The following is a 57,671-nucleotide window of genomic DNA, read 5'->3' as shown; positions in this document are numbered from 1 at the left end:
TGCCAGGGGTTGCTGGCCGCCCACTCCTCGCCCATGAACAGCATCGGCGTGAACGGCGAGGTGAACAGCAGCGTGGCGCCGATCTTGAGCCGGCCGCTCGACAGCGTCGCCGAGAGCCGGTCGCCGATCGCGCGGTTGCCGATCTGATCGTGGTTCTGCAGGTACGCCACGAACCGGTGCCCGGGGATACGGGCCCGGTCGACCGGGCGCCCGTGCCGGCGGCGGCGGAAGCTGGACCACGTGTCGGCGTGGAAGAACGCGCCGGTCAGCACCGTCTCCAGGCTCTCCAGCGAGCCGAAGTCGCCGTAGTAGCCCTGCCGCTCGCCGGTCAGCAGCGCGTGCAGGACGTGGTGCACGTCGTCGTCCCACTGCGCCTGCAGCCCGTAGCCGTTGGCCTCCCGCGGCGTGATCAGCTTCGGGTCGTTGAGGTCGGACTCGGCGATCAGTGAGAGCGGCCGGTTCAGGTGGGTGGACAGGCTCTCCACCTCGATCGCCAGCTGCTCCAGCAGATGCACCGCGTTGTGGTCGGCCAGCGCGTGCACGGCGTCCAGGCGCAGCCCGTCGACGTGGTAGTCCCGCAGCCAGGCGAGCACGCTGTCGATGATGTAGCGGCGGACGTCGTCGGAGAGCGGGCCGTCCAGGTTGACCGAGTCGCCCCACGGATTCGTCCCGGCCGCGCTCAGGTACGGCGCGAACATGGGCGCGTACGCCCCGCTCGGGCCGAAGTGGTTGTAGACCACATCGAGCACCACGCCGAGACCCCGGCGGTGCGCGGCGTCCACGAAACGCTTGAGGCCGTCCGGGCCGCCGTACGCCTCGTGCGGGGCATACCAGCAGACGCCGTCGTACCCCCAGTTGTGCTCGCCGTTGAAGGCGTTGACCGGCAGCAGCTCGACCAGGTCCACGCCCAGCTCGACCAGGTGGTCCAGCCGCTCGATGGCCGCGTCGAAGGTGCCCTGCGGGGTGAAGGTGCCCACGTGCAGCTCGTAGAGGACCGCGCCGGGCAGCTGCCGGCCGGTCCAGGCGCCGTCGGTCCAGGCGAACGCGGAGTGGTCGTAGACCCGGCTGGGCCCGTGCACGCCCGCGGGCTGCCACGGCGAGCGCGGGTCGGGCAGTACGCCGTCGTGATCGGGCAGCAGATAGCCGTAGTCGGTGCCCGGCCCGGCCTCGGGCACCTCCAGGCGCCACCAGCCGTCGTCGCCGCGTTGCATGTCGCGGTCCGTGCCGCCGACCCGCAGCCGCACGGCCTTCTCCGGAACCCAGACCTCGAAAAGCGTCATTACTCTTTCACCAGCAGTGCGACGGGATAGGTGTGCAGCAGGTCGGCCACCGCCAGGCGGTTCCCGCCGTAGCTGGTGTTGGTGAAGACTTCCGTCCAGGTGTGGCCGTCGAGTGACAGCGTGGTGTCGTGCCAGCCGCCGTGCCGTGACAATCCGACCGGCAGCCGGGTCGCGACCGCCACCGCGCCACCGCGGTCGAAGGCCAGCACGTGGTCGGAGCTGCGGCCCTCGGCGAACACGCCGCGGTAGCCGGTGAACAGCTCCGGGCGCTGCCGGCGCAACCGCAGCGTACGGCTGGTGACCAGCAGCTTCGCCGCGCCGCCGGCGTCCACCGGCGGCTGCCAGCCGTCGTCGAGGCGGCCCAGCAGCTCGCGCCGCAGGCCGAAGTCGACCGGCCGCCGGTTGTCCGGGTCGACCAGCGAGAAGTCCCACAGCTCGGCGCCCTGGTAGACGTCCGGCACGCCGGGCATGGCCAGCTGGAGCAGCTTCTGGCCCAGCGCGTTGGACCAGCCGGGCGGCGTGATCGCCGTGACGAAGTCGTCGATCTCGGCGTGCAGCGCGGCGTCGTCGTAGATCTTGTCGACCATCTCGCGCAGCGCGGTCTCGAACCGCTCGTGCGGGTGCTGCCAGGTGGTGCCGGCCGCGCCCTCGCGGGCGGCCTTGAGCGCGTACGCCTGCAGCCGCTCCCGCTCCAGCGGCCACGCGCCCACCGCGGCCTGCCAGATCAGGTGCGCGAGGGCCGGATCGGGCAGCGGGGCGACGCGCACCCAGCGGCGCACCACCTCGGTCCAGTCCCCCGGCAGCTCGCTGAGCACGGCGAGCCGGGCCCGGACGTCCTCGCTGCGCTTGGTGTCGTGGGTGGACAGCGTGGTCATCGTCTCGGGCCACCGGCGCTGGCGCTCGTCGGCGCACTCGTGGAACTCGTCCGGGCGCACGCCGAACTTGGCCGGGTCGTTGCCGACCTCGTTGCGCGCGGTGAACCGGGTCCACCGGTAGAACGCGGTGTCCTCGACGCCCTTGGCCATCACCGCGCCGGTGTACTGCTGGAACCGCACGGCGAGCTCGTCGTCCGGGCGCCGCAACCGGGCGGTGAGCTGGTCCAGCGCCGGGATCAGGGCGGGGCGCCGGCGCCCCGCCTCGGAGCGGGCCCGGGCCAGGTGCCGGGAGCCGAACGGCAGGTAGGACCGGTAGACCGGGAAGCAGGCGGCCAGCTCGGCGAGCGCCCGCGGGGCGGCCTCGATCTCCGGCACCAGCCGGCACATCCGGGCCAGCTCCGCGGCGAGCAGCGTGGTCGCGGCGTGCATCTTCGTCTCGTGGACCAGGTCCTGCCAGCTGCGCTCGCCGCCGGTCAGGTGGTGGTCCAGGGTGTCGAAGAACGCCTCCGTGCCGGTGTCGACGAAGACGCCGCAGACCTCGGAGAGCGCGTCGTACCCGGTGGTGCCGGCCACCGGCCAGTCCGGCAGCTGCTCGCCCGGCTCGAGGATCTTCTCGACCGTGAGCCAGGCGCCGGGCGCCCGGTCGTGCAGCCGCTGGAGGTACTCCCCCGGGTCGCGCAGGCCGTCGGGGTGGTCGACCCGGATGCCCTGCACGGCGCCCTCGTCGTACCAGCGCAGGATCTCGCGGTGGGTGGCCTCGAAGACCTCGGGGTCCTCGACCCGCAGGCCGGCCAGGTCGACGATGGCGAAGAACCGGCGGTAGTTCAGCTCCGAGTCGCCGCGGGTCCAGTTGACCAGCTCGTAGTGCTGGCGATCGTGCACCTCGCGGGCGGTGCCGCCGCCGGTGCCGTCGGCGATCGGGTACCGCTTGTCGTAGTAGTGCAGCTCGTCGCCGTCGACCGTCAGCTGGTCCAGCGCGTCCGGGTCGTCGGCCAGGACCGGCAGCAGCAGCCGGCCGCGGGACCAGTCGATGTCGTAGAACTTCGCGTACGCCGACTGCTCGCCGTGCTTGAGCACGTCCCACCACGTCGGGTTGGCCGCCGGGATGCCCACGCCGGCATGGTTGGGCACGATGTCGATGACCAGGCCCAGCGTGGCGGCGTCCAGGGCGGCCCGCAGCGCCCGCCGGCCCTCCTCGCCGCCCAGGGCCGGGCTGACCTGGCTGTGGTCGACGACGTCGTAGCCGTGCTCGGAGCCCGGCGCCGCGGTCAACAGCGGGGCGGTGTAGAGGTGGCTCACGCCCAGGTCGGCCAGGTAGTCGGCGATCTCGGCGGTGGCCTTCAGCGGGAACTCGGGGCGGACCTGGACACGGTACGTACCAGAGGGAGTCAAATCTAAACCGTCCTGTCCAAGACGATGAGCGAGCGATCCGGCACGAGGATGGAGGAGCCGGCCTCGACGACCGACGGGCGGTCCGGCGACGGCTCCGCGGTCTCGATGACCTTCTCCCACTTCTCGCCGTACTCCGCGGGGGGCGTGTGGAACTCGATCGGCGCGTCGTGGGCGTTGAAGAACAGCAGGAAGGAGCTGTCCACGTGGCGCTGGCCGTACTGGCCGCGCTCGCGGATGCCCTCGCCGTTGACGAACAGGGCGACCGCCCGGCCGAAGTCGTTGCCCCAGTCGTCGCCGGCCATCTGCCGGCCGTCCGGGGTGAACCACTCCAGGTCGGGCAGCGGGTCGCCGCCCCCGCGCGCGGTCACCGGCAGGCCGGTGAAGAACCGGCGCCGCTGGAACACCTGGTGGCGGTGGCGGAACGCGGTCAGCTTGCGGGTGAACTCCAGCAGCGTCCCGTCGGCGTTCTCCCAGTCGATCCAGCTGATCTCGTTGTCCTGGCAGTACGCGTTGTTGTTGCCGGACTGGGTGCGGCCCAGCTCGTCGCCGTGCGAGATCATCGGCACGCCCTGGCTGAGCATCAGCGTGGCCAGGAAGTTGCGCCGCTGCTTGGCCCGCAGCGCCAGCACCTGCCGGTCGTCGGTGGGGCCCTCGGTGCCGCAGTTCCAGGAGCGGTTGTGGCTCTCGCCGTCCCGGTTCTCCTCCCCGTTGGCCTCGTTGTGCTTGTCGTTGTACGAGACCAGGTCGTTGAGCGTGAAGCCGTCGTGCGCGGTCACGAAGTTGATCGAGTGGAACGGCTTGCGGCCGTCGTCCTGGTAGAGGTCGGCCGAGCCGGTGATGCGGCTGGCGAACTCGGCCAGGGTGGCCGGCTCGCCGCGCCAGAAGTCGCGCACGGTGTCGCGGTACTTGCCGTTCCATTCGGTCCAGTTGGGCGGGAAGTTGCCGACCTGGTAGCCGCCCGGGCCGACGTCCCACGGCTCGGCGATCAGCTTGACCTGGCCGACCACCGGGTCCTGCTGGACCACCTCGAAGAAGGTGGACAGCCGGTCCACGTCGTAGAACTCCCGGGCCAGGGTGGAGGCGAGGTCGAAGCGGAAGCCATCGACGTGCATCTCGGTGACCCAGTACCGCAGCGAGTCCATGATCAGCTGGAGGCTCTGCGGGCTGCGCACGTTGAGGCTGTTGCCCGTGCCCGTGTAGTCCATGTAGAAGTGCGGCTGGTCGTCCACCAGCCGGTAGTAGGTCCGGTTGTCGATGCCCTTCAGGCTCATCGTCGGGCCGAGGTGGTTGCCCTCCGCCGTGTGGTTGTAGACGACGTCGAGGATCACCTCCATGCCGGCCGCGTGCAGCGACTTGACCATCCCCCGGAACTCCTGGGTCTGCTGGCCGAGCGAGCCCATCGCCGAGTAGCCGTGGTACGGCGCGAAGAAGCCGAGCGTGTTGTAGCCCCAGTAGTTGCGCAGGCCCAGGTCGGCGAGCCGGTTGTCGTGCACGAACTGGTGCACCGGCATCAGCTCGACGGCGGTGACCCCGAGCTGCTTGAGGTGCTCGATGATGGCCGGGTGGCCCAGGCCGGCGTACGTGCCGCGCATGTCCCGGGGCACCTCGGGGTGCCGCTCGGTCAGGCCCTTGACGTGCGTCTCGTAGATCACCGAGTGGTGGTACGGGATGTCCGGGCGCCGGTCGTTGCCCCAGTCGAAGTACGGGTTGACCACCACGCCCTTGGCCATGTGGGGCGCCGAGTCGAGGTCCGACATCTCGTCCGGGTTGTCGAAGTCGTAGGCGTACAGCGAGGGGTGCCACGCGATGTCGGCGTCCACCGCCCGCGCGTACGGGTCGAGCAGCAGCTTGTGCGGGTTGCACCGCAGGCCCCGCGACGGGTCGTACGGCCCGTACACCCGGTAGCCGTAGCGCTGGCCGGGCTCCACGCCGGGCAGGTAGGCGTGCCAGACGAAGGCGTCCTGTTCGTGCAGCTGCACCTTCCGCTCGTTGCCCGACGGGTCGAACAGGCACAGCTCGACCGCCTCGGCGACCTCCGAGAAGATCGCGAAGTTGGTGCCCGTGCCGTCGTACGTCGCGCCCAGTGGATACCGGTGACCCGGCCACACCTGCATGTGCTGCTCCCACCCTCGACCGTTGGTGCCCTGCGGTCGCGAGGGCCTCGCCGCGGGCGGGCCCGTTCTTCCCCGTCCGGGCGACGCTCAATCCTGCGCGTCCGTGTCAGCGGTCATTCTCACCGATGGGGCTGCTACCGTCTCGGCGACTGTCCGGTTACCCACTGACACTTCCCCCTTTCGCTGCGTACATGCCGGGAAAAGGAAGGTTTAGCGGGATCCACAATGAGCATAAGGGCGACCGTGCCGATCACCCTCGGGCCGCAGACCTGCGGTGCCCTCACCGCGGACGGCGGAGCCGAGCACGAGTGGCTGGTCACGGACGGGCTGGGCGGCTTCGCCGCCGGCACCGCCGCCGGCCTGCGCACCCGCCGCTACCACGCGCTGCTGACGGTGGCCGATCCGGCGACCGCCGTGCGCCGCGTCGGCCTGGTCAGCCTCGACCTGACCCTCACGCTGCCGTCCGGCGCGCACGTCCCGCTCTTCACCCATCAGTGGGCCTCCGGCGCGATCGCCCCGCAGGGCCACCGGCACCTGGAGAGCTTCACGCTGGCGGACGGCCTGCCGCGGTGGCGCTGGCGGGTCGGCGACGTCGTGATCGAGCGGGAACTGGCGATGCGTCACGGTTGCCCCTCGCTGGCCGTCGTGCACCGCGTGGTCAGCGCCCCGGAGCCGGTCGGGCTGGCCGTGGCGGCCATGTGCACGTGGCGCGACGCGCACGGCGGGCGGCACGCCGACGGGCCACCCCCGCGGACCACCCAGCTCGGCGACGGGGTGCTGGTCGAGGACGCGTACCGGCTGGCCGGGCCCGGCTGGCAGCCCGGCGGCGGGTGGCACCTGGGCGCGTACCACCGTCAGGAGGCCGACCGCGGCCTGGCCGCGACCGAGGACCTCTGGCTGGCCGGCACCTTCGTCGACCGGGTGGCCCCCGGCGGCACGTCGGAGATCTCGGCCTGGGCCGGCCCGCTCGACCAGCGACCGCCGGCCGCCTCCGCCGTCGTCGCCGCCGCCCGGGAACGGGCGCACACGCTGCGCGCCACCGCCAAGGCCGACGGGTCCGACGCCGACCTCGTGCTCGCCGCGGACCAGTTCGTGGTGCGCGGCCCGGACGGGCCGGACGTGGTGGCGGGCTACCCGTGGTTCGGCAGCTACCTGGGCGACACGATGACCGGCTACGAGGGCCTCTTCCTCGAGACCGGGCGGGCCGACGAGGGCCGCGAGCTGCTGCTCGCCCGCACCCGGGCCGCGGCCCGGGCGGCCCGCGAGCAGAGCGGACCGTGGGGCCCGCACGGCTCGCTGGACGCGCCGCTGTGGCTGGTCCACGCGGTCGACCGGCACGTCGCCCGGACCGGCGACAGCGACCTCGCGCATGAGCTGGCCGGGCCGCTGGGCCGGCTGCTGCGCGGGCACCTCGGCGGCCGCGGCGCGCTCGGCGTCGACCCCGCCGACGAGCTCGTCCGGCTCGACGGCGAGGCCCTCAGCTGGATGAACGCCGCCACCGAGCACGGACCGGTCACGCCCCGGATCGGCAAGCCGGTGGAGATCAACGCGCTCTGGGTGAACGCCCTGGCCGCCCTGGCCGGCCTGCACGAGGAGGCCGGCCGCGACGCCGGCGAGCTGCGCGACCGGCACGCGCGGGCCCGGGCGTCGTTCGCCGCCCGCTACCGGGCGCCCGAGGGCTGGCTGTACGACGTGGTGGACGGCCCCGCCTCGGCGTACCCGCTGGGCGCCGGCGCCTTCGACGACGACCCGTCGCTGCGGCCCAACCAGCTGCTGGCCTGGTCGCTGCCGCACGCGCCGCTGGCCGGCCGGGCCGACCCGGACCGCGACCGGGCCGCCGTCCGCGCCGTCGGGGCCGCCCTGCTGACCCCGCTGGGCCTGCGCACCCTGGCGCCCACCGAGTACGGCTACCAGGGCACCCACCGCGGCGGCCGGGACGAGCGGGACATCGCCTACCACCAGGGCACCGTGTGGCCCTGGCTGATCGGCCCGTACGCCGACGCGTGCGCGGCCACCGGGCTGCCCACCGAGGGACTGCTGACCGGCCTCGAGGCGCACCTGCGCGACTGGGGGCTCGGCTCGCTCAGCGAGACCGCCGACGGCGACCCGCCGCACCGGGCCTCGGGCTGCCCGTTCTCGGCGCGGGCGGTCGCCGAGGCGCTACGGACCAGGGGGTACGCACGATGAGCCGGATCCTGATGCTGAGCTGGGAATACCCGCCGCTGCTGGTGGGCGGGCTGGGCCGGCACGTGCACGCGCTGGCGACCTCGCTGGTGGCGGCCGGGCACGAGGTCACGGTGGTGACCAGGCACGCGCCCGGCGCGCTGCGCGAGGAGTACGCCGAGGGCGTGCACATCGTCCGCGCCCCCGACGACCCGCCGGAGTTCCCGGTGGAGGACGGCAACCTGGTCGGCTGGACCACCGCCCTCAACCACACCCTGACCCGCGCCGCCCTGCGCGCCGCCCGCACCGGCCGCTACGACGTCGTGCACGCCCACGACTGGCTGGTCGCGCACGCCGCGGTCACCCTGCGCGAGCACCTCGACCTGCCGCTGGTCGCCACCATCCACGCCACCGAGTCCGGCCGCCACCAGGGCTACCTGCCGGCCGCGCACAACCGCACCATCGACGGCGTGGAACGGTGGCTGGCCCACGAGGCGAACCGGGTGATCGTCTGCTCGCAGTACATGCGGCGGGAGGTGGTCCGGCTGTTCGGCGTGCCGGCCGAGCGCACCGACGTCGTGCACAACGGGGTGGACGTGCTGCGCTGGTACGCCCGGCCCCGGGCCGTGGCGGCGGCCCGGTTGCGCTTCGCCACCCCGGAGGCGCCACTGATCTCCTTCGCCGGCCGGTTGGTCTACGAGAAGGGGGTGCAGCACCTGATCGCCGCGGTGCCGCTGCTGCGCGGGCGCCACCCCGGGCTGCGGGTCGTGGTGGCCGGCGACGGGCCGTACCGGCCGGAGCTGGAGGCCATGGCCGGCCCGGGGGTGACCTTCGCCGGGTTCCTCACCGGGCACAACCTGACCGCCCTGATGGGCGCGTCCGACTGCTACGTCGTGCCCAGCATCTACGAGCCGTTCGGGATGGTCGCGCTGGAGGCCGCGGCGGCCGGCACCCCGGTGGCGGTGTCCCGGACCGGCGGGCTGGCCGAGATCATCGAGCACGGCGTGACCGGCGTCCGGTTCGCCCCGCAGGACCCGGCGTCGCTGGCGGAGTCGGTCGGCGCCGTCCTGGCCGACCGCGACTACGCCCGCCGCCTGGCCCGCCGCGGCCGGCGCCGGGTCCGCGAGGACTTCGCCTGGCCGGCGATCGCGCAGGCCACCGTGGCGGTCTACGCGGCGGCCGGCGCCGACGGCACCGTCACCCGGGCCGCCGAGGACGTGCTCGCCCTGGCCCGGGCATGAGGGCGCTGGTCCTCGGCGGCGGCGGGATCACCGGCATCGCCTGGGAGCTGGGCCTGCTCGCGGGCCTGCGCCGGGCCGGCGCCGACCTGGCGCAGGCGGACCTGATCGTGGGCACGTCGGCGGGCGCGTACGTGGGCGCGCTGCTGGCCACCGGCGTGGACCTGGAGGAGGCGGCCGCCTCGGCGGCGCGCATCGAACTGGAACTGTCCCCGCGGATCGACCCGGCGCTGCTGGCCCAGGGCTTCGCCCTGCTGGCCGACCGCTCGCTGCTCCCGGAGCAGGTCCGGGCCCGGCTGGGCGGCCTGGCCCGGGCCGCGCCGCTGGGCGACGCGGCGCCGCACGTGGCCCGCTTCGCCGCGGCGCTGCCGGTGCGGGAATGGCCGGTCCACCCCCGCCTGGTGAGCACCGGCGTCGACACGGCCACCGGTGAGCCGGCGGCCTGGGACGCCACCGCGGGCGCCGATCTGCCGGCGGCGGTGGCGGCGAGCTGCGCCCTGCCCGGGGTGTTCCCGCCCGTGCGGATCGGCGCCGGGTACTACATGGACGGCGGGGTCCGCTCGGTCACCAACACCGACCTGGCCGCGGGCGCCGACGCGATCGTCGTGCTGGCCCCGACCAGCAACATGTTCCGCACCCCGCCCCAGGCCGAGCTGACCGCCGTGGGCGCCCGGCGCAGCCTGCTGATCGCCCCCGACGGCCGGGCCCGGAGCGCCATCGGCGGCAACGTCCTGGACCCCGGCCGGCGCGGGCCGGCCCTGGCCGCCGGGACGGCGCAGGCCGCGAAGGTCGCCGGGGCGGTGGCGCGGGTCTGGTCCTAGCCCCGGAAACTGTCACACCGGTGCGGATGGATGCCCCGCATGAGCACACCGGCCATCGAGACAGTGGGTCTGGTCAAGACCTTCGGCGCCAACCGCGCGGTGGACGGCGTCGACCTGACGGTGCCGGCCGGCGCCGTCTACGGCCTGCTCGGCCCGAACGGGGCTGGCAAGACCACGGTGGTGCGCACGCTCGCCACGCTGCTACGCCCCGACGGCGGCAGCGCCCGGGTGTTCGGCCACGACGTCGTGTCGGAGGCCGACGCCGTCCGCGCCCGGGTCAGCCTCACCGGGCAGTACGCCCCGGTCGACGAGGACCTGACCGGCCGGGAAAACCTGGTGCTGCTGGCCCGCCTGCTCGGCCACTCCCGGCGGGGCGCGCGGGAGCGGGCCGCGCGGCTGCTGGCGGCGTTCGGCCTGACCGACGCGGCCGACCGGCAGGTGAAGAAGTATTCCGGCCTCGACCCGCGCAGCGGCAACCAGGTCTGGGACATCATCCGGATGGTGGTCGCCAACGGCACCACCGTCCTGCTGACCACGCAGTATCTCGACGAGGCCGACCGGCTCGCGGGCCGGATCGCGGTGATCGACCACGGCCGGGTCATCGCCGAGGGCACCCCGGGCGAGCTCAAGTCGTCGGTGGTCGCGGGCACGATCCACGTCCGCATCCGCGACGCCGCCCAGCGTCCCGCGGCCGAGCGGATCCTCGCTCGGCGCTGGAGACGGCGGTCGAGCTGGAGGCCGACCCGGTGGCCCTGACCGCCCGCGCGGCGGGCTCCGAGCGGGGCGCCGCCGAGCACGCGTCCCGGGCGCTGGCCGCCCTGGCCGGGGCCGGCATCGTGGTCGACGACTTCGCCCTGGGCCGGCCCAGCCTGGACGAGGTGTTCCTGGCCCTCACCGACCGCCCGGCCGAGCGCCCCAGGAGGTCACCGCATGAGCACCACCACCGCGCCCGAGGCGGCCACCGCCCACACCCCGTCGGCCGAGACGCTCGCCGCGGTGGTGAGCCGCGGCGATCGCCCGGCCCGGCCGAGCGCGCTGTCGGCGTCGCTGACCTTCGACTGGCGCGCGATCCTGAAGATCAAACACGTCCCGGAGCAGCTCTCTTCCTGCCCGGCATCATGGTGACCAGCGTCGTGATGATCACCATGTACACCGGCGTCGGCCTGAACACCGACATCGAGAAGGGTGTCTTCGACCGCTTCCGCACCCTGCCGGTCTGGCGTGTGGACGCTGATCGCCAGCGGGGTGTTCGTGGCCGTCTTCGGCACCTTGACCATGCGCCTCTACAACCGACGGTGAGCGGGTGGGCGGCGCGACCCGCGCCCCGTTACCTGATGATCGTCCCGGCCGGGGACTGCTCACCCGGATCCACGCACCGCTGCAACGGATACCCGGTCCGGGAGCAAGACGGGCCCGCCCCGTCAGCCCGTCTGGGTCAGGACGTCGTTGAAGACCTTCTGGATCGCGGTCCGGGTCGCGGGCGGGCTGAACGCCCCCACCCCGACCTGCCACATCCCCGCGCCGCCGGGGTCGGTGAAGAAGTGGCTCATGTCGAGGGTGTACCGGCCCTTGGCGTCCCGCGGCGTCTCGACGTACCAGGTGCTCTCGTCGAACGCCCGCGCCTTCGCGCCCGGGTCGAACCATTCCGTGCTGAGCCTGTCCCGCTCGGTGGCGCCGCACGGCGCCGGGCAGGGACGCAGCATGATCTGCAGCCGCTGGCCGCTGCCCGGGTTGCCCTCGTCGACGCACACCCAGGCCTTCGCCTCCGGCAGGTCGAGGCGGCCGGCCACACAGCCCCAGCTGCCGGGCGTCCGGAAGGCGAACGGCCACCCGCCGAAGCCCATCGTGTAGGTCTTCTCCCCGGCGGCGTAGGCGGGCCCGACCAGCTTGCGGACCGGGAGGGACCGCAGCGTGGGCTTGCCCGACGGGACGGCGCCGGTGGGCTCCGGAGCCGGATCGGCCGGGTCGGGCAGCACCGGCGCGGGGGCGACCGCGGTGGGCCGCGCCACCGGATCGTCGGCCTCGGTGTAGCCGAACAGCGCCGCCACGCCGAACGTGCCGCACACGCACAGCAGCAGGACCAGCGGCACGACCACGAGCGCGATCGCGGCGGGCAGGCCGCGGTGCTTCTGCGGCGCCGGCCCGATCGCGCCGTCGAGCAGGGCGATCGCCGGTGCGCGGTACTCCACCTCGACCACCTGGCCGGGGTGGACCGGCACGACCGTGTCGGCGGTGCCGATCCGCGACGGCAGCAGGTACGGCACGTGCACGTGCACGTGGTGCTGGCCGGGCGGCACCGGCACCACGGTCCGGCCCCAGCGCGCCGGAACCGGCTGCCCGTTGACCGCCAGGTACGGCTTGAACAGCCCGAGCAGGAAGGTCAGCCAGGAGTAGCGGGTGGTCACCGCGATCGCGGTCGGGCCGGGGTGACCCGGCACGGGCGGCGGCGGTGGCGGCGTGGCGTTCCATGACGGCTGCGGTGGGTCGTACACGGCGGTCCTTTCGATCAGGACTGCGAAGCATACGGTTCGTGATCAGCCGGCGCGGCCCCGGGCGTACACCGACAGGTTCGTGTAGGCCGCGGCGTACAGCGGCGCGTCCACGCCCAGCCGGTCGGCGTGGGCGACCAGGTCACCCACGATCGCGTCCGCCTCCACCGGCAGGCCCGCCTGCATGTCGCGGTACATCGACGAGGTGGTCGGGACGTCGCGCGCCCGGGTGATGCTGCCGCGCAGGAACGCCAGCGCCGACTCCCGCGGCGGGTGACCCGCCGCCGTCACGATGGCGGTCGCCTCGGCCACCACCCGTTCGGTGAACGCCGGCCCGCCGGGCGCCGCCAGGATCTCGCCGACCGGGCTGCGCATCAGCGTCGTCACCACGCCCAGGCTGGCCAGGAACAGCCACTTCTCCCACATCTGCCGGGTGATCGTGGTCGTGCCCTCGGCGTCGAACCCGGCTCCCGACAGCGCGTCGGTCACCGCCGCCAGGCGCGGCTCCGGGCCGCCGTCCAGCGGGCCGAACGCGAGCCGGTGCAGGCCGGTGAGCTGCACGATGTCGCCCTCGCCGGTGAGCGTACCGGCGATCATGCAGACCCCGCCGTAGACGTGCGCGGCCCCGAACGCCCCGGTCAGCGCGTCGATGTGCCGCATGCCGTTCAGCAGCGGCACGATGACGGTCTCCGGCCCCACCGCCGGGCGCAGATCGGCCATCGCGCCGGGCAGCCCGTAGCTCTTCACCGCCAGCACGATGAGGTCGTAGGGGCCGTCGAGCGTCGCGGCGGTCACCGTGCGGACCGGGATGACGCTCTCCCCGGCCGGGGAGTGGATCCGCAGGCCGCGCCCGGCCAGCGCCGCCGCGCGGGCCGGGCGGACCAGGAACGTGACGTCCCGGCCCGCCTCGGCCAGCCGGCCGCCGAAGTATCCGCCGGTGGCGCCCGCGCCGACGATCAGGATCCGCACGGCTCAGGCGCCGAGCAGGTCGTCGACGAAGCACCACTTCCAGTTCTCACCCGGCTCGTACGAGCGCATCACCGGGTGGCCGTCGGTCGCGTAGTGGGCGGACATGTGCCGGCGCGGCGACGAGTCGCAGCAGGCCACGTAACCGCAGTCCAGGCAGAGGCGCAGGTGCACCCAGTCGTGGTGGCCGTCGGCCACGCACTCGGGGCAGCCGCCCTCGTACGGCGCCTGCGGTGTCGGTTCCCCGGCTTCCTTGAGGTGCTGGCAGGTCAATCGTCACTCCGGTTCAGCTGGGACTCTTCGAGGTCGAGGTCGCGCTGGGCGCGGTTGAGCACCTCTTCGGAGATGCGCCCCTCGTTGCGGGCGATCTTGAAGACTTGGCGCTCCGCCCTAATCATCTCCCGACGCAGCCGACCGTACGCCGCCGACGGGGTCTCCTGCTGCTGACTGCCCAGGCGTTCCCAGGCGTTGTTGGCCCGGCTGTCGGTCAGCGCCCGCAGCCGGTCCACCACCGAGGCGGGCGCGCCGTCCGCCGCCGCCTCCAGCCGTTCCAGCGCCGCACGGCTGGCGGCGTGCTGCACGCCCGCCTCGGCCAGGGCGTCCTCGGCGGTGGTGTCCTCGCGGACGCCGAGGCGCCGGGACAGCATCGGCAGCGTGGTGCCCTGGATCAGCAGGGTCAGGACGATCGTGGCGAAGGCGACGAAGACGAACAGCTCGCGCGGGTAGTCGGCGTTCTTGACCTCATCGCTGAACGGCAGGGTCAGGGCGGCGGCCAGGGTGACCACGCCGCGCATGCCGGCCCAGGCGATCACCGTGGGCACGCTCGGCGGCGGCCGCTCCTCGCGGGCCCGGATCCGCGGGATCAGCCGGGCCAGGTACGTGGCCGGGTACATCCACGCGAACCGGACCAGCACCAGGGTCGCGAACACCGCCGCGGTCACCGTGACGGTGGTCGCCAGGTCGCGTTCGATCCGGCCGATCAGGTCGCGGATCTGGAGGCCCACCAGCAGGAACACCACGCCCTCGAGCAGGAACGTGATGAGCCGCCAGACGGCGTCCATCTGCAGCCGCGAGGTCGCCGACAGCAGGTACGGGATGCGGTGGCCCAGGTAGAGCCCGGCCACCACCACCGCCACGATGCTGGAGGTGTGCAGCCGCTCGGCCACGATCACCACGACGAACGGGGTGAGCAGCGAGACCGCGTCGTCCAGCAGCGGGTCGATGATCCGCTTGTGCAGCCAGGCCGCGCCGACCGCGAAGGCCACGCCGATCAGCAGCCCGCCGCCGGCCTTCAGCGTCACCTGCCCGGCGATCTCCCAGAAGCCGGCGGCCGTGCCGATCAGCGCCCCGATCGAGATCCGCAGCAGCACCAGCGCGCTGGCGTCGTTGAGCAGGCTCTCGCCCTCGAGGATGACGACCACCCGGCGGGGCAGCCCGATCCGGCGCGCGATCGCGGTGGCCGACACCGCGTCGGGCGGGGCGACGACGGCGCCCAGCGCGATGCACGCGGCGAGCGGCACCCCGGGCAGCAGCGCGTGCACGACGAAGCCGACGGCGAACGCGGTCACCACGATCAGCCCGATCGCCAGCAGCAGGATCGGGCGCAGCGCGCGGCGGAAGGCGACGACGTTGGTCTGCAGCGCGGCCACGTACAGCAGCGGGGGCAGGATGCCGATCAGCACCAGGTCGGGCTTGATCTCGACCTCCGGCAGGCCCGGCACGAAGGACAGGCCGAGCCCCGCCACCAGCAGGACGAGGGGGGCGACGAAGCCGAGCCGCCGGGCGAGCGCCGCGCCGAGCACGGCGATCGACACCAGCACGACCGTGTCGACGATGGGTTCCATGCCGGGAAGCTTAGAGAAGTCCCGGCGCGACGGCCTGTGGCGCCACCCACGCCGTCCGGGGCTGTGCCCGGCCTCCGGACCCAGAAAGAATGAGCCGTTCTACTCACGCCGCGGACCCCGGCATTGCAGAAGGCTGGCGCCCATGACTACGACCGTTCCCCGCGTGGGTATCACCGCCGTGGCCGGCTGCCTGCCGCAACGCCGGGTGAGCACGGCCGAGCTGCAGCGCAGCGTCGCCGTGGCCAGCGGCCTGCCGCTCCCGGACGGCATGTTCGCGCAGGCCACCGGCATCCTCACCCGCCGGGTCGCGGCCGACGGCGAGTACGCCTCCGACCTGGCCGTCGCCGCCGCCCGGCAAGTCCTCGAGCAGGCCGGCCTGGACGCGCTCGACGTCGACCTGCTGCTGTTCGCCTCGGCGACCCGGGACATGGCCGAGCCGGCGACCGCCCACGTGGTGCAGGCGGCCCTGGGCGGCCGGGCGCACGCGCTGGACGTGACCAACGCCTGCAACAGCTTCCTCAACGGCATCGACCTGGCCCGCTCGATGATCCTGGCCGGGCGGGCGCGCCGCGCGCTGGTGGTGACCGGCGAGACCCCCACCCGCTCGATGCGGCCCCGGCTGGACGGCATGCGCCAGGCCCGGCAGTCCTTCGCCGGCTACACGTTCGGCGACGCCGGGGCGGCCGTGCTGGTCGAGCCGGTGGCCACCGGCGGCATCCTGGACGTGGACGCCGAGACGCACTCGCAGCACTGGCCGGTCGGCGGCATCTTCGGCGGCGGGTCGCGGAACCCGCGCGGCGACGAGCACACCTACTTCACCGGCGACGGGCACAAGCTGCGCGGCGTCTTCGAGAAGATCGGGCTCGGCCTGGTCGAACGCGTGCACCACCGCACCGGCCTGGGCTGGGACGACTACGCCCGGGTGCTGGTGCACCAGGTGACCCTGCCCTACCTGCAGCGCTTCGTGGAGGTGGCCGGGGTGCCCGCGGACAAGCTCGAGGTGACCGTGCCCGAGCTGGGCAACATGGCCAGCGCGACGCTGGGCGTCCAGCTGGCCCGGGTGCGCCCGGGGCTGCGCGACGGCGACAAGGTGCTGCTGCTGGGGTTGGGCGGCGGGGTCAGCCTGATGACCATGATCTGGGAGGTGTCGTGACCGACCGTACCGGGCGGAATCCGGCCCCACCGCGCGACGGCCGCGCCGGCGAGGGCCGGGAGGTGACCGCGCTGTGGGTGATCGTGCCGGCGTACAACGAGGCGGGGCGGATCGGCCAGACGCTGCGGGCGCTGGCCGCGCAGACCGACACCGACTTCGAGCTGCTGGTGGTGGACAACGGCTCGACCGACGACACCGCGGCCATCGCGCGGGCGTTCACCGCGCCGTTCCCGGTGCACGTGCTGGTCGAGCCGGAGAAGGGTGTCGGGTGCGCGGTCGACACCGGCTTCCGGCACGCGATCGCGGCCGGGGCCACCCTGCTGGCCCGTACGGACGCCGACTGCCTGCCCCGGCCGGGCTGGCTGGCGGCGGCCCGCGCCGGGCTGACCGGTGGCGCCGGGCTGATGTGCGGGCGGATCACCGCCCGCCGCGACGAGCACGGCCCGGCCGGCCGGGCGCTCTTCCGGCTGCTGGTGGCGCTCGCGGCGACCTTCGGACGGCTGCGGCCGGCGCACCGCGCCGACGGCTACCGCGCGCCGTACAGGATGCACGCGGGCAACAACATGGCGATCACCGCCGAGCTGTACGAGGCCTGCGGCGGGATGCCCCGGCGCCCGTCCCCGACCGACCGCGCCTTCCTCAACCGGGTGCGCCGCAGCACCACAGCGATCCGGCACAGCCGCGCGATGGTGGTGGAGAATTCCACTCGCCGGCTGGCGGCGTACGGGATCCTCGGCACCGCCAAGTGGTATCTCGACCGCGGCAGCGGCGCCCTCACGGCGGATCCCCGCTGATGCTGGGCGAGCTGCTCGCGGGCCTGCGCGACGACGACGACCGTCCGGCGGTGCTCGGCGCCCGGCGCACCGGGCGGACCGTCGTGCGGGCGACCCGCGGCGACCTGTCCCGGCTGACCGGCGGGTACGCGGCCGCGCTGCACGCGCGCGGCCTGGCCGCCGGGGACACGGTCGGCATCGCCGTGCGTCCGGGGCCCCGGTCACTGGCGGTGCTGCTGGCGGCGTACCACCTGGGTCTGCGCGTCGCGGTGCTGGACCCGACCGCCGGGCCGGACGTGCTGCTGTCCCGGTTGCGGCTGGCCGAGCCGCGGCTGGTGCTGGCCGACGCGGCCGCGCAGGCGGTCGCCGGCTGGGCCGCTCCCCTGGCCCGCCGGGCCCGGCTCGCCCTGCCCGAGCTGGCGGCGCTGGCGCCCACGGTGACCGTCGGCCGGCGGCTGCCCGGCAGCGCGCCCGGCCTCGCCCCGGCGGGCGGCGCGGCGCCGCCGGCCTTCGACGGCGACGGCGACGCGGTGGTGGTGTTCACCTCGGGCACGACCAGCCGGCCCCGCGCGGTCGTGCACACCCGGGCGAGCGTCTCCGCCGGGATGCGCGCGGTCCGCGACCTGGTGCGGCCGCTGCCAGGGCGTGCCGTGCTGGGCGGCACCTTCTTCGTGCTGGTCCCGTCGCTGGCGAGCGGCGCCCCGGTGGCGCTGCCCGCGCGGCGGCCCGCGGTGCTGGCCCGGCAGGCCGCGCGGCTGGCGCCGCAGGCCACCTACCTGACGCCGCCGCAGCTGCGGGCGGCCCTGGCGGCCGGCATCCGCTGCACCGGCCGGGTCTACAGCGGGTCGGCGCCGGTCAGCGCCGGCCTGCTGGCCGCGGCCCGGCGCGCGGGCGCGGAGCAGGCCTGGGGCGTCTACGCGCTCACCGAGGTCTTCCCGGCCGCCGCGGTGGAGAGCGCCGCCAAGGCGGCCTTCGCCGGCCCGGGCGACCTGGTCGGCGAGCTGCTGCCGGGGGTACGCGCCCGCGTCGACGAGGACGGCCAGCTGCTGCTCGCCGGGGCCAACGCCGCGGACCGCTATCTGGGCGAGCAGCCCCGGCCGTGGGTGGCGACCGGGGACATCGGCCGGCTGGACGGCGGCCGGGTCGTGCTCGGCGGCCGCTGCAAGGACATGATCCTGCGCGGCGCCGAGAACATCTACCCGGGCCTGTACGAGCCGGCCCTGCACGTCCCCGGCGTGGAGCTGGCGGTGATCGTCGGCGTGCCGGCGGGCGACGGCGACGAGCGGGTGGTCGCGGTGGTCCAGCCCGCGGCCGGCGCCGCCCCGGAGCAGGTGCGCGCCGCGCTGCGCGAGCCGCTGGCCCGGATGGGCGCCGCCCGCCCGGACGCGGTCCTGCTCGCCACGGTGCCGCTGGCCGGGCGGTCCCGCAAGCCGGACCGGGCGGCCGCCGCACGGCTGGCGGCCGGCGCATGAGGGACCTCGCGGTGATCGTGCCGGCGTACGACGAGGCCGCGCTGCTGCCGGGGCTGCTCGCGGCGCTGGCGGCCCAGACCGATCCGGAGTTCACCCTGGTCGTGGTGGACAACGGCTCCACCGACGGCACGGCCGCGCTGGCCGCGGCGTTCCCGGGTGACGTGGTGGTCCTGGCCGAGCCGGAGCCGGGTGCGGGCACGGCCGCCGACACGGGCTTCCGGCATGCCATCGCCGGCGGCGCGACCCGGCTGCTGCGGACCGACGCCGACTGCCTGCCCGCCCGCGACTGGGTGGCCACCGGGCGGGCGCTGCTCGACGGGGCCGACCTGGTGTGCGGGCGCAGTGTGCCGCGCCGCGACGAGCGGCCCAGCCTGGCCGAGCGGCGGCTCTATCCCGCCGTCGTGCGGCTGGCCGCCCGGTGGGGCCGGTGGCAGCACCGCTCCCCGGCCTACCGGTGCCCGTTCGTACTGGTGCACGGGCACAACCTGGCCATCACCGCGGCCCTCTACGAGCGCTGCGGCGGCACCCCGCGGGAGGCGCTGGGCGACGGCGCCGAGGACGTGACCATGCTGAACAGGGCCCGCCGGCACAGCGACCGGGTGGTCCGCGCCGAGCAGCTGGTGGTCGAGTCGAGCCTGCGCCGGCTGCGCGCCTGGGGCGCCCGCCGCACACTGCTGTGGCACTGGGACAGGCGCTACCGGCCCGCCTCGGTGCACGTCCGATGAGGGCCCGCGCCCGGGACCGGCGGGTCTATCTGGGCAGCCACCCCCTGCTGTTCGCGCTGCTCGCGGCGGGACGGCGCCGCCCGGTGCTGCGGCTCGGCGGGACGCTGCTGGTCAACGACGCCTCGGCGTACGCGGCGGCGCTGACCGGCCTGGCCCTGGACCGCACGGCCGAGGGCACCACCGGCGGCGCGGCGAGCCGGCTGACCGGCGGCGACCTGCTCTTCGACCAGTACGGCGACGACCACCGCCGCACCCGGCGCGGCATCGGCGACGCGCTGTCCGCGGCCGGGGTGGCCCGGTTGCGCCCGGTCTGGACGGAGGTGCTGGAGCGGGGGCTCGCGCCGCTGGCGGACGGCGGCCGCGTCGACCTCGTACCGGTGGTGACCGAGCTCGCCGGGGCGACCACGGCCGCCCTGCTCGGCCTGAGCCTGGACGGCGTGACCCTGGCCGGGGCGGCCCGCGCGGCCGCCGCGGCCGCCGCCCGCTCGCATCTGCCCGGTCCGGGCCGGCGCCGGGCGGCGCACCGTGCACGGGCGGCCACCGACCGGCTGTCGGCGCTGGTCGCGCCGGCCGGCGGGGCCGACGCCGGGCTGGCCGTGATGCTGGCGGTGGCCGCGGTCAACACGACGGTCGCCGCCCTGCCGCGCGCCGCGGCCTGGACCGCGGACGCCGATCTCTGGGGGTACGCGCACAGCCCCGCCCTCCCCGCCGAGCTGCTGCGCGTCACGGCCCCGACCCCGCTGCTGCCCCGCGTCGCCGCCGCCGCCGGACACCTGCCCACTCCCGCCGGCGGCTGCCCGGTCCGGGCCGGCGACCGGCTGCTGCTCATCGCCCGGCACGCCGCCGGAGCCCACCGCCACGACCCGGATCCGGCCGCGCCCGCCCCGGCCGGCGTCGCGCAGCTGGTCTTCGGCATCGGCCCGCACGCCTGCCCCGGCGCCGGGCTGGCCCGCGCCCAGCTCACCGATCTGCTGCGGGCGCTGGCGCCGCTGCGCCCGGTGGTGGTGCGGGCAAGGGCCGATCGGCGGGCCGCCCTGCCGGGCTGGCGTGCGCTGACGGTACGGGCGACATGCGGCTAGCCGTCACCGGCGCCTCCGGGTTCTGCGGTGCGGCCGTCGCCCGGCTGGCCGCCGACCACGGGCACGACGTGCTCTGCCTCGGTCGCCGTCCCGGGCCGGTGGGCCGGCACCGCGCCTGGGATGCCGCCCGGGAGCTGCCCGACCTGGCCGGGGCCGACGCCGTGGTGCACCTGGCCGCCGCCGTCGGCGATCCCCGTCCCGGGCGCCGGGCCGAGGCGGCGTTCCGGGAGGTGAACGTCGACGGGACGGCCCGGTTGGTGCGGGCGGCGGCCGGCCGGCCGGTGGTGTGGGTGAGCAGCGCCAGCGTCTACCGCCCGGGCCCGTACCGGGCGCCGGTGCGCGAGGACCATCCGGCCGACGGGCAGCGGGGCGCTTACGGGCGCACCAAGGCGGCCGGGGAACGGCTCGCGCTGGCGGCCGGCGCGGTGGCGTTGCGACCGCGGGCGGTCTACGGCGCCGGCGACCGGCACCTGCTGCCCCGGCTGCGGCGGGTGGTCCACGCGGGCCGGGCGTGGCTGCCGGGCCCGGACGTGGCGATGAGCCTCACCGCGGTGGAGAACCTCGCGGCGGCCTGCCTGGCCGCGCTGGAGTGGCCGGCGGGCGTCTACAACATCGCCGACGCGCGGCCGTACAGCCGCGACGAGGTCTTCGGGCGGGCGCTCGGGGTGCCGGTGCGGCACGTCCCGGCGGGCGCCGCGCGGGCGCTGGCGGCGGTGTCGCCGACGCTGACCCGTTACGCCGTCGACCAGCTCACCGACGGCATGGTGCTGGAGCTGGGCCGGGCCCGGGCGGTGGGCTACCGGCCGGACCGCACGCTGGCCGACTTCCGGCCCTGACCGGGGTCAGGTGGTCCGCACGACCGACGAGCGGAAGATCGTCGCCGCGTGGGTGCCGTCGCCGCTGCGGCGCAGGACCACCGCGTCCACCGAGAACACGTAGCCGGTCCGGCGGTCCAGGTTGGGCACCGTCGCGACGAGGTAGCCGCACGGGTTGCCCGGCTTGACCGTCACCCAGCCGACGTTGCGCTGCTCGCCGATCCGCAGGTCCTGGCTGATCGCGGTGATCCGGAACTCGACGATGTTGTACCCGCCGACGTTGTACCAGCTCACCCGGGCCGAGGTGGGCCCCGGCACGACGGCCAGCGCGCTGATCTTGTTGAAGTGCGGGGTGTCCCGGGCGCAGGTGGCCGACGGGGTGGGCCGGGCCACGGCGGGCAGCGGGAGGAACCCGCCGGTACTGGCGGTCGGGGCGGGCGACGCCCCGGTGCTGGGTCGCGGTGTGGGGGTGGCGCTGCCCCGGGTCACGACCAGCCACTGGTCGCCGCCGGTGACCGTGCCGGTGGTGTCGCTGCCGCCGCTCTTGGTGGCGCTGGGCGCGGTGAACATGCTGCAGCCCGACAGCAGCGCGGGAGCCACGAGCAGCAGCAGCCACCGGCGGCGCAGCGGCCGGCGGATCCTGGCGTCGGTGCCCCTGGTCGTCACAGGGGCACTCATCGACACCGGGCGGCCCGACTTTAGGAGCGGCCGTACAGCTCCGTGGTGCGCTCGGCGAGATCCTTGGTGGCCGACGAGTTCGCCCAGGTGCCCAGCACCACGGCCGCCCCGGGGATCATCTTGGCGAACATCCGCCGCGCGGCCCGGACGCCGGCCATCTGGGCCAGCTTGACCCCGAGCTTGACCATCACCCCGGTCAGCGGCTGGCCGGCGGAGGTGGCGAAGAGCCGGCTGGCCCGTTCCCGGCCGGCCGCCACACCGAGCGCGAGCCGGGCCGTCTCGGCGGCCTTGTGCACCCGCTGGAGCACGAGCAGATCGGTGGCGCGCTCGGCGCCGGTCGGGTCGACGCCGTACGCGGCCGCCATGTGCAGCACCATCCGCGCCTGGGTCCAGGCCAGCACGCCCACGTCCACCACCGCGCCGGGCAGCCCGGTGGCGCCGGAGACGGCCCCGGAGAGGCGGGCGTGGTTGGTGAAGCGGCGGACCACCTGGCGGGCCAGCGCGTCCGGGGTGACGTCGGGCTGATCCTGGCGGGCCCGCTCGGCCCAGCGCCGGGCCTCGGAGCCCAGCCGCCGGACGGCTTCCAGGGCGAGGTGCTCGGGGGCGTACTGGGGGTCGGCCTTCATCCGGGCCCAGAGGGTGCCGGGTGGGCCGGCCGGGTCGGGGCCCTGGTCATCGGCGTGCGGCGGGGGCGGAACGGCGGGTACGGCGGGGTCGGTCACCAGATCACTCCGAGGGTCGAGAGGGGATCTCCTGCCATTGTGCCGTGCAGCTGCACGTGCACGACAGGAACGGCGCGATCCCCACGCTGCGCAGCCGGCCGGTGACGCTCGCCGCCCCCGGGTTTGCCTCATGCCGTACCCCGCCCGACCGATGAGCCCTGGGCAGGAACCCCATCGGCGGCGAGAGGACAGCGCGGGCATGACGACAGGCGAGGAACGGCGGGTGGAGCGGCTGCGGCCGACCCCGATGCTGATCACGGCCGTCGCCGTCCTGGTCGTGTCGATCGGGGTGTTCGCGCTGAACTACACCGTGCAGCACAGCCAGGTCGTGTGGAACTGGATGCCCGCCATGCTCGGGACCGCCATCGCGGGTTGGAGCTGCTGGCGTACCGCGTTCACTCCCGGGCTGGACCGGGTCACCCGGCGGGTGTGGCGCTCGCTGGCGCTCGTCTGCGTGCTGATCGTGCTCGGGATCGCCGGCGACGCCCGGTTCACCGTGCTCCACCCGGGCCGGCTGGACCAGCAGCACGACGTGCCCACCTCGATCTGCTACGCGCTCGCCATGGTGGCGCTGCTCTGGACGCTGCTGCGGCTGCCGCTGGCCAAGCGGGAGACCCGGGACCGGGTCATGGTCCGGTTCCTGCTGGACGCCGCGATCGTCAGCATCACGGTCGGCATCTTCTCCTGGTACCTGATCGTGCAGGTGCTCGACGCCTGGAACGCCAACGGGCCGGCCGCCGTACCGATGATCATGCTGATGGCCCTCGGCCTGATCGGCTCGCTGGCCTTCGTCAAGGTCGCGCTCAGCGGCTTCGGCGGCGTGGACCGGATCGCGCTGCGGCTGCTGGCCGCCGCGGCGGCGGTCGGCGCGGTCGGCGGCGGCCTGTTCCCGCTCTTCTTCGACCTGCATCCCGGGCTCAGCGGCTCGCAGATGTTCGTGCCGGCGACGCTGCTGTTCGTCGCGTTCGCCGCCGACCGCCAGCGCCGCGCCGCCGGCGTGCCGCCGCAGCCGCGCCGCCGCCGCCCCTTCAGCGTCGTGCCGTACCTGGCCGTCGCGGCCACCGACGGCCTGCTCCTGGTGGTCGGCAGCGCCGCCGGCGGCGCCGTGCTCACCGTCGCCCTGGCCGCGGTCCTGCTGACCGTGCTGGTCGTGGTCCGCCAGGTCAACGCCCTCTGGGAGAACGGCCGGCTGCTCACCCGGGTGGACGCCAACCTGGTCGAGCTCAACGGCTACCAGCGCCGGCTCACCCACCGGGCCAACCACGACGACCTGACCGACCTGGCCAACCGCACCCTGTTCGAGCAGCGCACCCGCGAGGCGCTGGGCGCGACCGGGGCCGGCGGCACGCTGAGCCTGGCGCTGATCGACCTGGACGACTTCAAGGCCATCAACGACCGGCTCGGCCACGCCGTCGGCGACGCCCTGCTCGTGGTGGTCGCCCAGCGGCTGCGCGAGGCGGTCCGCGAGGACGACGTGGTGGCCCGCCTCGGCGGCGACGAGTTCGGCCTGCTGCTGCGCGGCCTGCGCATCCAGGAGGCCACCGAGGTGCTGGACCGCATCGCCGAGTCGCTCACCCGGCCGGTGCACGCGCTGGGCTACGACCTGCTGGTCAAGGCCAGCATCGGCCTCGCCGAGGTGTGGCCGGAGGCCAGCCCGCAGGAGCTGCTGCGCCGCGCCGACCTGGCGATGTACGCCGCCAAGGAGCGGGGCAAGGGCCGCCACGCGGTCTACGACGCCCGCCTGGAGCAGGATCAGGCGGCCGACGCCCAGCTCGGCGCCGAGCTGCGCCAGGCGCTCGACAACGGCGACTTCACGCTGGTCTACCAGCCGATCGTGTCGCTGCCCGACGGCAAGTGGACGTCGCTGGAGACCCTGGTCCGCTGGCAGCACCCCGAGCGCGGCTTCGTCGGGCCGGACGTGTTCATCCCGATCGCCGAGCGCACCGGCCTGATCGTGCCGCTCGGCGACTGGATCCTGCGGACCGCGCTGCGCCAGGCGGCCGAGTGGCAGGACGTCTTCGGCTCCGGCGCGCCGGCCGAGATCGGCGTCAACGTCTCGGCCCGTCAGCTGCGCGAGCCGGGCTTCGCCGCGGACGTGCGGGCCGCGCTGGCCGACAGCGGCTTCGACCCGGAGAAGCTGGTGGTCGAGGTCACCGAGACCGCGGTGTTCGACGGCGGCGTCGCCCTGGACACCCTGCAGAACCTGGTCACCCTCGGGGTGAAGGTGGCGCTGGACGACTTCGGCACCGGGCACTCCTCGCTCGGCCTGCTGCGGACCTGCCCGGCGGACACCCTCAAGGTCGACAAGTCGTTCGTCGACGGGATCGGCGGGCGCTCCGAGGAGGCGGTGATCGCCACCGCGATGATCCAGATCACCAACGGGCTGCACCTGCAGGCCATCGCCGAGGGCGTGGAGACCGCCGAGCAGGCGGAGACGCTGTACCGGCTGGGATACCGTTTCGCCCAGGGCTACCACTTCTCGCGCCCGCTGACCCCCGCCCAGGTCGGCGAGCGCCTCGAGGCGGCCCGGGTGCTCGCCGTCTGACATCGGCGTGCGAATCCAGGAATGAACGCGCGGGCCCGGGTGTTCCCACCACATGGCCCGCCCCCGCGGGCGCATCTCGAGGAGGTCCGCAGCGTGCTCGACCCACATGGGCTCTACGAGTTGGCCGACGACCTGCCTGCCCTGGACGAGCCGGTGCTCGTGCAGGCGCTCACCGGGTTCGTCGACGCCGGGAGCGCGATCCAGCTCTCCCGCGAACATCTGCTGGAACACCTGGACACCCAGGTCCTGGCGACCTTCGACATCGACCAGCTGCTCGACTACCGGTCGCGCCGGCCCTCGATGATCTTCGTCGAGGACCACTGGGAGAGCTACGAGCAGCCCACCCTGGCCCTGCACCTGGTGCGCGACCAGCTCGGCACGGGGTTCCTGCTGCTCGCCGGCCCCGAGCCCGACCTGCAGTGGGAGCGGTTCATCGGGGCCGTCACCGGCCTGATCGAGCGCTTCGGCGTCGGCCTGACCGTCGGCCTGAACGCCATCCCGATGGCGGTGCCGCACACCCGCCCGGTGAGCGTCACCGCGCACGCCACCGACCAGCGCCTGCTCGGCGAGCACGAGTCCTGGTTGCAGCGCGTCCAGGTCCCGGCGAGCGTGGGCAACCTACTGGAGTTCCGGCTGGGCGAGACCGGTCACGACGCCCTGGGGTACGCCGCCCACGTGCCGCACTACCTGGCCCAGACCACGTACCCGGCCGCCGCCGAGCTGCTGCTGGACTCCGTCTCCCGCAGCACCGGGCTGGCCCTGCCCACCGGCCGGCTCCGTGAGGCCGCCGCCGTGGTCCGCCAGGAGGTGGACAAGCAGGTGGCCGACGACGAGCAGGCGACCCGGCTGGTGCTCTCGCTGGAGGAGCAGTACGACGCGTTCATCCGCGGCCGGCAGGGCAACCTGCTGGGCGGGTCGACCGGGCCGCTGCCGACCGCCGAGGAGCTCGGCGCCGAGCTCGAGCGTTTCCTGGCCGAGCAGAGCCGCGACTCCGACCAGGGCTGACCGCCACCGGCTTCCCGCAAACCCGCCCGGACACCGCCGAACTGCCTGATGATGGAGCAATCGGACGGCGGTCGACGGCCAGGTATGGGGGAGTCACGTGGCACCATTTCGATCCCGGCGGCCGGACGGCGGGGCGGCTCTGCGCCCCATCCCCCGGGACGTCGAGAGCCTCGAGAAGCTGATCCTGGATCTCGACCGGGCCCACGACGTGGCGTCGACCTGGCGGATCACGGTGGACAGCACGGTCGAGTCGCACAACTTCAGCTACGGCGCGGTGTGGCTGCCCGACGGCAAGGGCAACGTCCAGGTCGGGTACGAGACCGGGCCGATCGTCCGGGAGCTGCAGGCCGTGGTCGGCGGCGGCCCGGTTCCGGCCGACACGGGCCTGGTCGGCCGGGCCTGGCGTACCCGGCAGTTCGTCTACCTCGGCGCGATGGAGGACTGCGACGACTGCCTGCGCTGCCAGGCCGCGGGCCGGGCGGGCATGGCGGCCGCCGTGGTCATCCCGGTGATGCGCGGCAACGAGCAGGTCGCGGTGCTGGAGTACTACTCCGCCGAGCCGCTGTACATCGACGGGCCGCGCAGCGAGAAGTGGTCGTCGATCGCCCGGATCGCCGAGCAGGCCCGGTTCGCCGCGGTCGCGGTCGGGGAGCTGCGCCAGGTGGCCGACGACCGGCTCGCCGTGACGAACGTGGTCACCGCCCTGGGCGACGCCGCCGACCCCCCGTCGGTGCTGCGGGTCGCCCTGGAGGCGGTGCGGACGGCGTTCGGCTGGGCCTACGGCTCCTACTGGCAGGTCGACGACCGGGAGCAGGTCCTGCGCTTCCAGGTGGAGTCCGGGTCGGCCGGCGACGAGTTCCGCAAGGTCACCCTGGCCGCCACCTTCGCCGAGGGGGTCGGCCTGTCCGGCCGCGCCTGGCGGGCCCGGGACCTGGTCTTCGTCCACGACATCGGCGAGCTCACCGACTGCGTCCGGGCGCCGGCCGCGCAGCGGGCCGGGGTGCGCTCCGGCGTCTGCTTCCCCGTGCTGAGCCACGGCCGGATCATCGGCACGATGGACTTCTTCACCACCGAGTACATCGACCTGTCCGAGTCCCGGGCGTCGGCGCTGCGCAACGTGGCCCAGCTGGTGTCGCAGCGGCTCGACATCGTGCGGGCCGCGGAGGCCTCGCAGGACAGCGCGCGGGCGCTGCTGGACACCGTGTCCCGGCTGCGGGCGGCCAGCGACGACGCGACCCGGGTGGCCCAGGACGCGGTGAGCCGCGCCTCGGACATGACCCACGAGGTCGAGGCGCTGGGCAACGCCTCGACGGCCATCGGCGACGTCATCAAGATCATCTCGTCGATCGCGGACCAGACCAACCTGCTCGCGCTGAACGCGACGATCGAGGCGGCCCGGGCCGGCGAGGTGGGCCGCGGCTTCGCGGTGGTGGCCGGCGAGGTCAAGGACCTGGCCCGGGAGACCGCCGAGGCCACCCAGCGGGTCGCCGAGCAGATCACCGGCATCCAGAACAGCGCCCGGACCGTCTCGGCCGGCATCATGACCACCAGCGACACGATCGGGCAGATGGACGCCGTCCAGGCCCGGATGAACGAGGTGCTCGAGGAGCAGGCCCGGATGGCCGGCGCCCTGCAGCCCTAGCTCTTCAGCGGCAGCCACTCCAGCACGGCCCGGATCTGGGCGTCCCAGTAGCCCCACTCGTGCGCGCCCGGGCCGAAGCCGGCGTCGAGGTCGACGTCGTGCGCGCGGCAGGCCGCCACGAACCGCTCGTTGCCGGCGAGCAGGGCGTCCTCGGTGCCGCACCGCAGCATGAGGCGGGGCAGGTCCGGGCCCGCGGTGGCCACCAGGTGCAGCAGGTCGTCGTCGGTGCCGGCCAGCGGGCGGCCGAAGACGCGATCCAGCAGCTCGACGATGTGCGGGCGGTCGTCGTGCCGCTGCATGCCGGCCACGTCCAGCGCGCCGGACAGGCTGGCCGCGGCGGCGAACCGGCGCGGCTCGCGCAGCGCCCACTTGAGCGCGCCGTAGCCGCCCATCGACAGTCCGGCCACGAAGGTGTCCTCGCGCCGGGTCGAGACCCGGAAGAACGACGACACCACGGCCGGCAACTCCTGCGACAGGAACGTGTAGAAGCGCGAGCCGTGCGCCTCGTCGGCGTAGAAGCTGCGGTGCACCTGGGGCATCACCACGGCGAGACCGCGGGCGGCCGCGTACCGCTCGATCGAGGTGTACCGGGTCCAGGCGGTGTCGTCGTCGGTCAGCCCGTGCAGCAGGTAGAGCACCGGCGGCGGCGCCACGGTGTCGTGGCCGGTGAGGCCGATCTGGGTGCTCGCCCGCTCGGGGAGCAGCACGGTCATCGAGGTGCCGAGGGCGAGCGTCTCGGACGAGAAGTCCACGCGGAGCTGAGCCATCGCTCCAGTATGAGGTGATCACGGTCCGCAGCCGCGCGGTCACGGCAGGGTTGGGAATGTCGTACCCGTCGATTAGTATGTGTGTACTAAAACAAGCGCTGAGCTGCGGGGAGATCACCTTGACGACGCCCGTCTCGTCCACTTCCACCCCCATCATTCCGCCCTACGCGACCATGCTCGGTTTCACCCGCTACGTCGCCCGGACCGGCCCGGCGAAGGCCACCTTCGTGGGCGGGCTGCGCCGCCAGCGGGAGCGCCGCTCGGGTTTCAACCCGCACGGTCAGCTCGTCAAGGCCCTCAAGGCCGACATCGCGTTCCGCACCGGCGGCAGCTACCTCGGCGGCGTCGTCGAGCTGGTCAAGCCGCGCTGGAAGCCGCTCTACGAGGCGGTCAGCCCCGGAGCCCTCACCTACCTGCACTCCCTCGGCGACCCCGAGGAGGTCGGCCTCGCCCAGACCCGCGAGGCGCTCGCCTCGGTCGGCCCGCTGGCCGTCAAGATCAACCCCCACTTCGGCCTGCGGTACGCCGACGGCCGGCGCGAGGCGGTCCGGCTGCACTTCGACGAGGCGCCCCCGACGCCCGAGGCGGTCACCGCGACCCTGCACCTGATGGCCCGCCACATGGACCAGATCCTGCCCAACGGCGAGCCGGTGCTGGTCGACCTGCGCCGCGGCGCCACCCACCGGATCGACCCGGGCGCGCGGCCGGGCGACGTGGAGAGCTGGTTGGCCGGGGAGGCGGCCGCGTTCACCGCGATGTGGGCGACGACCGCCGCCTGACCGATCGGCCGCCGCGCCCGCCCGAACGGTCCGCATTTCGCCGGGTTTCGGCACGGGAACTTCTTAGGTGCAGCCCGGTTGCGACGATGTCTCCGGTGTAGGTCGGGGACAACGTCGGGGGGCGTCGGACATGCGGGTTGTGACGCGGGTGGCAGGCAACATGGCGCTGACGGTGCTGGGCGCCGCGGCGGGGGCACTGTTCCAGACGGCGCCCGCCGCGGCGGCCACGCCGGCCATGCCGAGCCTGGTCGCGTACGTCCGGGCCGGCGACGTGTGGGTGAGCCGGGGCGCCACCGAGCAGCGGCTGACGACCGGCGGCGGCTGGTCGCGGCCCCGCTTCTCGCCCAACGGACGCTCGATCGCCCTGCTCAGGGCCGGCCAGCTGTGGACCATGCGGGCCGACGGCACGGCCCGGCGCCGGCTGACCACCCGCCCGGCGGCCGGCCCGTCCTGGTCGCCCGACAGCGCCAGCATCGCGTTCGCCTCGCTGTCCTGCTCCGGCGGCCCGGGCGTCTACCGGATCTCGGCGACCACGGCCGCGGCCACCCCGACGGTGCTGTTCCCGGCCTACTGCCGCGACGAGGAGCTGCCGGCCGAGCCCGCGCCGGCCGCGAAGGCAGCCGCGGCGGGCTCGCTCAGCGACCGGCTGCGCACCGACGACGCGGTGGCCTGGTCGCCGGACGGCACCCGGGTCGCCTTCCGCGGCGGCGACTGCGAGTCGATCTACGACGCCTGCCTGACGGTGGGCACGGTGGCCACCGGCGGCGAGAAGACGGTAGCGGCGTACGGCGGCGGCAGCCTGCAGACCTCCGGCTTCGCGGTCGTACCGAGCTGGCGCGCCGACGGGGCCAAGCTGGCCTGGACGGCGTACCAGCAGGGCGAGACGGTGGCCGACAACCAGCCGCTGCACGTGGTCGAGTACGACACGGCGACGGGGGCCAAGCGCACGGTGGGGGCGAGCCAGGATCGCGAGCTGGCGTACGTGGACGCGGGGCGCGGGGTGGCGACGGGCACGTACCGCAACGGGTCGTGGGTCATGCTGGTGAACCTGGCCACCGGAGCGCGCACGCCGTTCCACCAGGGTTCCCAGCCGACCGTCCAGCCGGTGAAGTAGGACGACGGCCGGCCGGCCTGGCGTGGTGGACCCCGGGCCGGTTCGTCCGGCGGCGGAGGTCGCTGCGTATCGTGGGCGGCCTGATGAGTGAGACGACAGAGCGCCCGATCCGGACGTTCCATCCCCGGCGGGGGCGGATGAGCGGCCGGCACGCGGACGCGATGGCCGAGGTCTGGCCGGCGTACGGGCTGACCGTGCGCGACGGCGACCGCACACCGCTCGATCCGCGGGAGCTGTTCGGCCGGGCAGCACCCACCGTGCTGGAGATCGGGTTCGGCATGGGCGACTCGACCGCGGCCATGGCGGCGGCCGATCCGGAGCGCGACTATCTCGCCGTCGAGGTGCACACGCCGGGGATCGGCAACCTGCTGGCGCTGGTCGGCGAGCGGGGCCTGACCAACGTCCGGGTCGCCCACGGCGACGCGATGGAGCTGGTCCGCAAGCTGCCGGCCGGTTCGCTGGACGCGGTGCACGTGTACTTCCCGGACCCGTGGCCCAAGGCCCGCCACCACAAGCGGCGCCTGATCCAGCCCGCGAACGTCGCCCTGCTGCGCGAGCGGCTGCGGCCCGGCGGCACGCTGCACTGCGCGACGGACTGGGCCCACTACGCGGCGGCGATGGCCGAGACGCTGGACGCCGATCCGGGCCTGGCCAACCTCCACGACGGCTTCGCGCCACGCCCGGCGCACCGGCCGGAGACGAAGTTCGAGCGGCGCGGCGTCACGTCCGGCCGGGAGATCTTCGACCTGATCCACCGCCGGGCCTGAGGACACCGCCGCGACGCCCGCACCTGCGGTCGGCATTACCGGTGGTTTGCCGGTTTTACGGCGACTTCGCCCGTAGGCTGAGGGTCGGAGGTTCGAGCATGCCGCGAAGTGATCTTGGCCTCGAGCGTCTCGCCGCGCCGCCCGCGCCGGGCGCCCGGCCCGCCGGAACGGCCGCCGCGGCCACCACACCGGGCCACCCCGGTCCGGCCCGCGCCGAGCCCGCCCGCAACACCCGGTCCGGCGCCGCCGAGCGGGCCGCTTCCCCCGCCGGCGCAGCCCCCACCGGCGCGGCCGTGGCCCGAGCAGCGTCCGCCACCGGCGGCGCCCGCCCCGAGGACCAGGATCCCACCCCCACCGACCCGGCCCCGCACCCCGGAACCGGCACTTCCACCCGGCCCGACCCGAACCCCCTCCCCACCCCCGGCGACGAATTCACCAGCGGCGCCGGCGAGCAACTGGCCGCCCTCATCGCCCGCGCCGCGCACGCCCCCAGCGCCCTCGTCCACTTCGTCGACGGTGAGCTGCTGCGGTTCTACGGCGGCTTCGGGCTGCCGATCCGCTGGGAGGACGTCGGCGAGACGAGACTGCGGGACAGCCTGGCCGGGCTGATCGTCGCCGACGACCGGCCGCTGGTCATCGGTGATCTCGCCACCGACCCGCGGGTTCCCGCCGGGTCGCCGATCCGCCGGCAGGGGCTCGCCGGCGCCTATCTCGGCCAGCCGATCCGGGACGACACCGGCGCCGTGGTCGGGATCTGCTGCGCGCTCGACACCGAGCCGCACGCGTGGTCCGACGCCGATGTCGCCGCCGTCGGTGACGCCGCCCGGCTCGGCACCCTGCTCATCACCGAGCGGCGGGGGCGGCTGGAGGTCGACCGGCAGCGGCGGTTCCTGGACGCCGTCGTGGACAGCCTGCACGACGGGGTCACCGCGTGCGACGCCGAGGGACGGATCGTGCTGGTCAACGCCCGGATGCAGCGGCTCTGGGGGCAGCACCGGGTGCCCACCGACCTGGCCGACGGGGCCGCCGTGGCCGGGTTGGGCGACGGTGACGGGCGGCCCGTCGAGCCCGGCGACGTCGTGCTTCAGCGGGCCCTGCGCGGCGAACGGCTGCGCGACGAGAGCATGGTGCTGCAGGGCCGGGGCCGGCGGGCCCGCCACTATCTCATCGACGCCCAGCCCATCCTCGGGCCCGACGGCGAGACCGTCGGCGCCGTGCAGGCCGTGCAGGACGTCACCCGGCAGCGGCGGGCCGAGCGGTTCCGTACCTGTGAGCTGGCCGTGGTCACCGCGCTGGCCGCCGCGCCGACCATCGAGGCCGCCGGGCCCCGCGTGCTCGAGGCCGTGGTCGGCACGCTGGGCTGGACCCACGCCGAGTTGTGGCTGGTCGACGACGCCGCCGGGGTGCTCCGGCCCGCCGCCAGCTGGGACTCGCCCAGCTGGCAGTCCGGCATCGAGGTGCCCGCCGAGCTGCCGTACGGCACCGGGCTGGCCGGGCGGGCCTGGCAGGCCGGCAAGCCGCTGTGGATCCGCGACGTGGGCCGGCCGCAGAGCCTGATCTCACCGGAGACCGCGGAGAGCTCGCGGCTGCACACGGCCCTGGCCATCCCGGTGCGCAACGGGCTCGAGCCGCTCGGGGTGCTGACCGCGTTCGCCGACACGATCGAGGATCCCGAGGACGAGCTGGTCGCCCTCATGTCCGGGATCTCCGCCCAGATCGCCCAGTTCATCGAGAAGCGGCTGGTCGAGGACCTGCAGCGGCAGCTGATCCGGACCAAGAACGAGTATCTCGCGCTGATCGGCCACGAGCTGCGGACGCCGCTGACCTCCATCGCGGCCTACACCGAGCTGCTGCGCGACGCCGACGCCGAGACGCTCGTGGCCGAGGGGCCGCGGCTGCTGGAGGTCATCGACCGCAACTCCACCCAGCTCCGGCACATCATCAACGAGCTGCTCGAGCTGTCCGCGCTGGACACCGGGCACGCCGCGGTGCAGCTCAGCCCCATCGACCTCGCCGAGGTGGTGCGGGAGGCGGTGCAGCGTACCCGGGCCGCGGTGGCCGGCGAGCCGGTGGCGATCGTCGACGAGCTGCCCGGCGAGCTGGTGCTGCCCGGGGACCGGCACCGGCTGCGCCAGGTGGTCGACAACCTGCTGGGCAACGCCGTGAAGTACAGCCCGGACGGCGGGCGGATCGAGGTCCGGCTGCGTACCGTCGGCCGGGCCGCCGAGCTGTCCATCTCCGACACCGGCATCGGGGTGTCGCAGGAGGAACGCGAGAAGATGTTCACCGGGCTGTACCGCACCAGCCGGGCCCGCGACCGGGCGATACCGGGCACCGGGCTGGGGCTCACCCTCAGCCGCGCGGTCGTGCAGCGCCACCACGGCACCATCGAGCTCAGCGAGCACGAGGGCCCCGGCACGACCGTGCTGGTCCGGCTGCCGCTGGACGCCCGTTGACAACTCGTTGACACATGTAGCCCTGTTCACCACGCGACGGCCGGACGAGGATGACGTTCATGACGAGGTGGACACCCGACCCGACGTTCTATCCCTCCCCGCGTGACGCCGCCGGTGCGCCCGCCGAGCAGCTGGCGTACATCGCCGCCTTCGACCGCTCGGCCGAGCAGCCGGACGCCATCGCGGTCGTCGACACCGATCCGGCCTCCGCCTCGTACGGGGCGGTCGTCGGCTGGACCGACCTGCCGCACACCGGCGACGAGGTGCACCACTTCGGCTGGAATGCGTGCAGCAGCGCCCTGTGCCCCACCGCCCCGCACCCGCACGTCGAACGGCGCTACCTCATCGTGCCGGGCCTGCGGTCGTCGCGGATCTACGTGCTGGACACCAAGGACGATCCGCGCCGCCCCGTGCTGGTGAAGGAGATCCCGGCCGCGGACCTGGCCGGCAAGGCCGGCTATTCGCGGCCGCACACCATCCACTGCGGCCCGGACGGGATCTACGTGTCGGCGCTCGGCGGCGGCACGGCCGAGGGGCCGGGCGGCATCGCCGTGCTGGACCACACCACCTTCGAGGTACGCGGCCCGTGGGAGAACGACCGCGGCGACCAGTACCTGGCGTACGACTTCTGGTGGCACCTGACCCGCGACGTGCTGATCTCGTCCGAGTGGGGCACCCCGTCCATGATCGAGGACGGTCTCGTCCCCGAGCTGCTGCTAGGCCGCCGGTACGGCCACCGCCTGCACTTCTGGGACCTGGCCAAGCGGTCCCTGGTGCAGACCGTCGACCTCGGCGACCAGTACCAGATGACCCTGGAGCTGCGTCCCGCCCACGACCCGCGCAAGGAGTACGGCTTCCTCGGCGTCGTCACCAGCGTCGAGGACCTGTCCGCCTCGGTGTGGGTGTGGCACCGCGGCGAGGACGGCCAGTTCGCGGTCACCCGGGTCATCGACGTACCGGCCGAGCCGGCCGACGCCGCCGACCTGCCGCCGGCGTTGCAGCCGTTCGGTGCGGTCCCGCCCCTGATCACCGACATCGACCTGTCGGTGGACGACCGTTTCCTGTACGTCTCCTGCTGGGGCACCGGCGAGCTGAAGCAGTTCGACGTCAGCGACCCGTTCCACCCGGTCGAGACGGGCTCGATCCGGCTCGGCGGCGTCGTGGGCCGGGTGCCGCATCCGTCGTTCCCCGGCGAACGGCTGGCCGGCGGCCCGCAGATGGTGGAGGTGTCGCGCGACGGCAAGCGGGTCTACGTCACCAACTCGCTGTACGGCTCGTGGGACGACCAGTTCTTCCCGGACGGCGTGGGTGCCTGGCTGGCGAAGATCGACGTGGACACCGAGCACGGCGGCATGACCCTGGATCCGCGGTTCTTCCCGCACGGCGACGAGTTCCGCGGCCGCCGGGTGCACCAGGTACGGCTGCGGGGCGGCGACGCCTCGTCCGACTCGTACTGCTTCCCGTGACGGCCGGCCGGCTGGCCGTGCTGGCCGCGCTGGGCGCCTTCCACGGGCTGAACCCAGCGATGGGCTGGCTGTTCGCCGTGGCCCGGGGCATGCAGGAGGGCAGCCGCCCGGTGCTGCTGCGCTCGTTGCCGCCGATCGCCGCCGGGCACCTGGCCTCGGTGGCGATCGTCGCGGCCGTGGTGTCGGCGACCGAGTCGGTGGTGGCCGGCAACGTGGTGGCGATCGCCGGCGGGGTGGTGCTGGTCGGGTTCGGGCTGTGGCGGCTGCTGTCGGCCCGGCACTTCCGGTGGGCCGGGATGCGGCTGTCCGCGGCGCAGCTGGCCGGCTGGTCGTTCCTGATGTCGTCGGCGCACGGCGCCGGGCTGATGCTGCTGCCGGTGCTGGCCACGACCGCGCCGGCCGGCCACCCGGCGGGACATGCGGCGCACCTGGCGGCGGCCGCGGGCCCGCCCGCCGCGGCCCTGACGGGTCTGGCCGCGGCGGGCGTGCACACGGTGGCGATGTTCGCGGTGATGGCGGCCTGCGCGCTGCTGGTCTACGAGTTCGTGGGCCTGAGCGTGCTGCGCCGGGGCTGGTTCAACGTGGACAAGCTGTGGGCGGCCGTGATGGTCGCGGCCGGCGCGCTGACCATCGCGCTGACCGCGTAGGGCCGGCCCGGCCGCCGGGCCGGGCCGGCCACCGGCTCAGCCGCGCGGATGGACCACGCCGGCCGCGCCGCCACCGCGCCGGACCGGTTCGGCACTGGCGACCAGCCGGCCGCCCCGGCCGAACTCGATCGCCGTGGCCGCGCCCAGCTCCGCCACCGGCGGGCCGAACGTGTGCCCGAGCTTGCCGAGATCGTCGCCGTACTGGGCGATGAACGCCGGCTCGGCCTGGACGGCGGCGGAGTTGCGCTGCGAGGCCCGCGGCGCCGCCATCGCCTCGGGCAGGGTCATGTCCCGCTCGAGCCGGTTGACCAGCACCTGGAGCACGGTCGTGATGATGGTGGCGCCACCGGGCGAACCCAGGGCCAGGAACGGCTTGCCGCCGGAGAGCACGATCGTCGGCGACATGGAGCTGCGCGGGCGCTTGTTCGGGCCGGGCAGGTTCGGGTCGGGCGCGCTGCCCTGCGTACCGGTGAAGTTGAAGTCGGTGAGCTCGTTGTTGAGCAGGAAACCGCGCCCCGGCACGACCATGGCGCTGCCGCCGGTCTGCTCGATGGTCAGGGTGTACTCGACCACGTTGCCCCACCGGTCGGCGACGGTCAGGTTGGTGGTGCTCTGCCCGTCCTCGACCTTGCCGCCGACCAGCGCCGGCGTGCAGCCGGAGGCGGTGATGTCGCCCGGCGGCACCGGCTTGGTCAGCGCGCGGGCGGGATCGATCTGGCAGGCCCGCTGCCGCGCCCATCGGTCGCTGACCAGCTTGTCCAGCACCGGCTGCGGCGTGTAGGCGCCCACGTAGCGGTTACGGTCCGCGAACGACAACGCGCTCGCCTCCAGGTACCGGTGCAGCACCTGGGTGTCGGAGACCTTCGACAGGTCGCTCTGCTCCAGGATGTTCAGCGCCTCGCCGACGGCCGTGCCGCCGCTGGACGGCGTGGACATGCCGTAGACCTGCAGTCCCCGGTAGTCCGACCGGGTCGGCGCGGGGAACCGCAGCCGGTAGTCGGCCAGGTCGGACAGGCGCAGGTCGCCGGGCCGGATCGGGTACGCCCAGGGCACGGCGGGATCGGCGGCGACCGGCGGGTGCTGCACGGTGCTCACGATGTCGGCGGCGACCGGCCCGCGGTAGAACACGTCGGTGCCCCGCCGGGCGATCAGCCGGTAGGTGTCGGCCAGGTCGGGGTTGCGCTGCACGGACCCGACCGCGGGCGGCGCGCCGCCGGGCAGGTACAGCTCGCGGGTGGAGCCGAACTGGGCGAACGGCGCGGCGTTGTCGGCGATCTGCTGCCGGAACGTGGCGTCCACGGTGAAGCCCCGGTCGGCGACCCGCGCGGCCGGCTGCAACAGCCGGCCGAGCGAACGGGTCCCCCACCGGTCCGCCGCGGCCTGCCAGGTGGCCAGCGTGCCGGGCGTGCCGACCGAGAGGCCGCTGACCCGGGCCTCGGCGAAGTCGTAGGGCAGCCCGTCGGCAGGATCCACGAAGATGTTCTCGGTCATGGTGGCCGGCCCGGACTCGCGGCCGTCGATGGTGTGCACCCGGCGATGCCGGGCGTCGTAGAAGACGAAGAAGCCGCCGCCGCCGATGCCCGCGGAGAACGGCTCGGTGACCCCGAGGGTGGCGGCCGCGGCCACGGCGGCGTCGACGGCATTGCCACCGTGCCGCAACACATCGAGGCCGACGGCGGTCGCGGTGGGATCGACGGTGGCGACCGCGCCGCCGTAGCCGGTGGCGGTGGGGATCTGCGGTGGAGCGCCGCCGTGGGCGGAGGCCGCGGCGGGCACGAGGGTGACGGTGGTCGCGGTGAGCGTGGCCGTCAGGGCCAGCGCGATCGGGAACCGCATCATGCCTCCGGGAGCGGTGGGAGCAGTGTGGACAGATTCCTGCCTACCGCTGTTCAGGGGTGCGCACAACCCGGGACACGCTTGTGACGGTGGGTGATTGTCTTCAAGATCAAATTCTTGAGGGTCGTGTCGTGCGTGGGTGCATGGTGCGGACCGTCGCTCCCGCCGATTGCCAGGTGATTGCATGATTCCGCTCCGGCCTCGGCGGGTTTTCTGCCGCTTTCTGCCGCCCGGTCGTTTCCCTCGCGGGACGTCACTGCCCCTGCTCGCCCTTCCGTCCTGCTCAGCCTCCTTGTCGCTGGATGAGGTCGCGGCTTTTCCTCGCGAGCCCACCACGCTCTCAGCGTCCCTTCCTCGCTGATCCACTCCCCTCCCCCGACTCCCTTCGTCGCTCGGCTTCCCTCGCCTCCACACCTGACGCTCTCCCTCTCCCGACCTCGCTCCCCTGCCCGACACCCCTCCCCTGCCCGACACCCCTCCCCCGCCCGACACCCCTCGCCCGCCCGACACCTCTTTCACGCGCGACACCCCATTCACGCTGGATCTTGAAGCGCTTGGGCCAGAAAGCCCACCCGAACTCACCAAGATCCGCGTGGAAGACCGCGCGGACCGAGCCGCGAAGGCTGCGCAGCCGCGCGAGCACACCCGCGGGCTGCGGGAGCACTCGAGCGGACCCCCGGCCGCGCAAGCGCAGGAGGGGACACGCGGGCTCCACAAGCGCAGGACCCGACGCCCCCTCCACCCCCCCAGGCTCGACACGCCTCCCACGCCAAACGCCCCTTCCATGCTGGATCTTGAAGCGCTCCGGCCAGGAAGCCCACCCGATCTCATCAAGATTCGCGTGGAAAACTGCGCGGCACGGGGCGCGAAGGCTGCGCAGCCGCGCCATCACACTCGCGGACAGCGCAAGCACTCGAGCGGACCCCGGGCCGCGCAAGCAGGAGGGGACACGCGGGCTGCACAAGCGCAGGACAGACGTCCCTCCCACGCCCGACGCTACTTCCATGCTGGACCTTGAAGCGCTCGGGCCAAAAAGCCCACCCGAACTCACCAAGATCTGCGCGGAGGACTGCGCTGCGCGGGGCGCGAAGGTTGCGCGATCACACCCGCGGGGCTACGCAAGCACGCGATCGGAGTCCCCGGCCTGCGCAAACGCACGAACCGAGATACGGGCAGCTCGGGCGGACACACCGGCTAGCGAACGGACTCACAACCTGCGCAGACGCGAGCCGACACACGGCCAGCTCGGGCAGACACGCCGGCTCGCAGGCTGCACGGGCGCGGGCGAGTTCACAGACAGCGCAGCCATAGCTTGCAGCCGCTTCGGCATCCGCGACACGGGCGCTGGGCGCGTTCGCACGCCGCTCGGACGGGCCCGCGGACCACACCAACGAACTCCCGGGCCACTCGGGTAGGCGCGCGACCGAGGCGGAGCCGAGCCGAGGCCGCAAGCTGCGCAAACGGACCGGCTCCGCGACGCGAGGTGCGGCACCCGACCACCGGCATCCGCCTCCCCTCAATCCCCACCGCCGCTCCGCAGCCCCGGTCGAACCACGACACCCCCACCGAACGCGAGGTCCGCGCCCCACTCCATCCGGCTACGGCCGACGCCACCCACCGCCCACCGGGAACACCCCGCCATCCGAGCAGCGCGTGGCGTCCCCGCCGCACGGGTAAGGGCCGAGGAAAAGCTCCCCCGGGGGAGCGGCCGGATCGGGAGGTGCCATGGACAGCGAGACCGAACTTCGCGCTCTGGTCGACGAGCGGGTCGCCGCCGTACGGGCGAAGGACCCCAAGCCGCTCGCCGCCCGCCAGCATCCCGAAGTCGTCACCTACAACGTTCTCCCGCCGCTGCACGCGCACGGCAACGAAGCCGTCGAGCAGGCCACCCGGAAGTGGTTCGACAGCTACGCCTCGGACATCGGTTACGAGGTTCGCGACCTGCGCGTGACCGCCGACGGGGAGGTCGGCTTCTGCTCCTTCCTCTACCACGTCGCGGGCACGCTGAAGGCGGGTGGCGAGGTCGACATGTGGGTGCGCGCCACCCTCGGCTGCCGGCGGGTGGACGGCCGGTGGTTGATCGTCCACGACCACGAGTCGGTGCCGTTCGACCCCGCCACCGGGCAGGCCCTGATCAGTCTCCAGCCGTGAACGGCGGGAGCCGCACCTCGGGGCCGGCCGCGTCGAGCTGGGAGAGGGCGGCGCGGACCCCGTCCGCGTCCGGATGGTCGAGTTCGTCGAGTCCGTCGAGCGCCCGCAGGTATGCCTGGCGGGCCGGGTCCGGCCGACCGGCCGCCCGGTAGGTCTCGGCCAGGTGGGTCAGGGCCACGGATGCGTAGTACCGGTCCCCGAGGTCCTGATACAGGTCGATGGCTCGCCGGTAGCTGAGGATGGCCGGCCCGAACTCGCCGAGGTGCTGGTGGGCGTACCCGAGGGTGTCCCACGCGTTGGCCTGTCCGGACCGGTCGCCGAGCTTTTCGGTGACTTCGATGGCTTCCCGGCAGGGGGCGACGGCGTCGTGGTGGCGGCCCAGCCGGACGCGGTGCCAGGCGAGCGCGTTCAACGCGTGCCCGAGACCGAACCCGAGACCGCTCGCCCGGCACAGGTCCACCGCCTGCTCCCCGTGCTGGACGGCTTCCCGGTAGCGGCCCTGTTGCTCCCGCAACGCGCCGAGGTAGTGATGGGTCTGGGCCTGCCCGCCCGGGTCGTCGTGCTGCCGGCCCAGGGTGAGCGCCGCGCGCAGGTGGGCCTCGGCCTGGTCGTGGTCGCGCAGCCGGAGGTGGGTACGCGCGAGGTGGATGTGGGCGGAGCTCCGCGCGGCGACGTCGCCCGACCGCGTCGCGGCGTCCAGCGCGTGTCGTTGGGCGGCCACCTGGTCGTGCCACATCCCCCGCCGGTACCGGAACGTCGCAGCGGCCTCGGCCATCAGCCAGGCGAAGCGGTCGAAGCCGGCGCGGGTGGCGTGGTCGGCCGCGGCGAGCAGGGCCCGGTGTTCGGCGGTGAACCAACGCATTGCCTGCTGATGGTCCGCCGGCGCCTCGACGGTGACCCCCGCGCCCGGCGCGCCGGCCGGAACCTGGTCGCGGGCGGGTTCCAGCAGCCGGTCGGCGGCCCGTGCCGAATGCAGGTAATGATCCAGCATGCGGCTGGTCGCGGCGTCGGGTGGCTCGTCGTCGTGCGGCAGCCGGCTGCTGTACTCGTGCAGGAGGTCGTGCAGCGCGTACCGGCCCGGTGCGGGCTCGCTCACCAGCTGGGCCCGGACCAGCTCGGCCAGCAGGGGCCGGACCTGCGGCGGCGGCAGCCCGGCCAGGCTGGCGGCCGCCGCGGCGGAGAACTCCGCGGTGGGATGCCGGCCGAGAAGGCTGAACAGGCGCGCCGCGGCCGCGCTCAGCGCCCGGTACGAGCTGAAGAACACCGAACGCACGTCGGTGCCCGCGTCCCCGGTGGACAGCGCGGCGAGCCGGTCGCCCCCGCGGAGCTCGCCGGCGAGCACCTCGAGCGGCAGCTTGGGTTGGGTGGCCGCCCGGGCCGCGGCGACGGCCAGGGCGAGCGGTAGGCGGGCGCAGCAGCCGATGATCGTCGCGACGGCGTCGGATTCGGTGGCTGCACGGCCGCTGCCGACGCGCCGGATGAACAGGTCTCTCGCCTCGTCGAAGCTCAGCAGGTCCAGCGGCACCCAGTGTGCCGCCTCGGCGGCGACGAGGCTGGTGAGCCCGTCCCGGCTCGTGACCAGGACCAGGCACCCGGGCGCGCCGGGAAGCAGCGGACGGACCTGGTCGGCCGTACGGGCATCGTCCAGCAGGATCAGCATGCGCCGGCCGGTGACCAGGGTACGGAAGAGGGCCGACCGCGTGACCACGTCGGCGGGAATCCGCGGCGGTGGCACCCCCAGCGCGGTCAGGAACCCGTGCAGGACCTCGCCGGCGGTCAGCGCCGCGCCGGCCGGGTCGAAGCCGCGCAGGTTGACGTAGAGCTGTCCGTCCGGGAACCGGTGCCGGACCCGGTGGGCCCAATGCACCGCCAGCGTGGTCTTGCCCACCCCGGCCGTTCCGGACAGGGCGGAGACGACCACGGCGCCGGCCGACCCGGCCGCGTCGGCGAGCCCGTCGAGCTCGGCGAGCGCCGCCTCGCGACCGACGAAGCCGCGTACGTCGAGGGGGAGCTGGGCCGGCGCGACGGCCGGTGGTGTCCCGTCGCGCGGGCCGGCCGCGGCGTCGGTGGCCGGCGCTGCGCGGTGCGGTTCCCGGAGCACGTCCAGGTACGCGTCGCGAAGCGCCTCGCCCGGCTCGACGCCCAGCTCGTTCCGCAGGGTCGCGGCGGTGTCGTGGTAGACCGCGATGGCGTCCGCCCGCCGCCCCTCGGCGGCCAGCGCGGTCATCAACAGGCCGGTGATCCGCTCGCGCAGGGGGTGGGTGTCGCGCAGCGCCCGCAGCTCCGGGATCAGGTGCCGGGCCCGGCCCAGCCGCAGCTCGATCTCGGCCGTCTCCTCCAGCGCCGTCAGCCGCAGTTCGTCGAGCCGGTTCGCGTGCGACCGGACCACGGCGCCCGGCAGGCCGGCCAGTGGACGTCCGCGCCACAGCGCCAGCACGTCGCGGAAGCGGTCGGCCGCCGCCTGAAGATCCCCCGTGGACAGTCGGCAGCGGGCGTCGGCCACGCCGGTCAGGAACCGGAGGACGTCGACCCGCGCCTCGTCGGCCTCGAGCCGGTAGCCCGCGCTGTCCGTGTGCAGCAGACCGCCCGACTGGTCGCCGAGCAGCAGGCGCAGCTGCGAGACGACGGTCTGGATCTGCTTGCGGGCGGTCGACGGCGGGGCCTCGTCCCAGGTCAGGTCGACCAGCTCGACGACGGTCACGGTCCGGCCGGCATGCAGCAGGAGGCCGGCCAGGACCAGTTGCGACCGGACACCCCCGAGGGGCACCTCGTGGCCGTCGACGCTGACGGCGAGCGGACCGAGCAGCCTGAAGTCCATGTGTCGGCGACCATCCGTATCGAGCGCGGCAACGCCGTCACGATAGCGAGATGACCGGATATCCGGGATCCGCTGCGGGATACCGCAGCAATACCGGACGGAGACCGGCTCGGTACCGAACCAGGGGCGGCGCGTCTCAGCCTGGTAAGCGCATCAGACGCGGGCCGGCGCATCGGGCGATCGACGGCGGCAGCGTTCTCTCGAAAGGGACGGGAATGATCAGAAGCGTGGGGAAGACCTGGTTCGCGGCCGCGATGCTGGCCGGTGCGTGGGCCCTGGCGACGCCGGTGCCGGCCCAGGCGGTGACGGCCAGCATCACCGGCTCGTACGCCTTCGACTGGAGCTACGGGCACAAGGTCACGTCCTGCGACAGCAAGGGCGACAGCAAGCCGGTGAGGGCCGAGTACTACATGAACAACGGCGGCACCACCGCCGTCGAGAACTACGGCGGCAACGGGACGTGCGCCGACTCGGCGTACGAGTCGTCCCTGGTCAACCGCATCGCGGCCTGCCGCGGCGAATGGTACGGCTGGAGCTGCGGCAACACCGTGCGGACCGGCTACTAGGCCCACCGAGGTGTCGGCGGCCGCTCCGGCGGCCGCCGACCCGTCGCGCAACCGATTGGACTGACGTGTCCCTGATCGTGCGTTCCGCCGCCGTGGCTCTGGCCGGTGCGGTGGCGTCGTTGGTTGGTTGGCTCGTGGTGGGCGGCTATGACGTCGACGCGGCCCGGCAGGAGCGGTTGTCCCAGCGGTCGCCGGTCATGGTCAGCGGCGCCGCGCCGGCCATCGCCCGTTACGGGGAGAGCGGTGATGTCCTCGACGGACGTCAGTTCTCCGTGGTCGGCCTGGTGCCGCTGGCCGGAGGCTCCCCGCCACCGGGGCTGTCCCGCTGGCCCGAGCCGGGTGAGGCGTGGTTGTCTCCGGCCCTGCTGGCCGCCGACCGGACGGGGGACCTGCGAAGCCGGTACGGCAGGTTCGCCGGCGCGATCGGGCCCGCCGGCCTGGCCGATCTCAACGAGTTCTTCGTCTACTACCGGCCGGTCGGCCCGCCGGTCGCCGCGGCGGAGAGTTGGCGTCCGGTCTCCGCCTGGGGCCGGTCCCACCCCTTCGCCTGGGTGAGCAGCGCCCGCAACCGCTCTCCGGAGGTGTTCGCCGGGTTCGTGGTGGGCCTGGCCGGTCCACCCGCCGTTCTCCTGGCCCGGGTCGCCGGGCGGACCCGGCGGCGTCGCCCCCGGGAACGAACGCCGGCGGGGCTCGCCCGCTGGTTGATCGAGACGCTGGTCGCCGCCGCCGTGGGAGCCGCGACGGCCGGTGCGCTCGCGAGGTGGGCTCTCGAGACCGGCGTCACGCTGCCGATCACCGGTTTCCGGCTCACGGCCGGCGATGTCGGCGGAGGGCTCGAGCGTTTCGTCGCGCTCGTCGCCGGCGCGGCTGTCGGTGTCGCCGTGGCCGCGTCGATACCGGACCTCACCGCTCACCGGCGTCCGGCCGGACGGACGCTCCGCGCCGGTGGCCCGTCGGCGGAGAGCGCCTGGCCGCGCCGCCTGGCCGCCGGCGCCGTCATCGTCGCGATCCTGGCCGCCACGGGCCTGCCGCTCGACGGCTGGGTGCTCGGTGGCGCTGGTCTCGTCCTCCTGGTGACGGCGCCGTTCGTGGCGCGCCGCGGCGCTGTCGCGTTCGGTCGGCGGCTCGGCGCATCCGCCGGAGGCCACGAGCACCGGGCGGCCGCCGCGCGCTGGCTACGCACCGGGTCCGCGCCGGTCGCCCGCTTCGCCGCCCTGCTCGGCCTGGTTCTCGTCGGCTCCACGGTCGTCCTGTGCACCGTCACGCGTACCGGCGCGGAAGAGGCCCGGGCCCTGCACCTGCGCGCCACCGTCGGCGCCCGGATCGTCCAGATCACCAGCGGTGAGCTGGCCGCCGGCCGAGCCCGGCTCGTCGAGCGGTTCGGCGCCGGGCGGGTGCTCGGGGTGACGACCCGGGACGGCGGGGTGGTGGTGACCGGCGCCTGCGCCGCGCTGGCCCAGCTCGGGTCCGGTGCCACCTGCCCGTCCGCGCCCACGCCGATCAACCGGATCACCATCCGGCCCAGCGAGTTCGGTCGCGCGCTCCTGACGCTGGGAATAGTCAGGGCCCGCTCCGCCGGAGCACCGGGGCCGGACGGCTTGCGGGCCCTGCTGGTCCTGAACCCCGACGGCGCGTCCGGCTACCGGGCGATCGCCCGATCCGCGTACGCGCTCGTGGCACTGCCGGAGGTCAGCCTGCCCGGCCAGGAATGGCTCGGCGCCGTCCGCGAGTCCCACGACGACGCCGGCTGGGTGCGCCTCCTGGCCATGATCGGCATCGTCATCGTCGTGGTGGCGGGTGCGCTCGACGCCGCCGTCAGCTGCACCCGGCACCGGCGTTCCTTCGACGCTGCCGCCGGGAGCCGCCGCGCCACACTCGCGGTCGCGGCCTGGGCGATGCTTCCGGCCCTGATGATCGCGTGCGGCATCGTCACCGCGGTGGCCTATGGCGCGGCGCTGGCGCTGCGCGGCCAGTACGGCTCGGGAGAGATCCCGGCGACGCTGCTCACCAGCGCGTTGCCGTTGACGATCGTCGCGGCGGCGGCGGGATCCCTCCTGTGCGCGGCCATGAGCCGTCCCGCCTGACGGCCCCGGCCCGGGTCAGTCCCCGCTCGGGAACGGGGGGATGCGGCGGCGCACGTCGTCCACCGTGGCCGGGCCCGGCTCCCAGGCGGACACCCAGGCGCCCTCGGCCGGCCGCGAGATGATGCCCTCCTCCAGGAAGGCGTAGCGGCCGGCCACCACCCGCCGGGACGCCTCGACGTCGATCGGGTCCGTGTTGTCCCAGAGCGCGGCGAACAGAGCCTCCGCCCGCAGCCGGGCCTGCCGGCAGAACAGGTCGGCCAGCTCCGTGCCTGCCGCCCGGTGCTCCCGCTCCGAGCGGGCGCGGACGCACACCGCGGACATGGCGAACAGTTCCGCGCCGATGTCGACGATGCGGCCGAGGAAGGCCTGCTTGTGTTCCAGCCCGCCCTGCCAGCGCGACATCGCGTAGAACGTCGACCGGGCGAGCTTGCGGGAGGCCCGCTCGACGTACCGCACGTGGTGGGCGAGTGGGCCGAACTCGGCGTACCCGGTCGGCGCCTGGCCGCGGCCAACGGCCAGGGTGGGCAGCCACTTCGCGTAGAAGGCCCCGGCCCGCGCCCCGGCGCGGGCCTTGCGGCCGATCCCGGCCTCCGGGTCGATGATGTCGCCGGCCACCGACAGGTGCGCGTCGACCGCCTCGCGGGCGATGAGCAGGTGCATGATCTCCGTGGAGCCCTCGAAGATGCGGTTGATCCGCAGGTCGCGCAGCACCTGTTCGGCCTCGACCGCGCGCTCGCCGCGGGCCGCCTGCGACGCGGCCGTCTCGTAGCCGCGGCCGCCGCGGATCTGGATCAGCTCGTCGGCGACCTGCCAGGCCATCTCGCTGCCGAACAGCTTGATCAGGGCGGCCTCGATGCGGATGTCGTTGCGGTCGTCGTCGGCCAGCACGCAGCACAGGTCCAGGGTGGATTCCATCGCGTACGTGGTGGCGGCGATGAAGGCCATCTTCTGGGCGACGGCCTCGTGCTGGGCCACCGGCCGGCCCCACTGCACCCGCGCGGCCGACCATTCCCGCGCGACGGCCAGCGACCACTTGGACGCGCCCACGCACATCGCCGGCAGCGACAGCCGGCCGGTGTTGAGCGTGGTCAGCGCGATCTTGAGGCCCTTGCCGAGCCCGCCGATGACGTTCTCCCCCGGCACGAACACGTCGTGGAACCGGGTCACGCTGTTCTCCAGCCCGCGCAGGCCGAGGAACTCGTTGCGCCGTTCCACCGTGATGCCGGGCGCGTCGCCTTCCACCACGAAGGCGGTGATGCCCTTGCCGGGCACCCGGGCCATCACGACCAGCAGGGTCGCCACGGTGCCGTTGGTGGCCCACAGCTTCACCCCGTTGAGCCGGTAGCCGCCCTCGACGGGCTCGGCGACGGTGCCCAGGCGGGCCGGGTCGGAGCCCACGTCCGGCTCGGTGAGCAGGAACGCCGACACCTCGCCGGCAGCCAGCCGGGGCAGGAACGCCTTCTTCTGTTCGGGAGTGCCGAAGGTCTTGAGCGGCTGCGGCACGCCGATCGACTGGTGGGCCGACAGCAGCGCGCCCACGGCCGGGCTGACCGAGCCGATGAGGGTCAGCGCCCGGCAGTAGTGCAGGTTGGACAGGCCGAGGCCGCCGTACTCCTTGTCGATCTTCATGCCGAACGCGCCGAGCCCGGCCAGGCCGCGGAAGACCTCGTCGGGGATGCGGGCCTCGCGCTCGATGAGCGCCCCGTCCACCTCGGCCCGCAGGTACGCCTCCAGCTTGGCCAGGAAGTCCTCGGCGTCGGGGCGGGGCTCGGGGCTCGGCCAGGGATCGATCAGGTCGAGCCGCAGTCGCCCGAGGAACAGCTCCTTGCCGAAGCTCGGTTTGCGCCACTCGGCCTGGCGAGCTTCCTCGGCTACCTGTCGCGCCTGCTTCTCCGAGACGTCGGCCGGCTTGGTCACGGTCTTCCCCCTTGGCCTGAGAGGACGGCTGGCACCGCCCGCACGGCCGCGGGCAGGCCCGTAGTGGCCACGCTACTCACCGGTGTTACCGCTGGGTAGCCCCCGGACCATGTCGATCACCGCGGCGGACCCCCACGCCGGGACCGATGCTGCCCACCCCGGCCGCCTTCGGTTCCACCCCGGGGCACCCGGCGCCGGCCGCGGGCGGACGGACGGTCAGCATGTAGCGGTCCACCGCCCCGCTCACGCAGTCGCTGCGGCCGTAGACGATGTGGCCCCAGCCCTCGTAGGTCAGCAGGGACGCCGCCGGCCCCAGCTGGGCGGCCACGTGGCGGGCCCAGACGTGCGGCGTGGCCGGGTCGTGCCGCGCGTTGACCAGCAGCACCGGACCGGTCCGGGCCCGGGACAGCGCCCGCTGCGGGTTGTCCACGCGGCCCGGCCGGCCCAGGCAGCCGTACGCGGAGGTGATCGCGAGCGGGGAGAACGGCATCTGCGGCGCCGTGGCGGCGATCCGGTCGAGCCGGGCGCGCAGGTCGGCGTACCCGGCGACGGGCATCGACCAGTCGTCGCAGAAGGCGGCGTGGAAGCCGTGCTCGCTCACGTCGACCGGGGCGGCGCGGGGCCGCCGGGCGCCGGGGCCGGCCGCCGCGTCCCGGATGAAGATGCCCAGCGCGTGCCACTGCGGGTCGTACATGGAGCCGAAGGCCACCGCCACCAGCTCGTACAGGCTCAGGTGAGAGGTGGGGTCGTTCGGGTCCCGCAGCGTCCCGGCCCTCGCGGCGGCGAGCAGGCCGGCCCAGAGTTCGCGCACGTCCCGGCCGTGCACGGCGCACTCGGTGCTGCGCGCGCACCAGGCCACGAACTCGTCGAAGGAGTCCTGCGCGGTGAGCGCCTCGCCGCCGAGGAAGCCGTCGGTGTCGACGGTGTGGTCCATGACGCTGTCGAGCACCATCGCCCGGATCCGCCGCGGGTAGCGCTCGGCGTACTGCTGGCCGAGCAGGGTGCCGTACGACGCGCCGTAGAAGCTGATCGTCTCCTCGCCCAGCGCCGCCCGCAGCGCCTCCACGTCGCGCACCACGCTGAGCGTGTCCACGTGCCCGTACAGCGGCCCGGTGCGCCTGGCGCAGTCCGCGTCGAGCCGGCGGTTGTAGGCGACGAACGTGTCGTACGCCCGCGCGCTGTCGATGGCCGGCGGCGGGGCGGCGGTCAGCACCGTGGTGGTGCAGACGATGGGGTGGCTCCGTGAGACCCCGCGCGGGTCGAAACCCACGATGTCGAAGCGTCGGCGCAGCTCCGGGGTGAAGAACCCGGCGCTCTCGAGGGTGAAGTCGACACCCGAGCCACCGGGACCGCCGGGATTCACCACCAGGGTGCCGATCCGGTGGCGCGGGTCGGCGGCCGGGCGGCGGGCCAGCGCTACGGCCACGGACGGCCCGTACGGCCGGGCCCAGTCGACGGGCACGGTCAGCGTGGCGCACTGGGCGGTGGCGTCCTCCGCGCAGGCCCGCCACTGCGGCGCGCCCCCGCGTACCGCGTACGCGGGGGTCGCGACGGAGGTCACCGCGGCCAGGACAGTCAGGAACGCGGCCAGGATCGGCCGTGTCTGTGCTCGCACCGGTTGTCTCTCCGCCCTGCCCGGCAGGCGCGCCGCGCGCCTCCTGTCTAGAGCAAGCGCGCGGCGCGGTCTGCGGTTCTGGCGGTTTCCCTCCGAAAGAGGCTTACCTCTTCAGGTGACGCAGGGCCCGGCGGACCAGGTCGACCCGCTCCGCCGTGGGCAGCCCCTCCAGGCCGAAGCCCAGGTAGACGCTGTCCGCGGTGGTGACCCCGGCGCCGGAGTCGAAGGCGAGCTGGCTGCGCGCCCAGTCGGAGCTGTTCTTGCCCGAGCCCGGGGGCGGCCCGGCGACGGTCCAGCCGCCGAGGTCGCTCTCGAACGAGGTCTGCTGCGCCACCGCGCCGTTGACCTCGACCCGGACGTCGTCCAGGAAGACGCCCAGGCCCTGGGTGCCCCAGTCCGACATGTAGGAGATCGAGACCTCGACCTGCTTGCCCGCGTAGGCGCTCAGGTCGGCGTCGAACTGCTTCCAGCCGGCGCTGTTGCCGGTGGCCGCGTTCCAGGTGCCGGTGGTGCCGGTCGAGGTGCAGCCCTCGCCCTGGTAGTGCAGCAGGAACGGGTGGATCGTCTCGATGTCGGACTGGCAGCTGTCACCGGTGTCGGTGGTGGTCAGCCCGCCGGCGTCCGGCAGCGTGGTCCAGTCGTCGGTGCCCACCACGTGCGCCTCGACGAACATGAAGTCCCAGCCGGCCTCGGTGTCGAACGACGTCTGGAACTTCAGGCGCGCGGCCGTCGCGGCCGTCAGGTCGACGGTCTTCGTGAGCCGCTTGTACGAGACGTCCGCCTGCCCGCTCCACAGGTACCAGGCGCCGTCGTACGGGTCGTACGGCGCGGCGCCGGGCTGCTGCCAGTCGAGCGGGGCCGCGCTGGCGAACTGCGGGAACTGGGCCTTGGGCAGGAAGCTCGAGGTGGCCAGGAACGCCGCGGTGTGGTCGCCGGCCGGGTGGCCGGTGAAGCCCTTGAAGGCTCCGGAGGTGCCGACCACCGGGTACGGCGTGCCCTCCGGGCTGGTGCCCCCGTCGTCGACGTACGAGTACGCGCCGAGCCAGTACTGCTCGAAGTCGTTGCCCAGCGGCAGGCAGGTCGGGTCGTCCGCCGCGAGGCACTCCGCCGGGCCCTCCGGCTGGTACACGTACGCGCCGTTCGCGCCCTGGGCGAAGCCGGCGTACTTGCCGCTGAGCAGCAGCTTGCCGCCCTCGTTCAGGTAGTCGCGGACGGCCAGCTCGGTCTCCAGGGCGGAGCGGGCCACCGTGCCGCCCGGCTGGCCGCCGGCCCGCGGGATGATGTCGTCGCCGGTCTCCCAGAGCACGGCCTTGTAGTGCGAGAGCACGCCGAGCGGGTGCGGCGCCTTGCGGCCGCGGGCGTCGATGTCGTAGACGTCGGCCGAGCGGCCGGCGCTCTTGAGGGCCGCCACGTGCGCGGCGGCGTACCGGGCGCTGGTCGCGCCGTCGGTGTTGGCCGGCGAGACGCCGGTGACGTCCTCGGCGGCGAGCACCAGCACGTCACCGCCGATCTTGTCGGCGACGGTGTAGGTGAACGGGGCCGACTTGATGGTCTTGCGGCCGTTGCGGGCGGTGAACCAGACCTGCACCTTGTCCTTGGCGCGGGCCCGGGTGACCGTGCCGCGGCGCTCGGCGAAGTACTTGTCGACGCCGTCGCCGTAGCGCTCGCCGCCGCGCCACTCCCGGGTCCGGTCGGTGCGCTCGCGCCCGCCGTTGATCCGGTAGTGCAGGGTGACGTCGCGCAGGCTGCGACGGGCGGTCACGGCGACCTGCTGGCGCGAGCCGTACGAGGTGTCGAACGCGTCCACGGTCAGGTCGGCGGTGCTGCGCCCGACCGTCGACACCGGGCGGTCCGGCTGCTTGGCCGACTGGGCGACCGAGAGCGCGAACGGCAGGTTCTTCAGGAACTCGTCCTGGATCAGCTTCTCGTCGTCCGGGAAGTTGAAGCCGCTCTCGCAGTCCTCCGCCTTCCACTGGTCGTCCGGGTACAGGTTGGAGATGGTCTCGCAGGTGCTCATCTCCGGGGTGAACCCGAGCGCGCCGTAGCGGACCTGGGCGTGGAAGTCGGTGTCGCCGTTGGTGGTGTAGAGCTCGGCCGAGATGTCCGGGTCGTAGCCGGGCACGGCGGGGTGCGCGTCGTCGCCGGCCAGGGCGATCTGGATCTGGTCGTCCGGGCTGGGCGTGCTCACCTGCCAGCCGATGCCGTAGAGCAGCAGCTCGGCGGCCGAGTGGTAGTTGACCAGGAACTCGAAGCCGACCCGCCGGAACAGCGCGTCCAGCGCCTTGGTCTCGGGCTCGGAGTTCGGGCCCGTGCCGCGGTAGGTCTCGCTGGCCGGGTCGGGCGACGAGCCCTCGTTGTCGTAGCCCCACTTCTCCGCGAAGTTGCGGTTGAGGTCGACGCCGTCGCCCGGGGTGATCTCCCCGTCGCCGTTGTTGTCGCGCAGGTTCTTGCGCCACAGCCGGTGGCCCTCGGTGAAGGTGAAGTCGTAGCCGTCCGGGTTGGCCACCGGCAGGAACCACAGCTCGGTGGTGTTGACCAGCTTGGTCAGCGCCGGGTCGGTGCCGTAGCCGTCGATGACGTGGTGCATCAGGCGGCGGGTCATCTCGGGGGTGATCCACTCACGGGCGTGCTGGGCGCCGAGGTAGATCGCCGCGGGGCGGCGCCCGTCCGGCACGTAGCGCGCGTCGCGGGTGACCTTGACGGCCTGGATCGGCACGCCGCGCAGGCTCTTGCCGACCGTGACGAGCTTGGCGATGCGCGGGTTCGCGGCCACCGTCTGGGCCAGCTCCTCGCGGAGACCGCCCGGGGCGTTGTACTGCCGGAACACCGTGGGACCGGCCACGGCCTGCTTGCGCATGGCCTTGGTGGCGCGCTTCTCGGTCAACGGGACACCGGCCTTGACGAGGGCTTCCGCCTGACGCCGGCCGAGGATGGGCTGAACGGTGACCTTGCCGTCGGCGGCGGCGGTCACGGCGCTCTCGTCGTGGTCGATGCCGACCGCACGAAGGCGTTCGAGCTGTGCTGCGTCGAGGGTGCCGACGTACACCGCGAGGTCGTCCCCGGGTGGTACGGCGGCCGCAGGCGCGATCCCGGACAGGGCCGCGGCAGCCACTGTCAGAAGAGATAACGCGCAGGCGGTAGCCCGGCGGGCTGAGGTCATGTGGGAGCCTCCATGGGTGGGAAGGTCGTGAGTGGACCCTCCCGGCCATCGCCGCAGGCTGTCAAGCATGTACCTGCATGGATCGGTGAATACTTGATAACGGTCGCACCCGTTCAGCTTTCTCCCAGAAAGCCGAGGCACGGTGGGTGCCATGTCAACCGCCGATCGGTCCGGAGTGCGCTGGAAAGCAGCTGTTACCGCAGCGAGCGCGGTCCTGCTGGCCGCCTGTTCCAGCGCGGAGCCGGCCGCCGCTCCCGAACCCCCAGCCGCCTCCGCGCCGTCCACCGCGCCCGTTCCGGCCGCCCCGTCGACCGGCGGCGGCACGCCCGATCTGAGCGCCCCGGAAACCGTCGCGACCGGTCTCGACGTGCCGTGGGGCCTGGCCTTCCTGCCCGACGGCAGCGCCCTGGTCGCCGAGCGGGACAGCGGCGACGTGCTGCGGGTACGTACCGGCGGGGGCGCGCCGCAGCGGGTCTTCACGGTGCCGGGCGTCTCGGCCGGCGGCGAGGGCGGCCTGCTCGGTCTCGCGGTCGCGCCCGACTACGCCGAGACGAAGTGGGTGTACGCGTACCACACCGCCCGCGACGACAACCGGATCGTCCGGTTCAAGCTCGGCGGCGGGACCCCGGAAGTGATCTTCGACGGGATCGACCGGGCCGGCATCCACAACGGCGGCCGGATCGCGTTCGGCCCGGACCGGATGCTCTACGTGGGCACCGGCGACGCGGGCGACGGCAGCGCGGCGCAGGACGCCGGCGACAGCAACGGCAAGATCCTGCGGCTGACCCCGCAGGGCGACCCCGCGCCGGGCAACCCGACCGCCGGCTCGCCGGTCTGGAGCCTGGGGCACCGCAACGTGCAGGGCCTCGCCTGGGCGGCGGACGGCACGATGTACGGCATCGAGTTCGGTCAGAACCGCTTCGACGAGGTCAACCGGATCGAGGCCGGCCGGAACTACGGCTGGCCCGAGGTCGAGGGCAAGGGCGGCCGCGCCGGGTACGCCGACCCGATGGTCACGTGGCGCACCGAGGACGCCTCGCCGTCCGGGGCGGCGATCGCCGGCGGCACCCTGTACGTCGCCGCGCTGCGCGGGGAACGGCTGTGGACCGTGCCGCTCGGCGGTGGTGAGCCGAGGGCCGAGCTGTCCGAGCGGTACGGGCGGCTACGAACGGTAGCCGTCGCGCCGGACGGCGCGCTCTGGCTCACCACCTCGAACACGGACGGCCGGGGGGACGTCCGGGACGGCGACGACCGGATCCTGCGCTTCCCGGCCCGCTGACTACGTACGGTTGTTGGGCGGCAGCAGCGGCAGGCTGGAGATGACCGCGGCGTACTGCGCGATCTGCCGGCCGTTGGGCACCACTCCGACAGTGCGGAGCTCATCCTGGATGGCCTGGGCAACCGCATCCTCGGACTGACCGCGATGCGTCTGCATGACCTTGTTGACGGCGTAGTCAACGCGAAGCTGCATCTGCCAGCCGGCGGGCCGCTGTCCGGCTCCGCCAGCGAAGCTAACTGAGGCGAGGGGTTCCATGACCTGAGTATCGGAAGCACCCCCACCCGATCGGAAGGTTCGGGGTGGGGGTGCAACCGTGTTGCACCCGGGTCGCACCGGCTTCTCCATCAAACGGGCGGCCCCGGTTGCCGTTCAGGTCCCGGCGGCCTTCCGGGGGCCCGCGTCGGCCTCCGGATCCGCTTCCGTGGCGGGCACCTCGGTGGGGCTCAACCGGAGCCAGAGCAGGAAGAACCCGCCCAGCGCCAGCATCGCCAGGCCCATCCAGAGGTTGATCCGCACGCCCTGCGCCTTGTCGATGTCGGCGCTGTCGTCGAACAACCCGAGCAGCGTGACGATCAGCCCGTAGACCACGAACAGACCGCCGATCACCCGGCGGACGTCGAACAACCGGGCGGCCGCGGACACCTTCTCCTGATCCGCGCCCTCGGCCGGCTGCTCGTCGCCGGGACGGTCGGACTCCTGCGACATGACGACTCCTCTCGCGGCTCGCGCCGGTTACCAGACGGGGATGTAGAGCAGGAAGGCCAGCGCGACGGCGATCCCGCCGAGCAGCACGGGGTTGCGCCACCAGACCTTGTCGCCCGCCAGGATCACCTCGCCGGAGGTGGTGGGCCCGCCCAGGCCGTAGACCAGGCCGCGCAGCTCGTCGTCCGGCTTGGACTCGGTGATCAGGGTCACCGCCACGGCGACCACGACGGCCGTGACGAAGGCCAGCCCGGCGCCCCAGAAGCTCTCCTCCAGGTCGGAGTTGAACGTGACGGCGTCGGCCAGGTAGAGCAGGTACAGCGTGAGCGACGACGCGGTGCCCAGCAGCAGCGACCAGAAGCCGGCCCAGGCGGTCATCCGCTTCCAGAACATGCCGACGATGAAGGTGGCGAACAGCGGGGCGTTGAAGAGCGAGAACAGCGCCTGGATGTAGTTCATGATGTTGCTGAAGCCGGCCGCGATGAACGCGGTGCCGATGCCGATGATGATGCCGCCGACCGTGGCGACCCGGCCGATCCGCAGGTAGTACTCGTCGGAGCGGTCCCGGCGGATGTAGGTCTGCCAGATGTCGTACGTGAAGACGGTGTTGAAGCCGCTGACGTTGGCCGCCATGCCCGCCATGAACGAGGCGATCAGGCCGGTGACCGCGACGCCGAGCACGCCGTTGGGCAGCAGGTCGCGCATGAGCAGCGGGATGGCGTTGTTGTAGACGTAGTCGCCCTCGTCGGCGCCGAGCCCCTTGACCGTGACGATGGCGATCAGGCCGGGGATGACCGTGACCGCCGGGATGAGCAGCTTCGGGAAGGCGCCGATGATCGGGGTACGCCGGGCGGCGCTCATGTTCTTGGCCGACAGGGCCCGCTGCACCTCGGCGAAGTTCGTGGTCCAGTAGCCGAACGAGAGCACGAAGCCCAGGCCGAAGACGATGCCGATCCAGTTGGCGCCCAGCGGGTTGGCCGAGCTGGCCGTGCCCTGCCAGGTGTGCAGGGCGGCGTCGCCGAGGTCGCTGTCGCGCACCGCGGCGAACAGGCCGTCGATGCCGCCGACCTTGACCAGGCCGACGATGGTGATCGGGATCAGCCCGGCCAGGATCACGAAGAACTGGAGCACCTCGTTGTAGATGGCCGACGACAACCCGCCGATGCCGATGTAGGTCAGCACGATCGCCGCGCCGATCACGATCGACACCCAGAGCGGCCAGCCCAGCAGCGCGTCCAGCACCAGGGCGAGGGCGTACAGGTTGACGCCGGCGATCAGCACCTGGGCGGTGGCGAAGCTGAGCGCGTTGAACAGGTGGGTCGGCCGGTTGAACCGCAACCGCAGGAACTCCGGGACGCTGCGGACCTTGGAGCCGTAGTAGAAGGGCATCATCACGATGCCGAGGAAGACCATCGCCGGCACGGCGCCGATCCAGTAGTAGTGCAGCGTCATCAGGCCGTACTGGGCGCCGTTGGCGGCCATGCCGATGATCTCCAGGGCGCCCAGGTTGGCCGAGACGAACGCCAGGCCGGTGACCCAGGCGGGCATCGATCGGCCCGAGAGGAAGAAGTCGGCGCTGGTGCGGATGGCTCTGCGGGCGGCGAAGCCGACGCCCAGGACGGTCGCGAAATAGATCGCGAGGATCAGGTAGTCGATTACGTCGAGATCGAGCCGTAGCGCCTCAGCCGCCAGCGTCTCCACGGGCACCTCCCTGTGCGGTCGGAGGCTGCGTTACCCGTCGTGAGGATCATTCACACCTGTCCGGCCGATCGACGATCATCTTTCTCCGGAGCCGGCCCGGCGGTCGACCAGGGCCTGCAACCCGTCGAGGATGCGCTCCACCCCGAAGGCGAACGCGTCGTCCTGCCCGCCCTGTTCGGCCGTGGCCCGCATCGCCGCGGTCAGGTGCGGGAAGCGGTCGCCGTGCAGCGTCATGACCTCGGCCATCGCCGTGGCCATGCCGTGCTCGTCGAGCTGGGCGGCGGCCTGCTGGGCCAGCATCCGGGCGTGCCCGGCGAGCACCGCGACGGCGTCCAGGCGCTCGGCCCCGGTGAGCCCCGATCCGGTGCCCAGGGCGGCGAGGGCGCTCTCCATCCAGCCCAGCTCGCGCGGGCCGAGCGGGCGCCGCCCGACCGTGGCGTCGACCGACCACGGGTGCCGCAGGTAGGCCGCGTGGAGCAGCTGCGACCAGGCGGTGAGCGCCGCGCGCCAGGAGGCCGCCCGCAGCACCGGCGGCTCGCCGATGGCCCGCTCGATCATCAGCGCCACCAGCTCCGCCTTGCCGGGCAGGTAGCGGTACAGCGACATCTTGGTCTTGCCCAGCTCGGCGGCGACCCGCTGCATCGAGACCGCGGCCAGGCCCTCGGCGTCGGCGACGGCGATCGCGGCGTTCGCGATGCTCTCCAGGCTCAGCGCCGGCTTCGGCCCGCGCGTGGGCTGGGCCCGCGCGCCCCACAGGAATTCCACCGACATCGGACGACCCTCTTGCGCTTCGACGACAACTGTCTCTACCGTACACAGAAATAACTGATTCCTACGGACACAGTTTGGAGCCGCCATGACCGGCAGCGTTCTCATCTCCGGCGCGAGCATCGCCGGGCCCGCCCTGGCCTACTGGCTGGGCCGGCACGGCTTCCGGCCCACCGTCGTCGAGATCGCCCCGGCGCTGCGCACCGGCGGCAACGCGGTGGACTTCCGCGGCCCCGTGCACCTGGGCCTGCTGCGGAGAATGGGCGTGCTGGACGAGCTGCGGGCGGTGCAGACCGGCGGCACCGCGATGCGGTTCGTGGACGCGGACGGCCGGCGGACCATGGAGATGCCCTCCGACTTCGCCGGCGGCGACGTCGAGATCCTGCGCGGCGACCTGTCCCGGATCCTCTGCGCGGCCGGCCGGGAGACCGAGTACGTCTTCGGCGACAGCATCGCCGGGCTGGCCGAGACCCCGGCCGGCGTCGACGTCACCTTCGCCTCCGGCACGCAGCGCACCTTCGACCTGGTGATCGGCGCGGACGGGGTGCACTCCAACGTGCGCCGGCTCGCCTTCGGCCCGGAACGGCGGTACGTCCGGCACCTCGGCTACTACGTGGCCGGCTGGCCCATGCCCAACCACCTCGGGCTGGGCCGCGACACGCTGAACTACAACACCCCCGGGCGGCTCGCCTCGATCGGCGGCGACCACCGGGACCCGGCCCGGGCCGGCGCCTTCGTCGCCTTCGCGGCGGACGAGCTCAGCTACGACCGGCACGACACCGGCGCGCAGAAACGCCTGCTGCACGAGCGCTTCGCCGACCTGGGGTGGGAGGTGCCGCGCATGCTGGCCGCCCTGGACCAGGCGGACGACCTGTACTTCGACCAGATCTGCCGGGTGGACATCGAGCCCTGGTGGCGGGGGCGCGTCGCGCTGGTCGGCGACGCGGCGTGCGGCGCCACCATCGGCGGGATGGGCAACGGTACGGCGCTGATCGCGGCGTACACGCTGGCGGGCGAGCTGGCGGCGGCCGGCGGGGACCACACCGTGGCCTTCCGCCGCTACCAGGAGCGGATCAGGCCCTTCGCCCGGCGTGCGCAGAACGGCGGTTCCGGGGCGGGCCGGTTCCTGGCCCCCCGGACGGCGCACGGCCTGGCCATCCGTAACTGGCTGCACAATCAGGGGTGGTTCATGACAATGACGTACCGGGTCGTCGGCCAACGCAGCGCCGGCATCGACCTGCCGCACTACGAGGGCGACCGGCAGCCGGAGGTGCGGCCGACCGACGG

Annotated in this window: 42 protein-coding genes and 2 pseudogenes (2 of these 44 running past the window's edge); 25 read left to right on the top strand and 19 right to left on the bottom strand. The window is 73.9% G+C overall.

Going from position 1 to position 57,671, the window contains the following annotated elements; all coding sequences use genetic code 11:
• The 3 genes in view from treZ to glgX are tightly spaced (at most 2 nt apart) and all read right to left on the bottom strand, a layout consistent with a single transcriptional unit that may run on beyond the window.
• Positions 1 to 1,280, bottom strand: the 5' portion of a protein-coding gene (treZ, locus tag Ani05nite_RS08540; protein ID WP_203766598.1) for a malto-oligosyltrehalose trehalohydrolase. It extends 454 nt beyond the left edge of the window; only the first 1,280 of its 1,734 coding nucleotides appear in the window; the start codon lies at positions 1,278 to 1,280; the stop codon falls past the left edge of the window.
• Positions 1,280 to 3,547 carry a malto-oligosyltrehalose synthase gene (gene treY, locus Ani05nite_RS08535; protein WP_203766597.1) on the bottom strand — a complete coding sequence of 756 codons (2,268 nt, stop codon included), beginning with the start codon at positions 3,545 to 3,547 and terminating at the stop codon, positions 1,280 to 1,282. The genes treZ and treY overlap by 1 nt, the downstream gene beginning before the upstream one ends.
• Before the next feature lie 2 nt (positions 3,548 to 3,549).
• Positions 3,550 to 5,661, bottom strand: a complete 2,112-nt coding sequence (gene glgX, locus Ani05nite_RS08530) for a glycogen debranching protein GlgX (protein ID WP_203766595.1) — start codon at positions 5,659 to 5,661, stop codon at positions 3,550 to 3,552.
• Between the two features lie 225 nt (positions 5,662 to 5,886).
• On the opposite strand from glgX, the gene Ani05nite_RS08525 reads away from it, so the two are divergent.
• The 5 genes and pseudogenes from Ani05nite_RS08525 to Ani05nite_RS40875 all read left to right on the top strand — a co-directional run.
• Positions 5,887 to 7,848 (top strand): amylo-alpha-1,6-glucosidase, encoded by a 1,962-nt coding sequence (locus Ani05nite_RS08525; RefSeq protein WP_203766593.1) that lies wholly within the window; start codon positions 5,887 to 5,889, stop codon positions 7,846 to 7,848.
• Positions 7,845 to 9,065 (top strand): glycosyltransferase family 4 protein, encoded by a 1,221-nt coding sequence (locus tag Ani05nite_RS08520; RefSeq protein WP_239129489.1) that lies wholly within the window; start codon positions 7,845 to 7,847, stop codon positions 9,063 to 9,065. The genes Ani05nite_RS08525 and Ani05nite_RS08520 overlap by 4 nt, the downstream gene beginning before the upstream one ends.
• Positions 9,062 to 9,883, top strand: a complete 822-nt coding sequence (locus Ani05nite_RS08515) for a patatin-like phospholipase family protein (protein WP_203766591.1) — start codon at positions 9,062 to 9,064, stop codon at positions 9,881 to 9,883. Before Ani05nite_RS08520 ends, Ani05nite_RS08515 begins: the two co-directional genes overlap by 4 nt.
• Before the next feature lie 39 nt (positions 9,884 to 9,922).
• A pseudogene (locus Ani05nite_RS08510) lies at positions 9,923 to 10,797 on the top strand (ATP-binding cassette domain-containing protein); the annotation flags it as partial.
• Between the two features lie 16 nt (positions 10,798 to 10,813).
• Positions 10,814 to 11,106, top strand: a pseudogene (locus Ani05nite_RS40875) (ABC transporter permease); the annotation flags it as partial.
• Between the two features lie 198 nt (positions 11,107 to 11,304).
• Here the strand turns inward: Ani05nite_RS40875 and Ani05nite_RS08500 are convergent.
• From Ani05nite_RS08500 to Ani05nite_RS08485, 4 genes are read right to left on the bottom strand one after another with little or no spacing between them, the layout of a single operon-like run.
• Complete coding sequence (locus tag Ani05nite_RS08500; RefSeq protein WP_203766619.1) at positions 11,305 to 12,375, bottom strand: hypothetical protein; 1,071 nt, start codon at positions 12,373 to 12,375, stop codon at positions 11,305 to 11,307.
• A 42-nt stretch (positions 12,376 to 12,417) separates the two neighbouring features.
• Complete coding sequence (locus Ani05nite_RS08495) at positions 12,418 to 13,341, bottom strand: ketopantoate reductase family protein (RefSeq protein ID WP_203766589.1); 924 nt, start codon at positions 13,339 to 13,341, stop codon at positions 12,418 to 12,420.
• 3 nt (positions 13,342 to 13,344) lie between these two features.
• Entirely contained in the window at positions 13,345 to 13,611 is a 267-nt protein-coding gene (locus tag Ani05nite_RS08490) for a UBP-type zinc finger domain-containing protein (RefSeq protein WP_203766588.1), read from the bottom strand.
• Positions 13,608 to 15,182: a Na+/H+ antiporter gene (locus Ani05nite_RS08485; RefSeq protein ID WP_203766587.1), complete on the bottom strand. Its 1,575-nt coding sequence runs from the start codon at positions 15,180 to 15,182 to the stop codon at positions 13,608 to 13,610. Before Ani05nite_RS08485 ends, Ani05nite_RS08490 begins: the two co-directional genes overlap by 4 nt.
• Before the next feature lie 163 nt (positions 15,183 to 15,345).
• On the opposite strand from Ani05nite_RS08485, the gene Ani05nite_RS08480 reads away from it, so the two are divergent.
• Genes Ani05nite_RS08480 through Ani05nite_RS08455 form a run of 6 tightly spaced genes read left to right on the top strand, consistent with a single transcriptional unit; the run spans position 15,346 to position 21,220 of the window.
• Positions 15,346 to 16,335, top strand: a complete 990-nt coding sequence (locus tag Ani05nite_RS08480; RefSeq protein ID WP_239129486.1) for a 3-oxoacyl-ACP synthase III family protein — start codon at positions 15,346 to 15,348, stop codon at positions 16,333 to 16,335.
• A complete protein-coding gene (locus tag Ani05nite_RS08475; RefSeq protein ID WP_239129485.1) occupies positions 16,332 to 17,129 on the top strand; it encodes a glycosyltransferase family 2 protein in 798 nt (265 codons plus the stop codon). Before Ani05nite_RS08480 ends, Ani05nite_RS08475 begins: the two co-directional genes overlap by 4 nt.
• Positions 17,129 to 18,580, top strand: a complete 1,452-nt coding sequence (locus Ani05nite_RS08470) for an AMP-binding protein (RefSeq protein WP_203766585.1) — start codon at positions 17,129 to 17,131, stop codon at positions 18,578 to 18,580. The genes Ani05nite_RS08475 and Ani05nite_RS08470 overlap by 1 nt, the downstream gene beginning before the upstream one ends.
• Entirely contained in the window at positions 18,577 to 19,305 is a 729-nt protein-coding gene (locus Ani05nite_RS08465; RefSeq protein ID WP_203766584.1) for a glycosyltransferase, read from the top strand. The genes Ani05nite_RS08470 and Ani05nite_RS08465 overlap by 4 nt, the downstream gene beginning before the upstream one ends.
• Positions 19,302 to 20,384: a cytochrome P450 family protein gene (locus Ani05nite_RS08460; RefSeq protein ID WP_203766583.1), complete on the top strand. Its 1,083-nt coding sequence runs from the start codon at positions 19,302 to 19,304 to the stop codon at positions 20,382 to 20,384. The genes Ani05nite_RS08465 and Ani05nite_RS08460 overlap by 4 nt, the downstream gene beginning before the upstream one ends.
• Positions 20,375 to 21,220: an NAD-dependent epimerase/dehydratase family protein gene (locus Ani05nite_RS08455; protein WP_203766581.1), complete on the top strand. Its 846-nt coding sequence runs from the start codon at positions 20,375 to 20,377 to the stop codon at positions 21,218 to 21,220. The genes Ani05nite_RS08460 and Ani05nite_RS08455 overlap by 10 nt, the downstream gene beginning before the upstream one ends.
• A gap of 6 nt (positions 21,221 to 21,226) precedes the next feature.
• Here Ani05nite_RS08455 and Ani05nite_RS08450 read toward each other — a convergent pair whose 3' ends face one another.
• The gene (locus Ani05nite_RS08450) at positions 21,227 to 21,865 is read right to left on the bottom strand and encodes a hypothetical protein (RefSeq protein ID WP_203766579.1); all 639 of its coding nucleotides are present in this window, start codon (positions 21,863 to 21,865) and stop codon (positions 21,227 to 21,229) included.
• A 32-nt stretch (positions 21,866 to 21,897) separates the two neighbouring features.
• Positions 21,898 to 22,599 (bottom strand): EcsC family protein, encoded by a 702-nt coding sequence (locus tag Ani05nite_RS08445; RefSeq protein WP_239129482.1) that lies wholly within the window; start codon positions 22,597 to 22,599, stop codon positions 21,898 to 21,900.
• Between the two features lie 199 nt (positions 22,600 to 22,798).
• Here Ani05nite_RS08445 and Ani05nite_RS08440 point away from each other — a divergent pair, with 199 nt between their 5' ends.
• From Ani05nite_RS08440 to Ani05nite_RS08430, 3 genes are all read left to right on the top strand, one after another.
• Entirely contained in the window at positions 22,799 to 25,144 is a 2,346-nt protein-coding gene (locus Ani05nite_RS08440; RefSeq protein WP_203766577.1) for a putative bifunctional diguanylate cyclase/phosphodiesterase, read from the top strand.
• 93 nt (positions 25,145 to 25,237) lie between these two features.
• Positions 25,238 to 26,149: a proteasome assembly chaperone family protein gene (locus tag Ani05nite_RS08435; RefSeq protein ID WP_203766575.1), complete on the top strand. Its 912-nt coding sequence runs from the start codon at positions 25,238 to 25,240 to the stop codon at positions 26,147 to 26,149.
• Between the two features lie 97 nt (positions 26,150 to 26,246).
• Entirely contained in the window at positions 26,247 to 27,791 is a 1,545-nt protein-coding gene (locus Ani05nite_RS08430) for a GAF domain-containing protein (RefSeq protein ID WP_203766573.1), read from the top strand.
• Here Ani05nite_RS08430 and Ani05nite_RS08425 read toward each other — a convergent pair.
• Positions 27,788 to 28,558, bottom strand: a complete 771-nt coding sequence (locus Ani05nite_RS08425) for an alpha/beta hydrolase (protein ID WP_203766571.1) — start codon at positions 28,556 to 28,558, stop codon at positions 27,788 to 27,790. The genes Ani05nite_RS08430 and Ani05nite_RS08425 overlap by 4 nt on opposite strands.
• Before the next feature lie 173 nt (positions 28,559 to 28,731).
• Between Ani05nite_RS08425 and Ani05nite_RS08420 the strand changes: the two genes are divergently transcribed.
• The 6 genes from Ani05nite_RS08420 to Ani05nite_RS08395 all read left to right on the top strand — a co-directional run bounded on the left by Ani05nite_RS08420 (position 28,732) and on the right by Ani05nite_RS08395 (position 35,787).
• On the top strand, positions 28,732 to 29,337 hold the full coding sequence (locus Ani05nite_RS08420) for a hypothetical protein (protein WP_203766613.1): 606 nt from the start codon (positions 28,732 to 28,734) through the stop codon (positions 29,335 to 29,337).
• A 130-nt stretch (positions 29,338 to 29,467) separates the two neighbouring features.
• The gene (locus tag Ani05nite_RS08415) at positions 29,468 to 30,451 is read left to right on the top strand and encodes a TolB-like translocation protein (protein ID WP_203766569.1); all 984 of its coding nucleotides are present in this window, start codon (positions 29,468 to 29,470) and stop codon (positions 30,449 to 30,451) included.
• 83 nt (positions 30,452 to 30,534) lie between these two features.
• A complete protein-coding gene (gene trmB, locus Ani05nite_RS08410; protein ID WP_203766567.1) occupies positions 30,535 to 31,218 on the top strand; it encodes a tRNA (guanosine(46)-N7)-methyltransferase TrmB in 684 nt (227 codons plus the stop codon).
• 98 nt (positions 31,219 to 31,316) lie between these two features.
• On the top strand, positions 31,317 to 33,674 hold the full coding sequence (locus Ani05nite_RS08405; RefSeq protein ID WP_239129480.1) for an ATP-binding protein: 2,358 nt from the start codon (positions 31,317 to 31,319) through the stop codon (positions 33,672 to 33,674).
• 59 nt (positions 33,675 to 33,733) lie between these two features.
• Entirely contained in the window at positions 33,734 to 35,140 is a 1,407-nt protein-coding gene (locus Ani05nite_RS08400; RefSeq protein WP_203766565.1) for a selenium-binding protein SBP56-related protein, read from the top strand.
• Positions 35,137 to 35,787, top strand: a complete 651-nt coding sequence (locus tag Ani05nite_RS08395) for a hypothetical protein (RefSeq protein ID WP_203766563.1) — start codon at positions 35,137 to 35,139, stop codon at positions 35,785 to 35,787. Before Ani05nite_RS08400 ends, Ani05nite_RS08395 begins: the two co-directional genes overlap by 4 nt.
• A gap of 36 nt (positions 35,788 to 35,823) precedes the next feature.
• Here Ani05nite_RS08395 and ggt read toward each other — a convergent pair whose 3' ends face one another.
• Positions 35,824 to 37,626 carry a gamma-glutamyltransferase gene (gene ggt / locus Ani05nite_RS08390; protein WP_377881319.1) on the bottom strand — a complete coding sequence of 601 codons (1,803 nt, stop codon included), beginning with the start codon at positions 37,624 to 37,626 and terminating at the stop codon, positions 35,824 to 35,826.
• A 1,722-nt stretch (positions 37,627 to 39,348) separates the two neighbouring features.
• Between ggt and Ani05nite_RS08385 the strand changes: the two genes are divergently transcribed.
• On the top strand, positions 39,349 to 39,774 hold the full coding sequence (locus Ani05nite_RS08385; RefSeq protein ID WP_203766559.1) for a YybH family protein: 426 nt from the start codon (positions 39,349 to 39,351) through the stop codon (positions 39,772 to 39,774).
• Here the strand turns inward: Ani05nite_RS08385 and Ani05nite_RS08380 are convergent.
• Entirely contained in the window at positions 39,758 to 42,592 is a 2,835-nt protein-coding gene (locus tag Ani05nite_RS08380; RefSeq protein ID WP_203766557.1) for an AfsR/SARP family transcriptional regulator, read from the bottom strand. The genes Ani05nite_RS08385 and Ani05nite_RS08380 overlap by 17 nt on opposite strands.
• A gap of 227 nt (positions 42,593 to 42,819) precedes the next feature.
• On the opposite strand from Ani05nite_RS08380, the gene Ani05nite_RS08375 reads away from it, so the two are divergent.
• Together Ani05nite_RS08375 and Ani05nite_RS08370 are read left to right on the top strand one after the other, a co-directional pair.
• Positions 42,820 to 43,158, top strand: a complete 339-nt coding sequence (locus Ani05nite_RS08375) for a hypothetical protein (RefSeq protein ID WP_203766555.1) — start codon at positions 42,820 to 42,822, stop codon at positions 43,156 to 43,158.
• A 65-nt stretch (positions 43,159 to 43,223) separates the two neighbouring features.
• Complete coding sequence (locus tag Ani05nite_RS08370) at positions 43,224 to 45,242, top strand: hypothetical protein (RefSeq protein WP_203766553.1); 2,019 nt, start codon at positions 43,224 to 43,226, stop codon at positions 45,240 to 45,242.
• A gap of 15 nt (positions 45,243 to 45,257) precedes the next feature.
• On the opposite strand, the gene Ani05nite_RS08365 is transcribed toward Ani05nite_RS08370, so the two are convergent.
• From Ani05nite_RS08365 to Ani05nite_RS08355, 3 genes are all read right to left on the bottom strand, one after another.
• Positions 45,258 to 47,159: an acyl-CoA dehydrogenase family protein gene (locus Ani05nite_RS08365; protein ID WP_203766551.1), complete on the bottom strand. Its 1,902-nt coding sequence runs from the start codon at positions 47,157 to 47,159 to the stop codon at positions 45,258 to 45,260.
• A gap of 85 nt (positions 47,160 to 47,244) precedes the next feature.
• Positions 47,245 to 48,774, bottom strand: a complete 1,530-nt coding sequence (locus Ani05nite_RS08360; protein WP_203766550.1) for an alpha/beta hydrolase — start codon at positions 48,772 to 48,774, stop codon at positions 47,245 to 47,247.
• 103 nt (positions 48,775 to 48,877) lie between these two features.
• Entirely contained in the window at positions 48,878 to 51,934 is a 3,057-nt protein-coding gene (locus Ani05nite_RS08355; RefSeq protein WP_203766549.1) for a M14 family metallopeptidase, read from the bottom strand.
• 151 nt (positions 51,935 to 52,085) lie between these two features.
• Here Ani05nite_RS08355 and Ani05nite_RS08350 point away from each other — a divergent pair, with 151 nt between their 5' ends.
• Entirely contained in the window at positions 52,086 to 53,213 is a 1,128-nt protein-coding gene (locus Ani05nite_RS08350; RefSeq protein ID WP_203766548.1) for a PQQ-dependent sugar dehydrogenase, read from the top strand.
• On the opposite strand, the gene Ani05nite_RS08345 is transcribed toward Ani05nite_RS08350, so the two are convergent.
• The 4 genes from Ani05nite_RS08345 to Ani05nite_RS08330 form a co-directional block, all read right to left on the bottom strand.
• A complete protein-coding gene (locus tag Ani05nite_RS08345) occupies positions 53,214 to 53,468 on the bottom strand; it encodes a hypothetical protein (protein WP_239129479.1) in 255 nt (84 codons plus the stop codon).
• 114 nt (positions 53,469 to 53,582) lie between these two features.
• Entirely contained in the window at positions 53,583 to 53,918 is a 336-nt protein-coding gene (locus Ani05nite_RS08340; RefSeq protein WP_203766547.1) for a hypothetical protein, read from the bottom strand.
• 27 nt (positions 53,919 to 53,945) lie between these two features.
• Positions 53,946 to 55,616: a sodium:solute symporter family protein gene (locus Ani05nite_RS08335; RefSeq protein WP_203766546.1), complete on the bottom strand. Its 1,671-nt coding sequence runs from the start codon at positions 55,614 to 55,616 to the stop codon at positions 53,946 to 53,948.
• 75 nt (positions 55,617 to 55,691) lie between these two features.
• Complete coding sequence (locus tag Ani05nite_RS08330) at positions 55,692 to 56,387, bottom strand: TetR/AcrR family transcriptional regulator C-terminal domain-containing protein (RefSeq protein ID WP_203766544.1); 696 nt, start codon at positions 56,385 to 56,387, stop codon at positions 55,692 to 55,694.
• Between the two features lie 85 nt (positions 56,388 to 56,472).
• On the opposite strand from Ani05nite_RS08330, the gene Ani05nite_RS08325 reads away from it, so the two are divergent.
• A protein-coding gene (locus Ani05nite_RS08325) for an FAD-dependent monooxygenase (RefSeq protein WP_203766542.1) crosses the window boundary here: on the top strand, positions 56,473 to 57,671 show its 5' portion. Its footprint extends 22 nt past the window's final position; only the first 1,199 of its 1,221 coding nucleotides appear in the window; it begins with the start codon at positions 56,473 to 56,475; its stop codon lies beyond the right edge, outside the window.

It is taken from the genome of Actinoplanes nipponensis (assembly GCF_016862275.1).
In the GTDB taxonomy this organism is placed as follows: Bacteria; Actinomycetota; Actinomycetes; order Mycobacteriales; family Micromonosporaceae; genus Actinoplanes; species Actinoplanes nipponensis.
This window is presented reverse-complemented; position numbering and strand designations above follow the sequence as displayed.

What these genes read in the sequence shown, in the direction of transcription:
- glgX (WP_203766595.1), bottom strand. Translation starts at nt 5,661, where the DNA reads ATGCAGGTGTGGCCGGGTCACCGGTATCCACTGGGCGCGACGTACGAC.
- Ani05nite_RS08525 (WP_203766593.1), top strand. Translation starts at nt 5,887, where the DNA reads ATGAGCATAAGGGCGACCGTGCCGATCACCCTCGGGCCGCAGACCTGC.
- Ani05nite_RS08520 (WP_239129489.1), top strand. Translation starts at nt 7,845, where the DNA reads ATGAGCCGGATCCTGATGCTGAGCTGGGAATACCCGCCGCTGCTGGTG.
- Ani05nite_RS08515 (WP_203766591.1), top strand. Translation starts at nt 9,062, where the DNA reads ATGAGGGCGCTGGTCCTCGGCGGCGGCGGGATCACCGGCATCGCCTGG.
- Ani05nite_RS08485 (WP_203766587.1), bottom strand. Translation starts at nt 15,182, where the DNA reads ATGGAACCCATCGTCGACACGGTCGTGCTGGTGTCGATCGCCGTGCTC.
- Ani05nite_RS08470 (WP_203766585.1), top strand. Translation starts at nt 17,129, where the DNA reads ATGCTGGGCGAGCTGCTCGCGGGCCTGCGCGACGACGACGACCGTCCG.
- Ani05nite_RS08465 (WP_203766584.1), top strand. Translation starts at nt 18,577, where the DNA reads ATGAGGGACCTCGCGGTGATCGTGCCGGCGTACGACGAGGCCGCGCTG.
- Ani05nite_RS08460 (WP_203766583.1), top strand. Translation starts at nt 19,302, where the DNA reads ATGAGGGCCCGCGCCCGGGACCGGCGGGTCTATCTGGGCAGCCACCCC.
- Ani05nite_RS08455 (WP_203766581.1), top strand. Translation starts at nt 20,375, where the DNA reads ATGCGGCTAGCCGTCACCGGCGCCTCCGGGTTCTGCGGTGCGGCCGTC.
- Ani05nite_RS08440 (WP_203766577.1), top strand. Translation starts at nt 22,799, where the DNA reads ATGACGACAGGCGAGGAACGGCGGGTGGAGCGGCTGCGGCCGACCCCG.
- Ani05nite_RS08425 (WP_203766571.1), bottom strand. Translation starts at nt 28,558, where the DNA reads ATGGCTCAGCTCCGCGTGGACTTCTCGTCCGAGACGCTCGCCCTCGGC.
- Ani05nite_RS08420 (WP_203766613.1), top strand. Translation starts at nt 28,732, where the DNA reads ATGCTCGGTTTCACCCGCTACGTCGCCCGGACCGGCCCGGCGAAGGCC.
- Ani05nite_RS08415 (WP_203766569.1), top strand. Translation starts at nt 29,468, where the DNA reads ATGCGGGTTGTGACGCGGGTGGCAGGCAACATGGCGCTGACGGTGCTG.
- trmB (WP_203766567.1), top strand. Translation starts at nt 30,535, where the DNA reads ATGAGTGAGACGACAGAGCGCCCGATCCGGACGTTCCATCCCCGGCGG.
- Ani05nite_RS08405 (WP_239129480.1), top strand. Translation starts at nt 31,317, where the DNA reads ATGCCGCGAAGTGATCTTGGCCTCGAGCGTCTCGCCGCGCCGCCCGCG.
- Ani05nite_RS08400 (WP_203766565.1), top strand. Translation starts at nt 33,734, where the DNA reads ATGACGAGGTGGACACCCGACCCGACGTTCTATCCCTCCCCGCGTGAC.
- ggt (WP_377881319.1), bottom strand. Translation starts at nt 37,626, where the DNA reads ATGATGCGGTTCCCGATCGCGCTGGCCCTGACGGCCACGCTCACCGCG.
- Ani05nite_RS08385 (WP_203766559.1), top strand. Translation starts at nt 39,349, where the DNA reads ATGGACAGCGAGACCGAACTTCGCGCTCTGGTCGACGAGCGGGTCGCC.
- Ani05nite_RS08380 (WP_203766557.1), bottom strand. Translation starts at nt 42,592, where the DNA reads ATGGACTTCAGGCTGCTCGGTCCGCTCGCCGTCAGCGTCGACGGCCAC.
- Ani05nite_RS08355 (WP_203766549.1), bottom strand. Translation starts at nt 51,934, where the DNA reads ATGACCTCAGCCCGCCGGGCTACCGCCTGCGCGTTATCTCTTCTGACA.
- Ani05nite_RS08350 (WP_203766548.1), top strand. Translation starts at nt 52,086, where the DNA reads ATGTCAACCGCCGATCGGTCCGGAGTGCGCTGGAAAGCAGCTGTTACC.
- Ani05nite_RS08345 (WP_239129479.1), bottom strand. Translation starts at nt 53,468, where the DNA reads ATGGAACCCCTCGCCTCAGTTAGCTTCGCTGGCGGAGCCGGACAGCGG.
- Ani05nite_RS08340 (WP_203766547.1), bottom strand. Translation starts at nt 53,918, where the DNA reads ATGTCGCAGGAGTCCGACCGTCCCGGCGACGAGCAGCCGGCCGAGGGC.
- Ani05nite_RS08330 (WP_203766544.1), bottom strand. Translation starts at nt 56,387, where the DNA reads ATGTCGGTGGAATTCCTGTGGGGCGCGCGGGCCCAGCCCACGCGCGGG.